Source organism: Mesorhizobium sp. M0292 (genome assembly GCF_040321695.1).
GTDB lineage: Bacteria > Pseudomonadota > Alphaproteobacteria > Rhizobiales > Rhizobiaceae > Mesorhizobium.
This window is the reverse complement of sequence record NZ_JAMYSB010000012.1, coordinates 1-55798: the sequence shown is the minus strand read 5'-3', so window position 1 is coordinate 55798 and position 55798 is coordinate 1. Positions and strand designations below refer to the sequence as shown.

The following is a 55798-nucleotide window of genomic DNA, read 5'->3' as shown; positions in this document are numbered from 1 at the left end:
GACGACGCGCGAGGTGCTCGAACTGCTGCGCGGCTTGAAAGGTCTCAACATTGTCGGCGGCGATGTCGTCGAGGTGGCGCCGCAATATGACGCGACCACCAACACCGCCCATGTCGGCGCCCAGGTCCTGTTCGAGATCCTGAGCCTGATGGTGTTCAGCCCGGCGATCACCGGCAAGGGGGCCTGACGGATTTCACATGCAAAGGCGGCCGCCGCGCTGGAGCCGGCGGCCGTTTCCAAAACAAACAAGCTTCCAGAAGGGGAATACCAATGACAATCCATATGAAATCAACCATCGCCGCTGCGCTGATGCTCGCCGGCCTCGGGTTCGCCTCCCAGGCCAATGCCGACGCCGTCGACGACATCACCAAGGCCGGCGCCATCAATGTCGGCATCTTCTCCGACTTTCCGCCCTTCTCCTCGGCCAGCGCCGATATGAGCATCAAGGGTTACGACGTCGACGTCGCGCAGGCGATCGCCGATTCACTTAAGGTGAAGCTCAATCTGGTCAGCGTCACCGGCCAGAACCGCATCCCGTATCTCACCGACAAGCGCGTCGATATCCTGATGAGCGTCGGCTATTCCAAGGAGCGCGAGGAGGTCATCGATTTCGCCGCCGCCTACGCGCCCTATTACATCGCCGTCATCGGTCCGGCAGCGCTTTCGATCAAAGGCAAGGAAGATCTCGCCGACAAGTCGATCGCCGTCAATCGCGGCACGCTGGAGGATACGTCGCTGACCGAAGCGGCGCCGGCATCGGCCGACATCAAGCGCTTCGACAACTACAATTCCGTCATCCAGGCCTTCATCTCGGGCCAGACCCAGCTGATGGTGGTCGGCAATGATGTCGGCGCCCAGGTGCTGGCCAAGCAGGACGCGCTGAAGCCGGAGCAGAAGTTCCAGCTTCTGACCTCGCCTTCGCATATCGGCCTCAACAAGAAAGAGGACCGGCTGAAGACGGCGGTCAATGATGCGGTTGCCAAGATGCTGGCCGACGGCAAGCTCGATGAGAGCTCGAAGGCCTGGCTGAAGACGCCGCTCAATCCCGACAACCTCAAGGATTGAGTTCTCGTGGCCTTTGCCTGGCTCCCAGGCGCTGTGGGCGACATCGCGCGCGGCGCGGCCACGACGATCCTGTTGATCGTCGTGACCACGCTCGTGGGCACGCTGCTCAGCATCCTGGGCGCTGCCGGCCGGCGCAACGGCCCGGTATTCGTGAAGCGCGCCATCGCGGTCTATGTCGAGGTGATGCGCAACACGCCGTTCCTGGTGCAGCTGTTCTTCATCTTCTTCGGCCTGCCCAGCCTCGGCATAAGGCTCGATCCGATCCTGGCCGCCATGCTGGCAATGACGCTCAACATGGCAGCCTACACGATTGAAATCGTCGGCGCCGGCCTCGATGCCGTGCCCGGCGGACAGACGGAAGCCGCCTTGGCACTCGGGCTTCGGCCACGCCAGGTGTTTGTCAAGATCGTGCTGCCGCAGGCGCTCAAGGTGATCTACCCGGCGCTGACCAGCCAGATCGTCATCATGATGCTGGAATCGGCCGTGGTGTCGCAGATCGCCGTGCGTGAGCTGACCTATGAGGCCGACATGCTGCAAGCCCGCACCTTCCGCTCCTTCGAAACCTATTTCGTCGTGACCTTGGTCTACCTCGTCCTGTCCATGGCCTTGCGCCGGCTGCTGGTCACAGGCGGGCGCCGCGTATTGGGGGCAGGTGTCACATGATCGAATTCACCTTCTGGGACATCGTTCGCAATCTGCTGCTCGCCGCCCGCTGGACGGTGCTGTTGTCGCTGGCGGCCTTTGTCGGCGGGGCGGTGGTAGGGCTGATCGTGCTGTTCTTCCGCATCGCCGAAAATAAATGGAGCCGGCGCATCGCTTCCGGCTACATCGCCCTGTTCCAGGGAACGCCGCTGTTGATGCAGCTGTTCCTGATGTTCTTCGGCCTGCCGATGCTCGGCCTGCGCATCGAGCCATGGACGGCAGCGGTGCTCGGCCTGACCTTCTTCGCCAGCGCCTATCTGGCCGAGATCTGGCGCAGCGGCGTCGATGCGCTGCCGCGCGGGCAGTGGGACGCCGGCGCCAGCCTTGGGCTGCACCGTCTGCAGGAGCTCAGGCTGATCATCCTGCCGCAGGCGTTCTCGATCACAAGGGCGCCGATCGTCGGCTTCCTGGTGCAGTTGATCAAATCGACGGCGCTGACCTCGATCATCGGCTTCGAGGAGCTGGTCAGAACCTCCAACGCCATCAACAACGCCACCTTCGAACCGTTCAAGGTCTACGGGCTGGTGGCGCTGATCTTCTTCGTCATGTGCTTTCCACTGACGCAATACGCCCGTACGCTCGAACAACGAGCGGCGGCCCACTGACGCCAGGCGGCGACAGTGCGTGAAGGGAACCTGCCGGAATAGAACGGCATCAACTGAGGAGAAACCAGATGAACAGACTGATCGGAAAATCCCTGACACGGCGCGGCGTGCTTGGTGCGGGCCTCGCTACAGCCGGCGTGCTCGCCATGCCGTCGATCCTGCGCGCGCAGGACAAGTCGCTGAAGGTCGGCGTCTACGGCGGCTATTTCAAGAAATCCTTTGACGAGCACGTCTTCCCAGATTTCACCAAGGCCACCGGCATTGCAGTGGAATCGGTCGCCGAGCCGACCGGCGAAGCCTGGCTGGTGCAGCTCGAACAGGCGTCCAAGGCAGGCCAGGCGCCGGCCGACCTTTCGATGATGTCGCAGACCTCGACGCTGAAGGGCCAGTCGACCGAATTATGGACGCCGCTCGATACGTCGAAGTTCAAGCACTACAACGACCTCTTGCCGCGCTTCGTCAACAAATATCCGGATGGCCGGGTCGCCGGCATCGGCGCCGTCGCCTGGTGGATCACGCTGGTCTCCAACACCGATGTCTACAAGGATGCGCCGACCTCATGGGAGACGCTGTGGGACAAGGCCAATGAGGACAAGCTTGGCCTTCTGGCACTTGCCTCGAACTCGTTCCTGCTCGAAGTGACAGCCAAGACCTTCATGGGCGGCACCAATGCGCTCGACACCGAGGACGGACTGAACAAGGCGTTCGAAAAGCTCGCCGAGCTCAAGCCGAATGTCCGGCTGTGGTATCGCGACGAGGCGCAGTTCGAGCAGGCGCTGAAGTCGGGCGAGATCCCGATGGGCCAGTATTATCACGACGTCACCGGCCTCGCGGTCGCCGACGGCTTCCATGTCCGCTCGACCTTCCCGAAGGAAGGCGGCATCCAGGATTCCGGCAATTGGGTGCTGTCGCGCGCCTCGACCAAGGTCGACGAGGCGCATGCCTTCATCGACTATATGAGCCAGCCGTCGATGCAGGGCCTGATGTCGCGCAAGGTCGGAACCACGCCGACGCTGAAGAAAGAGGTGCTCGACCTCAAGCCGGAAGAGTTCGCAGCCGTGTCGTCGGATATCGATCCGATCATCCCGCGCTACGACCTCTATACGTCGAAGGCCGACTGGATCAACCAGAAGTGGACCGAGCTGATCGTCGGCTGAGCCGTTCGATCCGTCTGAACCACAGCGGCCGCCGGCATAGTCCGGCGGCCCCTTAGCAAACCCTCCAAGGGATGAGCATGTCCGGACTAGACATCAACGCCGTCACCAAAAAATTCGGCAACTTCGCCGCCGTCGACAATGTCCAGCTCAACGTGCCGCATGGCACGTTCGTGTGTCTGCTCGGCCCGTCGGGCTGCGGCAAGACCACGCTGCTGCGCATGATTGCCGGACTGGAGGAGCCGACCAGCGGCGCCATCGTGCTCGACGGCGAGGACATCACGCCTTTGCCGACGCACAAGCGCAATCTCGGCATGGTGTTCCAGTCGCTGGCGCTGTTTCCGCATCTCTCCGTCGGCGACAACATTGCCTATGCGCTGCGGATTCGCGGCGCCTCCAAGCAAGAGCAGAAGAAGCGCGTCGACGAGTTGCTGGGCCTGATCCATCTGACCGGCTTTGCCGACCGTCCGGTGGCCAAACTGTCGGGCGGCCAGCGCCAGCGCGTGGCGATCGCCCGGGCACTGGCGCTGTCACCAAAGCTGTTCCTGCTCGACGAACCGCTGTCGGCGCTCGACGCCAAATTGCGCGAGGCCATGCAGGTGGAACTGCGCCAGTTGCAGCAGCGGTTGGGCATCACCACCATCGTCGTCACCCACGACCAGCGCGAAGCCATGACCATGGCCGACCTGGTCGTCGTCATGGGCCACGGCAGAATCCTGCAGGCGGCGCCGCCGATCGAGATCTACCGCAAGCCGGCCGACGCCTTCGTCGCCGACTTCATCGGCATCACCAATCTGCTGCCGGCCGAGATCGACAGCACCGGGCGTACCACCATTCTGGGCACAGCCATTCCAGGTCTTGCCATGCCGGCGGGTCAGACCAAAGCGTCTGTTTCGGTCCGCCCGGAGGACGTGCATCTCGGCAGCCCCGGCGGCTCGGCCATTACCGGCGAGGTGAGTTTCGTGCGCGATCTCGGCGGCACCATCGAGACCTTCGTCGACGTCGGCGGCACCAGCATCATTGCGGTGACGACGCCGCGCGAGCGGCATGACGTGCCGGTCGGCGCCAAGGTCGGCGTCACACTGCCGCCGGCAAGCTGCGTGGTGCTCGGCGCATGAGACGCGAAGCCCCGAAGTCTGTAGCCGACTACATGCCGCTGTTCTTTCCGGCGCTGATGCTGATCGTCTTCTTCGTCGTGCCGTTCTCGACGATGATCGCGGTGAGCTTCTTCAAGCGCAACCCGTCCGGTTTTTACACGCCGGACTTCGTGTTCGACAATTACGCCCGCTTCCTGTCGGTGTTCTTCGGCGGCGTGCTCGGCTTTTCGCTGATGCTGGCGGTGCTAGTCGCCGTCTGCTGCGTGGCCATCGCCTTTCCCTTCACCTACCTTTTGACCCGCCGGCCGCGCCGCGTGCAGACGCTGTGGCTGGTCGGCCTCCTGTCGGTGCTGTCGCTGTCGGAGGTCATCATCGGCTTTGCCTGGTCGACGCTGTTTTCGCGCACCGCCGGCATCACCAATCTGTTCGTGGCGATCGGGCTGATGGACAAGCCGGTGGCGCTGCTGCCCACCTTTGGCGCGGTGCTGACCGGCATGGTCTACCAGGCGCTGCCCTATACGATCCTGGTGCTGTACCCCGCCCTCGTGCGCCTCGACCCGACATTGCTCGAGGCAGCGCGCACGCTCGGCGCCTCGCCGATCCGCGCCTTCTTCAACGTCGTCGCGCCGGCATTGCGCAACACCATTGTGGCGACGCTGATCATGGTCTTCGTGTTCGCCCTCGGCTCCTACCTGCTGCCGCAGATTCTGGGACGGCCGCAGCACTGGACGCTGTCGGTGCTGATCACCGACCAGGCGATCTACCAGTCCAACATGCCGTTCGCAGCCGCAATGGCGGTGTTCCTGGTGCTGATCTCGCTGGCGCTGGTCGGATTGACACTGCTCGTCGGACGAAGGGAGAACGCCTTATGACCGCGACCTTGCTGCGCCGTGTCTATTTCACCATCGTCGCGCTGTTCCTGGCGGCGCCGCTGATCGTCGTCGCCGGCGTGTCGGTGAATTCGCGGCAGGAGCTCTCCTTCCCGCCGGTCGGTTTCTCGCTCGCCTGGTACGCCCAGATCTTCACCGATCCGGAATGGCGGCTAGCGCTGATCCATTCGGTGACGCTGGCCGTCTGCTCGGCGGCCATTGCCGTGGCGGTCGCGCTGCCGCTGGCTTGGTTCCTGTGGCGGCGCATCGCGCCATGGGCGAACATTTTTCAGGTGCTGGGCCTCGCGCCCTTCATCCTGCCGCCGGTCATCACCGCGCTCGGCTTCCTCTCCTTCTGGGCGACGGTCGGGCTGTTCGGCCAGTTCTTCACCGCCATAATCAGCCACGCCATCTTCTTCGTGACGCTGCCGCTGGTGACGCTGTCGCTCGGCTTTGCCTCGATCGACCGCTCGCTGGTCGAGGCCGCGGCGACCATGGGCGCCGACGACCGCACAGTGCTGAAAACCGTGGTGCTGCCGTTGATCCTGCCCTACCTCGTCTCGGGCTACGCCTTCGCCTTCGTCTTGTCGCTCAACGAATACATCGTCGCCTACATGACGATCGGCTTCACCACCGAGACGCTGCCCATCAAGATCTTCAACGCGCTGCGCTACGGCTACACACCGACCATGGCTTCGGTGTCGGTGTTCTTCGTCGCGGTGGCGGCACTGGTGTTCGGCTCGATCGCCAGGTTCGGCGATATACGCAGACTGCTCGGCGCGATGTCGTCGGACGGGAGCTGAGCGCATTCATTTGTAACAGCACCCCTCGATCGCGTCGCCTGTACGGGCCGTCCCGGCCCAGGCCTGCTTGATCTTCAGCGATATGGCTGGTGCGGCGAAGCCGGTGTGCACCAGCCATTTCGCAAGTCTAGCACATGGTGCGGCACCGCCGTCATGCTGCCCCTTTCCAACGCAGGAGGCGCATGGCATTGGCCGTCACCAGCACGGTCGCGCCGGTATCGGCCATGATCGCCGGCCACAGGCCGGTGATTCCCAAGACCGTGGTCACGAGGAAGACGGCCTTGAGGCCGAGGGCCATGGTTATGTTCTGTTTGATGTTGGCCATGGTCGCCTTCGACAGCGCAATCATCGCGGCAACGTCGCCGACACGGCCATGCAGCACCGCTGCATCAGCGGTTTCGAGAGCCACGTCAGTGCCGCCGCCCATCGCAATACCAACATCGGCGGCCGCAAGGGCTGGCGCGTCATTAATGCCATCGCCGACCTTGGCCACAATGAGGCCCTCTCCCTTCAGCTCTCCGACAATACGCTGCTTGTCTTCTGGCAGTAGCGCGGCGCGGACCTCGATGCCGAGTTGCTTGCCGATCGCGGCAGCTGTCCGCTTGTTGTCGCCCGTCAGCATGATGGTCTTAATGCCGGAATCCGTCAGCGCCTTGAGACCAGCGAAAGCGTCCGGGCGCGGTTCATCACGCATTGCAATGGCGCCCGCCACCTTGTTGTCGACGAGGACGACCGAAACGGTTTTGCCTTCGTCATTGAGCGCGGCGATTTGAGACTTTTGAACCTCAGTGAGCTTCGCCGTATCCTCGGCCGCCTGTGGCGATGCAAGGAAAACTTCGGTGCCTTCCACGTTCGCCTTGACCCCCTTGCCACCTAGAGCCTGCGCTTTGGACACGGCCGGAGCCTGAACCTTGTCTGCAGACGCCTTTGCGAGGATGGCGATGGCAAGCGGATGGCTTGAGCCGGTCTCCAAGGCGGCAGCAAGACGCAGCACTTCGGCCTCCGATTTTCCGAAAGAAACCACGTCGGTGACCTGGGGCTTGCCGAGCGTGAGCGTGCCGGTCTTGTCAAGCGCCACGGCGGTGACCTTGCCGAGAACCTCGAGGACCGCCCCGCCCTTCATCAGTAGGCCGCGCTTGGCGCCAGCCGAGAGCGACGCGGCGATTGCCGCCGGGACCGAGATGACCAGGGCACAGGGGCAGCCGATGAGCAACAGGGCGAGGCCTTTGTAGATCCATTCGTTCCAGTTGCCGCCGAAAACGAGAGGTGGAACCACGGCCACCATCGCGGCCACGCCGACCACAGCAGGCGTGTACCAGCGCGAGAAGCGGTCGACGAACCGCTCAGTTGGCGCCTTGCTCTCCTGGGCTTCCTCGACCAGCTTGACGACGCGCGCGATGGTGTTATCGGAGGCAACGGCGGTGACCTTGATGCGCAAAACAGCGTCGCCATTGATGGTGCCGGCGAAAACCTTGTCGCCGACGCATTTGCGCACCGGCACGCTCTCGCCTGACACCGGGGATTCGTCGATCGCGCTCTCACCCTCGGTGATCTCGCCATCGGCGGGAATCCGGTCACCCGGCCGCACCATGATCATGGCGCCTACTTCAAGGCTTTCGGCCGGCACCTCGCGCGTCTTGCCGCCCTTTTCAATGAAGGCCGTTTTCGGGACCAGCGTGGTCAGCGCTTGAATGCTCGAGCGCGCCTTTCCGGCGGCAACGCCCTCGAGAAGCTCACCGACAAGGAACAGGAAGACCACAGTGGCAGCTTCCTGGCCGGCGCCGATAATGACCGCACCGACGGCCGCTATGGTCATGAGCATTTCGATGGTGAAGGGAATGCCTGCGACGGCGGCCATGACGGCCCGTTTGGCGATAGGCACCAGGCCAACCAGCATGGCCGCGATAAAGACCCACACCCCGGACGCCGGCCACACATAGTGAATGGCAAACGCAAGGACCAGCGCGGCGCCGCTGGCGATCGTCAGGCGACCCTTGGGACTCTTCCACCACGGCCCCGAGGTTGGCGCGCGGTCGTGCCCGTGAAGGCCCTCTATTCCCTCCTCGCGGTCATCTTGACTTTCGCTGACCTGATCGTGGCTGGCGTGAGCATGGCCCGCATGGTAGTCGCCCGCATCGTCGTGGTCATTGTGATGGTGCTCTGCCCCGTCCAGCCCGACCTTTCCCTTTACCTTGAGTTCGGCAACCGTGTAGCCGAGGCCAGTCACCTTCTTTTCAAGTTCGGCGAGGTCACTCTCGGGCGTGTGCCTGACCGTCATGGTGCCGGCGGTGACGGACACGCTGACATCTTCGACGCCAGGGATGCGACGTACCGCCTTATCGATTTTGGTGGCGCAACCGGCACAATCCATGCCTTCGACGCGATAACGGGTTTGTGCTTGAAGCGCGGTCATAACATTCCTCTTGTATCGTTTGACTGCGACGCTACATCCTCTAGCGACTAGAGGAGCAAGCGAAATATGCTGAATGGAGTGACCATTGGCGAAGCCGCCCGCCAAAGCGGCGTGAAAGTACCGACCATTCGCTATTACGAGCAGATAGGGTTGCTTGCCGCGCCAGCGCGAAGTGACGGCAACCGCCGTCAATATGAAGGTGGCGACTTGCGCCGGTTAGCGTTTATTCGCCATTCCCGCGAACTGGGCTTCGATATCGAAGCGATCCGCACTCTACTTGATTTGCAGGATAACCCTTTACAGCCTTGTGCAACTGCTGACGCCATTGCCCAAGCACGGCTCGCCGACGTTGCGCAGCGTATCCGCAGCCTGAAAGCCTTGCAGGCCGAGCTCGAGCTGATGGTTGAAGGCTGCCGCCATGGTAGAGTCGGCGAATGCCGGGTGATCGAGGTTTTGGCCGACCATGATCAATGTCGACACGAGCACAAATGTTTGCGTATTTAAGTGCTCCATGTGGCCACCTTGGTCTCCATTTCCAACAATGGGAAGACCTCGATTGCGACTGACGCAATTTCAGGAGTTCCGCCGTTGAAGTACTCTGCCAGGGGCGTTTTCGCATGGTCCGCTATTTAACCTGCGCGTCGCAAGCCGACCGGCAGCTTTCGGCCCAAAGCGATACCAGACATCTGCTCTGCAGTGACTGCTTCGGGCAGTTGGCGGACCGCTTGGTTCGCCGTCAATGCCCAAAGACAAGCGGCGGTGCTATGCGGTCGCGCCGCAGCCAGCGCGCGAGGAGCAGCACCGCCACCACGGCCAGACCTGACGCCAGGCCGATCCAGATGCCGACGCCGTGCAGGCCGAAATGGAAGGCGAGCAGCACGCCGAGCGGCAGGCCGATGCCCCAATAGCCGATGGCGGCATAGATCATCGGCACCTTGGTGTCGTGCAGGCCGCGCAGCATGCCGGCGGCAACGGCCTGCGCGCCGTCGAAGATCTGGAACAGCGCCGCAAAGGCAAGGAACGACACGGCCAGCGCGATCACCCTGGCATTGGCCGGATCGGTCATGTCGATGAAGGCGCTGATCAACAGATGCGGCCACAGCACCATCACCAGCGCCATCAGCGCCATGGACGAGACGCCGATGACGAAGGCGGTCCAGCCGGCGCGCGAAACGCCTGCCGGATTGCCTGCGCCATGGGCCAGCCCGACGCGCACGGTGACGGCCTGGTTGAGGCCGAGCGGCACCATGAAGGAGATCGAGGCGATCTGGATTGCGATGGCGTGCGCGGCCAGCGAGTCCGCATCGATCAGGCCCATCAGCAGGGCTGCCGCGTTGAAGATCGTCACCTCGAAGGCGAGGATGCCGGCGATCGGCATGCCGAGCCGCAGCAGACCCTTGAAACGCGGCCAGTCGGAGCGCCAAAAGCGGCCGAACAGGCGGTAGCGGCGGAACTTCTTCTCCAGCATCACCACGGCTGCCAGGCCGCAGAACATCAGCGTGCTCGACAGCGTGGTCGCCAGCCCCGAACCGGCAATGCCCATCGAGGTGACGCCGAGATTGCCGAACATGAACACCCAGTTGAAGAAGGCGTTGCAGGCGACGGCGACGAAGACGATGATCAGCGCCCAGCCCGGCCGCTCCAGCGCCGAGATGAAGGAACGCAGCACGATATAGCCGTAGAAAGGCAGCACCGCCCATTCCAACCAGCGCAGATAGATGCCGGCCTGATGCGCCAATGCCGGCTCTTGGCCCATGGCAAGCAGAATGGCCTCGCCATGCCACAACACGACCCAGATCGGGATCGAGATCAGGATCGCCAGCCACAGGCCTTGGCGCACGGTGCGGCGCAAATCGCGCACCGAATAGCGCCGGCGGCCAAGCTCGGTGGCGATCATCGGCGAGGTCGCCAGCATCAGGCCGAGGCCGAAGATCAGCGGCATGAAATAGAGGTTGGCGCCGAGCGCGCCGCTGGCCAGCGTATCGGCGCCCAGACGACCCATCATCATGACGTCTGTGGCGGTCATCGCGGTCTGGCCGAGATTGGTGAGCACCATCGGCCAGGCCAGCGCCAGCGTCGCCCTGATTTCCTGACGCCAAAGATTTTCCGGCGCACGAGCGCCGGCTTCGATCGCAGACATTGTCCTGCTCTTTCCGGTTGCGGCGCGTCGGCAACGAGGCCGGAAGCCGCACTTCCAAACGGCAAAACCTTCGGTTTCGCGGCGTTTGCGTCGTTCTATTGGACGAAATGCGACATGAAGGCAAGGGACGACGGGCAGCCGGCGATTGAGCCAGAGGCGGGAACCATTCCTACCGACCGCCCTTGGATCAACCGATGCTTTCGCCGCCGTCGATCACCAGCGCCTGGCCGGTCATGAAGGATGAGCGGTCGGAGACGAGGAACAGGATCGCTTCGGCGATCTCTTCGGCGCTCGCCCAGCGCCCCATCGGGATCTTGGTGCGGACATAGGTCTCGATCGCCTCGCGTCCGCCCATCTGGGCGATGAACGGCTCGTTGAAAGGCGTGTCGACCCAGCCCGGGCAGAGCGCGTTGACGCGCACATTGTGGCGGGCATAGTCGAGCGACATCTGTCTGGTCATCGCCACCACGGCATGTTTGGACGTGGCATAGGCGATCATCTCGCGGTCGTAGAAGACGCCCGAATTCGAAGCCGTGTTGAGGATGACGCCGCCGCCTTGCGCGACCATCGCCGGCATGACCAGCCGCGCGGCCAGAAACTGCGCCCGTACATTGATGCGCCATGACGCATCCATACCATCGACCTCGACCTCGGTCAGCGTGCCGCCGACCTGGATGCCGGCGTGATTGTGCAGAATGTCGATGCGGCCATACTTGCCGAGCGTGCCGGTGATGAGCTGCCCGACCGCGGCGTCGTCAGAGACGTCGGTGACAACGGCCTCGGCCTGCCCGCCCACTGCCCGGATGTCCGCCGCTGTCGTCTCGCCGCTGGTCTTATCCCGGTCGGCGATGACCACCACAGCGCCTTCCCTGGCCATGATCATGGCGCCGGCGCGGCCGATGCCGGAACCGGCGCCCGTCACCACGGCGATGCGGTCTCTAAGGATCATGAATTTGTCTTTCAGCTGGATGGCTTGTTCAGTTTGACGGCTGGCGCTGGCGCAGCTGCCATTGGGCAAGCACCACCAGAAGAACCGAGGCGACGAGCACGATGGTGGCGATGGCGTTGATTTCCGGCGTCACGCCGCGCCGGATCGAGGCGAAGACATAGATCGGCAGCGTCGTCTGCGCGCCGGCGACGAAGAAGGCGACGATGAAATCGTCGAAGGAGAAGGTGAAGGCGAGCAGGAAGCCGGCGATCACCGCCGGCATGATCTGCGGCAGCACGATCGAGCGAAACGTCGTCAGCGGCGTGGCGTAGAGATCGCTCGAGGCCTCGACCAGGTTGCGGTCGAGGCTGGCGAGACGCGTGCCGACGATTATCGTCACCAACGCCATCGAAAACAGGCCGTGGGCGGCGATGATCGATCCATAGCCGAGCGACAGGCGCGGCGGCTGGTCGTTTGGCCAGATCGAGGCGAGGAACGGGTTGAGCACGCCAAACAGCTGGACCAGCGCGACAAGCGTCGAGATGCCGATGACGACGCCGGGAACGACGATCGCGGCACCCATCAGCGCGTCGAAGACGGCGCGGGTTCTGAGCCCGACCCGCGCCAGGCCGAGTGCCGCCGCCGTGCCGCACACCGCCGCCAGAAGGGCGCTGGTGGTGGCGATGAACAGGCTGTTCTTCAACGCCTCGACCAGGAACGGGTTCGACAGCGCCGTGCCGTACCACTGCACCGAAAAGCCGGTGAACTCGCTGGCATGGCGGCCGGCGTTGAAGGAAAACAGCACGACCAACGCGATCGGCAGATAGAGGAAGGCGAAGACGGCTGCGACGAAGGCGCGCATCAGATCAGATCCACCCTGCGGGCGCCCGACACCCGTGTCGAAATGCGGTTTGCCGCGATCAGCACCACCACCGAAACTGCCACCAGAGTGATGGCGATGGCCGATCCGAACGGCCAGTTGCGCGACTGCAGGAACAGGTCGACCAGCGCGTTGCCGATGAAGAACACCTTGCCGCCGCCAAGCAGCGTCGGGATGAGGTATTCGCCAAGCAGCAGGATCATGACCAGTGAGAAGCCGGTCATCACGCCCGGCAGCGACAGCTTCAGCGTCACCCCCAGAAAGGTTGAGAGCGGGGTCGCGCCGAGATCGGCGGAGGCTTCCAGCAGCCTTCGGTCGAGCCGCTCGAGACTGACATAGATCGGCAGGATCATGAGGGGCAAATAGCCATAGACGATACCGAGCAGCACGGCGCCCGGCGTGTTGATCAACCTGACATCCTCGATGCCGACAAAGGCCAGCAGTGCGGGAATGCCGCGTCCGCCCAGAATGTACATCCAGGCATAGGTGCGCATCAAAAGGCTGGTCCAAAAGGGAATGACGACGAGCGCAAGCAGGATCAGTCGCCAGCGTTGCGGCGCCTTCAGGGCGAGATAGTAGGCAACCGGGTAGGCGACGAGCAGGCAGGCAAGCGCGCCCACCGGCGCCAGCATCATCGTGTTCCAGAAGGCGGTCGCCCTTGCCGGGAGATTGGCGTATTGCGCCAGCGTGAAGGCGGCCTGATAGCCGCCCTCCGGCGCCCGCTCGCCGACGCTGAACACGGCAATGGCGATGAACGGCAACACCAAAAACACCACCAGCCACGCTGTAGCCGGAGCGAGCAGCAGCGCTGTCAGGATGTTATACCGAAATCTGTTGCCGTGCATGGAAACCGCCCCGATGCCGGCGGACATAGGCCCGCCGGTTTTCCGTTTGCGTCAGGCCAGCCTCAAGCCGACTTGAAGCGCGCCATCAGTTCGGCGCGGCCGGGGTCGGTCAGCGTCGCCGCCGCACCAAACTCCAGCGGTGTCAACAGGTCGGCCGCCGGGTAAAGGATCGGATTGTCGAGCACTTCCTTGGGCAGCAGCTTGTTGACGCGTGCGTCGGTCGAGGGCGCGCCGTTGGCGAGATGCTCCTTCACCGCGACGTCGGGGGTCATCAGATAATTGAGCAAGGCATAGCCGGCCGGCTTGTTCGGCGCGTCCTTCGGGATGGCGTAGAAATCGGTCCAGATCTCGCCGCCCTCCTTGCCCAAGACATAGGCGATCTCTGGAATATCGCGATGCAGCTGTGCGCCGTCATTCGTCCAGCACATGGTCATCCAGGCGTCGCCCGCCCGCATGCCCGGCTGGTAGTCCGAAGAGACCGCGAACAGATGCGGCTTGACCTTGAGCAGCAGTTCCTCGGCCTTGGCAAGTTCGTCCTGCTTCAGCGAGTTGAAGGAATAGCCATAATATTTCAGCGCGTTGCCGATGGTGGTCAGCTGATAGTCGTGCACCATGGTGCGGCCATCGCCCTCGGCCATGGCGACGTCCCAGAACTCCTTCCAGCTGGTCATCGGTTTCGTCAGCTTCTTGGTGTTGACCGCAAAACCGGTCGTGCCCCAGTTCTTCGGCACCGCGTAGGTCGTGCCGTCGATCGTGCCTTCCGAGGTGAAGCGCGGGTCCTCCTGGGAGCCGTCGAAATTCGGCAGCTTGGCCATATCGAGCGGATCGATGATGCCGAGCTTCTTGTAGGTCGAGATCGTGTAGTTGGTCGGCACGAACAGGCTCCAGCCGGAAGCGCCGGCCTGCAGCTTGGCCAGCATCTCCTCATTGGAGCCGAACACGTTGACCTCGACGGCGACGCCGGTGTCCTTCTTGAAATTCTCGAAGGTCTGCGGGTCGTGATAGTTCGGCCAGGTGGCGATCGACATGCGGTCGCCGAGGTCCTCGGCGGCTAAGGCCGGCGTCGGCATGATGCCGATCTCGCGCGCCATCACCGCGGTTGCGATGCCCAGGCCGGTGAGGCCGAGGAAATCGCGGCGGCCGATCGAGCCGCGCTTCAGGCGCATCAGCTGGTCGACGAAGTTCTCAGGGCTAATCGGCAGTCCGTCACGATATGATTTCGACATTTTTTGCTACCCTCTGGTTGGTCCCGTTGTTCTTGGTCTCCGGAAACGCCAGCGGCGTCCCTGAGGCAAAGCCGATGGCGACGGGTTCACCCGGCTTGAAGAGGTTGCCATGGCCGATCACATGGTCGGCCTTGGCCAGCAGCGTTCCGATGCCCTGCACCTCGATGGCGTATTCCGCCGTCGAGCCCAAGAAGATCCGGTTGCGTACGATGCCCTTGAAAGGGCTGCCTTTGGTGGCGCCGAGGCTTAGCGATTCAGGACGCAGGCTAACAGAAACGGTCTCGCCCTGCTGCAAGGCGGTTCGTTTGCGCGCGGCAATGACGGTTCCGTCCGCCAGCGCCACATTGACAAGATCGCCTGTATGCCCGGCAACCTTGCCGCTCAACAGATTGGTCTTGCCGACGAAGTCGGCGACGAACAGGTCGGCCGGCTCGTCATAGATCTCGCTTGGTTGCCCGAGCTGTACGATGCGGCCGCCATTCATGACGCAGACGAAGTCGCTCATCGACAGCGCCTCCTCCTGGTCGTGGGTGACCAGCACGAAGGTGATGCCGATCTCGCGCTGCAGGTTCTGCAACTCGATCTGCATGTCGGTGCGCAGTTTCTTGTCGAGGGCCGCCAGCGGCTCGTCGAGCAACAGCACGGCCGGCTTGTTGACCAGTGCGCGCGCCAGCGCGACGCGCTGCTGCTGGCCGCCGGAAAGTTCGTGGATCTTGCGGCGGCCATAGCCGGCGAGCCGCACCATTTCGAGCGCCTCGCCGGCGCGCCGGCCGATTTCCTGCGACGACAGGCGCGGCCGTGCCTGGCGCAGCCCGTAGGACACATTGGCTTCGACATCGAGATGCGGAAACAGCGCGTATTGCTGGAACACCATGTTGACCGGCCGACGATAGGGCGGCGTTCCGGCCATGTCCCGGCCACGGATGAACACCTGGCCTTCGCTCGGCTGCTCGAAGCCGCCGATCATGCGCAGGCATGTGGTCTTGCCGCAGCCGGACGGTCCGAGAAGGGCGACAAAGGCGGAGGGCGGCACAGCGAGATCGATGCCGCTGACGGCGGTCACAGCGCCATAGCGCTTGGTGACGCCGCGAAACTCGATGTCGGGCACTGCGGTCAAAGTGCTGGCTCCAGCAACAGGGCTATTCCAGGACGCTACCAGAGCCAATGGCGTCTAGTATATACCTCGCTGGTGGTATATCTGATCTATTTTCTCGTTTAAGGGGGTATAGATTGAGTGCGTCCCGCAGCGACGAATACAGCCGGCTCGCAGCCCTTGTCGCGGCGACACGGGAGACGAGCGGCGACCTGTTCGGCAAGGCAATGGTCGGCTGGTTGAGCCAGCATGTCGGCTTCGACCACTGCGTGATCTTCGGTTACCGCGGCGCCTCGCGACCGCCGCTGCTGTTCGAAACCTTCTCGCCGGCCGAGAGCCATGTCTTCGTCACGCTCTATCAGGAAGGACCTTATCTTCTCGACCCATTTCATCACGCGGCGGTGGAGCGCAAGGAGGGGTTCTGGCGCATGCGCGAACTGGCGCCCGACCGCTTCTATGCCAGCGAGTATTTTCGCACCTACTATAGCCAGACAAGGCTGGCCGAGGAGGTCGGCTTCTTCGTGCCGCTGCCCGGCAAGGATGCCCTGGTGCTGTCGCTGATGCGATTGCACGCCTCGGGTCCCTTCGGCACCGCCGATGCCAGGCTGCTGCGCGACATGGCGCCGGCGGTCATCAACTTCGCCCGGTTGCGCTGGCCCGCACTTTCGGCCGAGGAGCAGGACGAAGCGGAGCAGGGCGAGACGATCGCCGCCGTCAACGAGTTCGACCGCGCCCACATTTGGGAAAGCCTGTCGCTGACCCCGCGCGAAAAGCATGTCGTCGATCTGGTGCTGCAGGGGCATTCCACCGAGTCGATCGCAAGAGCCATGCGCATCGTGCCGGGAACGGTGAAGGTCCATCGCCGCAACATCCATCGCAAACTCGGCATCAAATCCCAGGCCGGGCTGTTCGCCCGCTTCATCGAGATCATCGAGAGCCGGCGTTGAACTCGCTGAGGCAGACATCGTTCACTTGCCGGCGACAGACTGCTACGGATTACCCGAAACCGGTCCGCTTCCTCATTCGCCCCGGAGAACAGACGATGGCATTCAGGCGCAGAAAGAACACGGCCGCGATCCCGCGCACGGTGCCCGCTTTCGAGCACATCGTCACCGAGGCGAGCGACAGTTTCCTGTGGCGGCTCGACGACTATCCCTGGGAGCGCAATGTCTGGAATTTTCATCCGGAATACGAGATCCATCTCCTGAGGAAGTCTTCCGGGGTCGCGCTGGTCGGCGATCACATCGGCGAATTCGGGCCGGGCTACCTGAGCATCGTCGGCGGCGGGCTGCCGCATGACTGGGTGACATCGGTGCAACCCGGCGAGCTGATCGAAGGACGCGACATCGTGCTGCAATTCGATCCGCAGCGGCTGCGCGGCTCGGCGGGACTGCTGCCTGAGCTGCGCGAACTAGAACCGTTCCTGGAGCGATCGCTGCGCGGCATCGTCTTCCATGGCCGCGCCGCGCTCGACGGCGCTGCGCTGATGGAACGGATGGGCACCGTGCACGGGCTCGCCCGGTTTTGCCTCTTCCTCGAACTGGTCGATCTGCTGGCCAGGACAGACGAATACGAGCTTTTGTCCTCGCCGGATTTCTCACCCGCGCTCGACGCAACCTCGCTGGACATCATCCAGCGCACGCTGACCTATCTCTTCCAGCACTTCGCCGAGGACCTGAAGCTGCCGGAGGCGGCGGAGCTGGCGGGGATGAGCGAAAGCACGTTTTCGCGCTTCTTCCAGAAAAACACCGGCAACAGTTTCAGCGACCACATCGCCAAGCTCCGGCTCTGGCAAGCCTGCAAGCTGCTGGCGGACACCGATATTCCGATCACCGACATCTGCTTCCAGGTCGGCTACATGAACATCTCCAACTTCAACCGCGCCTTCCTGCGCAAGCACCGGATGACGCCGTCATCCTACCGCAAGCTGTCGAAGCAGCGGATGACGATGCGCGCCTGAAAACCGGCCTTCCTCACTCCATCGGTACTCATGCGACAGAGGCCGTGCAGGCGGGCCTGATTTTGCAGCGCACAATGCATAAAAGTACAGGTCTGCTGCAACGGGGCTTCTAGCGCGGCCTTTAGCAACTCCTCATTTTGGCGATGGGTGGCTTGTCGCTCGGGCGATGGCGAGGATCGCGCAACCGAAGACTTCCGCTTCCTGCGACTGTTCCTGGAGGAGTAAATCAATGAAACCAATTCGGCTCGCTGCGAACATAAGCGCAGCTTTCATGCTTACCACGACCCTCTCGACCATGGCGCTGGCGGCGCCGGTCTGCTCGGCGCCGGTCAAGGTGCTGGCGCAACCGCGTGACGGGCTGACGCTGCTGGAAGCGTCCAAGGACGAGTTCCAGAAACTGGCCGGCGCCAGCTTCCAGATCGACTATCTCAACGAGAACGACCGCCGGGCAAAGTCGCGCGCCGATGCGTCCACGGTCGGCAACTACAACGTCTACTATGTCGACGAAGCCAATGTCGCGCTGTTCGCCTCGTCGAAATGGATCGTGCCGCTCACCGACTATTACCCGGCTGACTACGACTACGCCGATTTCGACCCGGGCCGGCAGAAGGTCGCCACCTATGACGGCAAGGTGTGGTTCGCGCCGCTGACCGGCGGCGGCGACCTGATGGTCTACCGCAAGGACATTCTGGAAGCCGCCGGCATCCAGCCGCCGAAGACGCTGGACGAGTTGATCGCCGACGTGCCGAAGCTGACCGATCCCGACAAGGGCATGTACGGCATCGCGCTGCGCGGCGCGCGTGGCTCGGGCGCCAATGTCTGGCGCTGGATGCCGTTCTTCAAGGCCTATGGCGGAAAATGGTTCGACGGTGACAAGCCGGCTTTCAACTCCGAGGCCGCGGTCAAAGCGACCGAGACCTATCTTAAACTGTTCAAGGATTCAGCGCCCGGCACGCAGACCGGCAGCTGGGATGAATCGACCGGCGCCTTCCTGTCGGGCCAGGTTGCCATCTTGGTCGAATCGACGCCGCTGTCGGGCATGGCGGTCGACCCGAAGACCTCGCAAGTGGTCGGCAAGATCGGCTTCCTGCCGCCGCCCTCGCCACTGACCGGCGGCGGCTACGGCCACGGCCTCGCCATCGCCGCCAAGGCCAATGCCGATGACGCCGCGAAGCAATGCGCCGGCCTGTTCATCGCCTGGGCGACGTCGAAGGAGAACGAGAAGCGCCGGCTCGACGCGCACCAGTTCGGCGAGCTCAACCGCACCAGCGTGCTGTCCAGCAAGGAGTTCGCCGACATCTATGGCGCCGATCTCGGCCAGGCGCTTGCCGATACCGGCAAGGCGACGGCGGTGAACTTCTGGCAGGATCCGCGCTGGCCGGATCTCGGCGACCGCTGGGGCATCATCCTGGAAGAGCTGGTCACCGGCACGCGCACCGACGTCAAGGGCGGCCTCGACGAACTCGAGGCCTACGCCAACGAGCTGGTGAAGAAGAAGTAATCCTCCCGCCCGCGGCGCGCGGTCCACGGCATTCGACCGGATGCCGGGACCTGTGCGCCGCGGGTCTCTCCAAAAGGCACAGCCCGAGGATAGGCCATGCGCCGACGCTCTTCCCTGCCCGTGACGTTTCTGGTTCCGACGCTCGCCATTCTTCTGGTGCTGTCGATGGTGCCGACGCTCTACGCCGTCGTCATTGCGCTGCAGAACCGCGAGCTGAGCTCGTCGGACTATTCCTGGGTCTGGCTGTCGAACTTCATCGACCTGTTCGCCGACCGGCGTTTCCTCAACGCGGTCTGGGTTTCGGTGAAGTGGGAAATCGTCACCGTGGTGGCGACGATGATGGTGGCGATCGGGCTCGGCGTGCTGATGTTCGAAGTAGCGTCGCCGCGGCTGCGCAACATCTACTGCCTGCTGTTCATCATCCCGGTGCTGTTGCCGCGTGTCTCGGCGGCCTTCGTGTGGAAGTTTGCCTATCATCCGCTCTACGGCATCGCCACCTATCCCTACAGGCTGATCACCGGCGGGCTGATCTTCGACCCGCTGTCGAAGCCGTCGACGGCCCTGTTTGCCGTCGCCTCGGTCGATGTCTGGCAGTGGGGACTGTTCTTCGCGGTCATCGTGCTGAAGCTTCTGGAGACCTTGCCGCCGCAGCCGATCGAAGCGGCGCGGCTCGACCACGCCAAACGCTGGCAGATCCATGCCTATGTGACCTTGCCTATGCTGAAGGCGCCGCTGATCAGCCTGATGTTCGTCAAGATGATCGAATCGCTGCGCTCCTTCGACCTGATTTATGTGATGACGCGCGGCGGGCCGGGCGTGGCGACCGAGACACTCGACATGTACGCCTTCTCGCAAGGCTTCATCGAGTCCGGCAAGGTGTCCTATGCCTCGGCCATGGCGGTGCTGATGATGATCGCGACCGTCATCACCTTCACCATGCTGTGGAAGCGGGTGCAGGCACGAAGTCGAATCGCATGAGACCGTATCGCATGAGACCGGGCCGCCTCATCGGCAAGATCATCCTGGCCCTCGCCGGCTTCATGGCGGTGTTTCCGCTCGCCTGGACGGCGCTCAATTCGCTGAAGAACAATGTCGACATCATCACCCGCGTGCCGCGCCTGGTATTTACGCCGACCTTCGAAAATATCAGCTACATCATCGGCCGCGACAGCGTCATGACCGGTCTCTATAACTCGGTCATTTCCTGCGGCGTCGCCGTGCTGATCGGCGTCATGCTCGGCCTTCCGGCAGCCTATGCGGTGGCGCGCTATCCCAACCGCTTCGCTGGGGACATCCAGTTCTTCGTGTTGTCGCTGCGCTTCCTGCCACCGGTGGCAGTCGCCATTCCGCTGATGGTGATCTGGCTGCAGATCGGGCTCTACGACACCTTGCCGGCGCTGATCGTCACCTATTCGCTGCTCACCATCTCGGTGATCATGTGGCTCGCCATTCCCGCCTTCCAGGCCGTGCCGAAGGAAATCGAGGAAGCCGCTTTCCTCGACGGCTACGGCGCTTACTCGGTGTTCTGGCGCATTGCGCTGCCGGTAGCGGCGCGCTCGCTGATCGGCGCCGTCGCCTTCAGCTTCGTGCTGGTGTGGAACGAATTCCTGATCGCGCTGATGCTGTCCAGTTCCAACGCCAAGACATTGCCGATCGTCGCTTCCGAACTTTCACAGCAAGGCATGAACGTGCCGTGGGGAATCCTCAACGCCTCGGTCGTGCTGTTGTCGCTACCGCCGCTGCTGTTCCTCGGCGTGCTCAGCGGCTTCCTGAATTCCGTTTTCCGGCAAAAAAAGAATTGATGCGAGGACTTACCGATGCGGGCACTGGTGCTTGAGAAAAAAGGCGAACTGTCGTTGCGCGAGATCGCGCTGCCGCTCGGCGTCGGACCGGGCGATGTCAAGATAGCCATCCACACGGTCGGCGTCTGCGGCAGCGACGTGCACTATTACACACATGGCGCGATCGGCAGCTATGTCGTGCGGGCGCCGATGGTGCTCGGCCACGAAGCCGCCGGAACCGTTGTCGAGGTGGGCGCCAATGTCGAGACGTTGAGGGTCGGCGACCGCGTCTGCATGGAGCCGGGCGTGCCGAACCTGTCGTCGCGCGCGACGAGGCTCGGCATCTATAATGTCGATCCCGATGTCAGCTTCTGGGCGACACCGCCGGTGCATGGCGTGCTGGCGCCCTATGCGGTGCACCCGGCCGCCTTCACCTACAGACTGCCGGACAATGTTACCTTCGCCGAAGGCGCGATGGTCGAACCCTTTGCTATCGGCATGCAGGCGGCGAGCCGCGCCCGCATCGTGCCTGGCGACGTCGCCGTCGTCGTCGGCTGCGGCCCGATCGGCATCATGATCGCGCTGGCGGCGCTGGCCGGCGGCTGCTCGAAGGTGCTGATCTCCGATTTTTCCGCACCCAAGCTCGAGATTGCCGCGCAATATCCCGGCATCGTGCCGGTCAATATAGGTGAGCAATCGCTGGTCGACGCAGTCTCCGCCGCGACCGACAATTGGGGCGCGGATATCGTGTTCGAGGCGAGCGGCAGCCCGAAGGCATTCGCCGACCTGTTCGATGTCGTGCGGCCGGGCGGCGCGGTGGTGCTGGTCGGACTGCCGGTCGAACCGGTCAGCCTCAACGTTCCGGCGGCGATCTCCAAGGAAGTGCGCATCGAGACGGTGTTCCGTTACGCCAACATCTTCGACCGCGCGCTGCAGCTGATCGCCTCGGGGAAGGTCGACCTCAAGCCGCTGATCACCGGCACTTATGATTTCTCGGACAGCATCAAGGCCTTCGAGCGGGCGGCGCAAGGCAAGCCGCAAGACGTCAAGCTGCAAATCCTTCTTACCGGCGAGAAGGGCTGACCATGTCCGCGATCGTTTGCTCCCATGTCGACAAGGCTTACGGCGCCACTACCGTCATCCGAGACCTCAATCTCTCGATCGAGGAGCACGAATTCGTCGTATTCCTCGGCCCGTCCGGCTGCGGCAAGTCGACCTTGCTCAGGATGCTGGCCGGACTGGAGGATATCAGCGGCGGGGAAGTGTCGATCGGCGGCAAAGTGGTCAACGATCTCGAGCCCGGCGAGCGCGGCATTGCCATGGTTTTCCAGAACTATGCGCTCTACCCGCATATGACGATCTTCGACAATATCGCCTTTGGGCTCAAGCGACAGAAAGTGCCCCCGGCCGAGATCCGGAAGCGGGTCGAGGCGGTGGCAACGACGCTCGGCCTCGAACCTTACCTCGCCCGCAAGCCGACCGAACTTTCCGGCGGCCAGCAGCAGCGCGTGGCGATTGCGCGCGCCATGATCAAGACGCCGAAAGTGTTCCTGTTCGACGAGCCGCTGTCGAATCTCGACGCCAAACTTCGCAACCATATGCGGGTCGAAATCGCCCGCCTGCACCAGTCGCTGAAGACCACTACCGTCTATGTCACCCACGACCAGCTCGAAGCGATGACGCTGGCCGACCGGATAGTGCTGCTCAGGGATGGCGTCATCGAACAGATCGGCTCGCCGGCCGAGATCTATCGCCAGCCGGGCAATCTGTTCGTCGCCGGCTTCATCGGTACGCCGAACATGAATTTCATCGACGTGGCCGTCGGGCGGAAGGACGAACGCTGGACGCTGACAGGCGGCGGCTCGACCTTCTTCATAGAAGGCCTGGGCTTCGATCTGCGCGGCGTCCATCGCGCCGTGCTTGGAATCCGACCGCCGGACCTGAAGACCGCCGGTGCTCAGAGCATCAATCTTCTGCAAGGCACCGCCGACCTCATCGAGTTCCACGGCAATGACGCGCTGGTGACGTTCGCCTGCGGCGGCAAGGAGGTCGGCGCGTTGGTATCGGCCCGCGAATGCCCGGCGTTGCGCGCGCCTGTGCGCTACACATTCGAGGAGGAGAGCGTGCATCTGTTCGACGCGGCGACCGGCGCATCCTTGCGGCGGCGGGAGGAGGCCTAGATTTGGTACGCAATTCCGGACGGAAAACCGTTTCACGCTTTTCCTGGAATTGCTCTAGTTGATGGCGTCGAGCGCCTGCCGCTGGCGGTGCATTTCGAGGAAGATCCTGTAGTCGCGGTCGAAGCGGCCTGACGCGGTCGGGTTCGAGGTGCGCGCCCTGCCGCCTTGCTGCATGGCGACGCAGGCGGCATTCAGGTCCGGGAACAGGCCAGCGGCAGTGGCGGCGACCATGCCGGTGCCGAGCAGAACGGCTTCGTCGGCCAGCGGCTCGATCACCGCGCAGCCGGTGGCGTCGGCATAGAGCTCCATCAGCAACGGGTTCTTGGTGTGGCCGCCGGTGACATGCAGCGTGTCTATGAGATAGCCGTTCTCGTTCAGCGCCTCCAGCACATGGCGCACGCCGAGCGCGATGCCGACGGCGGTGCGCCAATACAGCTTGCACAGACTGTCGAAGGAGGAATCCAGCGTCAGCCCGCTGACCACACCGACCGCATGCGGATCGGCAAGCGGCGAGCGGTTGCCATGGAAATCCGGCAGCACATGCAGCCTTGCCGCCAGCTTGTCACCTTCGGTGCTGCGCAGTTCGGCGACGCGCCTGGCGATTTTTGCATGCATGGCCGCGTCCGGCTCGCCGCCGGCGCCGTGCCAGCGGATGATATGGTCGAGCAGCGCACCGGTCGCCGACTGGCCGCCTTCCGACAGCCAGAGTTTTGGCAGTGCGGCGCCATAGTATGGACCCCAGACGCCGGCGAAAGGCTGCGGGTCGGGCGACATCGCCATGACGCAGGACGAGGTGCCGGCGATCAATGCCAGATGGCGGCCGATATTCTGCTCGTCGCCAGCAAAGCCGCCGAGCACGCCAAGCGCGCCGGCATAGGCATCGATGACGCCGGCGCCGACCCGACAGTTTTCGCTCAAGCCCAACTCCGCCGCCGCTTCAGGGGTGAGCGTGCCGATGTCTGCGCCGACAGCACTTGCCTTCTCCGGCAGGCTGCCGTGTTCGAACAGATCGCCAAGCCCGACCCTGTCGAAGAAGTCACGGCGCCAGCCGGTTTCCTCATGCGCCAGATAGGTCCATTTGGCGGTCAGCGTGCATTGCGAGCGCGCCAGCGACCCGGTCGCCTTCCAGGTCAGGAAATCGGTGAGGTCGAATAGGTAGCCGGCTTCATGCCAAGTCCCCGGCAGATTGCGCTTCAGCCACATCAGCTTCGGCGTCGCCATTTCCGGCGACATGACGCCACCGATATAGTCGAGTACGGCGTGGCCGCTATCGGTGCATTCATCTGCCTCGGCGATGGCGCGATGGTCGAGCCAGACGATGGTGTCCCAGCGCCGTTCGCCCGTCACCGAGACGCTGAGCTGGCCGGCATTCCTGTCCAGCACCACCAGCGAGCAGGTGGCGTCGAACGACATGCCGACAATATCGTCGGCTGACACACCGGCCTTTTCGCGCGCGGCACGCACCGCGATGCACACAGCCGACCAGATATCCTGCGAATTGTGCTCGGCGTGATCGGCCTGCGGCTGGTTCATGACGATCGGATGCTCGGCGCGGCCGAGCAAGGTGCCTGACGTGTCGAGAATGCCCGCGCGGGCGCTCCCGGTGCCGACATCGACCGCGCAAACGAAGCTTTTCGTCAAGATGCTTTTACTCTCGCTCCCTAGAGCCGGATGATTTCAGGTCTGTTCGACCTGAAATCTGAATCCGTCTCTAAATCAAAGAAGTAGAGCATGATGTCGTCCGAAAACCGCTTCACACTTTTCGGCATCATGCTCTAGCCTGCAATCAGATCGGGCAATTGCAGCATGTCCGCGAATATAAAGTCCGGTTCACTCGACGCAAGCCGCGCTTTCAAGGCCGGGTTGCCGGCGTGCGAACCGCCGGTGAAAGCAAAGACGCGCATACCGGCCGCACGCGCCGCCGCGATGCCGGCAGGGCTGTCCTCGATTACGATGCAATTACCGGGATGCGCGCGCATAGCAGCGGCGGCATGGAGAAAAAGATCCGGCGCCGGCTTGCCGCGCGCGACCATGGCAGCGCTGAACAGATGGGGCTCGAGCAGGCCGAGCAGGCCGGTAACGTCGAGCGCATAGCGAATGCGGTCGAGCGTGCCGGAGGAAGCGACGCAGCAGGGCACGCCCAGCCTCGGCAGGATGTCGCTGATGCCGGGAATCGGCTTCAGCTCCTCGCGGAATTTGCGCATCAGCTCGACGCGCATATCGGTCAGGTGCACGTCGGTGATGTCGATGGTGAAATCGCGAAGAAGTATCTCGCGCACGCTCTTCATGCTCTTGCCGAGGAAATGCTCGTAGGCCGCATCCTCGCTGACCGAGCCCCCGGCGGCAGAGATCATGCCGAGCAGAGCCGAAACCGACAGCGCCTCGCTGTCGACCAGCACGCCGTCACAGTCGAAGATGACCAGTTCGGGCGTCATTGCGGCTGGCGTCAGAGCTTGCCGGAGATGTAGCGCGTCAGCGTCGCGCGCGTGCCATTCGCCCACAAGACGTTGAGCGCATGGGCAAAGGCCTCGGCGAACGCCGCCGAGCGGCCGACATCGCCATAGATGTCCTCCATCGCAAGCCAGGCGCCGGGCGCATCCTTCGCCGCCTTGGCGGTTGCCTGCAGCCGGTCCCAGCTGGGATCGTTGGCTTCGATGTCGGCGCCGCTGTCGGTGGTGCCGAAGCAATAGCGGCACCACAGCGCCGATTCCAGCGCGAGACCCGCAACGCTCTTCCCGGCTTTCAGCCGGTCGGCGATGGTCGGGATGATGAATTTCGGCTGCCGGTTGGAACCGTCGAGGCAAAGCCGGCGGATGGTGTCGCCGATCTTCGGGTTGGAAAAGCGGTGCTCGATGAGCTGGTAATAATCCTCCAGCACGGTGTCCGGCACCGGCGGCACGGTCGGGATGATCTCGTCATGCTCGAGCTTGGCGAGGAAGCCGCGCACCAGCGGCTCCTGCATCGCCTCATGGACGAAATGGATGTCCATCAACCCTGCGGGATAAGCGATCGTGGCATGACCGCCATTGAGGATGCGGATCTTCATCAGCTCATAGGGCGCGACATCCCTCACGAATTGCACACCGACCTTTTCCAGCGGCGGGCGGCCGTCGGTGAAACGGTCTTCCAGCACCCATTGCTTGAACGGCTCGCAGAACACCGGCCAGTTGTCCTCGAGGCCGAACTCGGTGGCGAGAATGCCGCGCTCGCGGTCGGAGGTGGCGGGGGTGATGCGGTCGACCATGCCGTTGGGAAAGGCGACATTGTCGCTGACCCAGTTTGCCAGATCCTCGTCGATCAGCCGGGCGAGGCCGATGACGCCATCCGAGGTGACATGGCCATTGTGAGGGATGTTGTCGCAGGACATGACGGTGAACGGCACGATGCCGTCGGCCCGGCGGCGCATCAGCCCGGCCAGGATGAGGCCGAACACCGTCTTCGGCGTCGTACCTGCCTGCGCGTCGGCAACGATATCAGGATGGGTCGGGTTGAACTTTCCCGAGGCCGGATCGATGAAATACCCGCCTTCGGTGATGGTCAGCGAGACGATCTTGATCGCCGGATCGGCGAGCTGGTCGATGATCGCATCCGCATCGCCGGGCGTCAGGAAATCGATCATGACGCCGGTGACGCGGGCGCTCATATGGTCGGAATCCTGCTCGACCACGGTGGTCAGCCAGTCCTGCTCCTGCAGCTTGGAACGACCGATTTTTTCGCCCTCGAAGACCCCGGCGCCGACCAGCGCCCAGTCATGGCCGATGCCTGCATTGAAGAGATCGTCGAGGTAGACCGCCTGATGCGACCGATGGAAATTGCCGACGCCGAAATGGACGATACCGGGTTTGAGCCTGGAGCGATCATATCTGGGACCGGCGACCTTGGCGGGGAGTTCCGAGAGGATCGAGGAGGAGAGTTTCACGGTCATTTTTCTACCCTTTTGGCCGGGCTGCGGCCTTCGTGATCCCGGCCCATCAACTCATCCATTGGCCGCCATCGACATTGTAGGTCTGGGCGACGATGTATTCGGCGTCGTCGCTGGCCAGGAAGACCGCCATGCCGGTCAGGTCCTCCGGCTTGCCCATGCGGCCATAGGGCACGCCCTCGCCGACCAGCCGCTTCTTCTCGCCCTTCGGCCGGTTCTCATATTTGGCAAACAGCGCATCGACCTCATCCCACATATCGCTGTCGACGACGCCGGGCGCGATGCCATTGACGTTGATGCGGTGCTTGATCAGGTCGAGCCCGGCGGACTGGGTCAGCGAAATCACCGCGGCCTTGGTGGCGCAATAGACGGCGACCAGCGGCTCGCCGCGCCGTCCTGCCTGGCTGGCGATGTTGATGATCTTGCCGCCCTTGCCCCTTGCGATCATCGAACGCGCCGCTGCCTGCAGCATGAACAAAGTGCCGGCGACGTTGACGGAGAACAATTTGTCATAGCTCGCTTCGGTGATCTCGACGATCGGCGCCAGGTCGAACAAGGCAGCATTGTTGATCAGTATGTCGAGGCCGCCGGTCTTTGTTTCGACCGCCTTGACCGACGCCTGGATCGAAGCAAGGTCGCTGACGTCGAGCCTGACCGGATAGGCGTTGGCGCCAATCTCGGCGGCCGTGTTTTCGGCAGCCGCCAGATTGATGTCGGCAATGGCCACCGTGGCACCCTCGCGCGTATAGGCTTCGGCAAAAGCCCTGCCGATGCCGCGCGCGGATCCGGTGATCAGCGCCGATTTGCCTTTCAGTCTCACTGCGTCAGCGCCTTTCCGTCGGGGCCGAAGCGATGCATGCGGACCTTGTCCGGCGTCAAATAGATGGTGTCGCCGTGGCGTACGGCCAGTTCGCCATCGGCGCGTACCGTCAGCGGACCGACGCCGTCGGCCTGGACATGCAGGAAGGTGTCGGAGCCCAGATGCTCGGCGACGCCGACAAGGGCTTTCCAGTCACCCGCGGTGGTCGATATCCCCATATGCTCAGGACGAATGCCGATGGTCTTGGCGTTGTATTTGGCCGCCGGCGCACCTTCGATCAGGTTCATTTTCGGCGAACCGATGAAGCCCGCCACGAACAGGTTCTTCGGCGACTTGTAGAGTTCCATCGGCGAGCCGACCTGTTCGATGTTGCCGGCGTTGAGCACGACGATTTTGTCGGCCATGGTCATGGCTTCGATCTGGTCGTGGGTGACGTAGACCATCGTCGTCTTGAGCTGATGGTGCAGCTCGCTGATTTCGAGCCGCATGGTGCCGCGCAGTGCGGCATCGAGGTTGGACAGCGGCTCGTCGAATAGGAATGCCGAGGGCTGGCGCACGATGGCGCGGCCGATGGCGACGCGTTGCCGCTGGCCGCCGGAGAGCTGGCCGGGCCGGCGTTCGAGATAGTTGGTGAGGTTGAGGACCCGGGCTGCGTCCTTCACCTTCTTGTCGATCGTCGCCACATCCTCGCCCGCCATCTTCAGCGGGAAGCCGATGTTCTTGGCCACCGTCATATGCGGATAGAGCGCATAAGACTGGAATACCATGGCCAGCTTGCGCTTGGCCGGCGCCTCGCCGGTGACGTCACGGTCATCGATGTTGATGGTGCCCCCGCTGGTGTCCTCGAGCCCGGCGATGAGGCGCAGCAACGTGGACTTGCCGCAACCCGACGGCCCGACGAAGACAACGAACTCGCCATTCTCGATGACCAGGTCGAGGCCTGGAATGATGACCGTCGATCCGAAATGCTTGGAGACGTTCTTGAGCGTGATGTTTCCCATGGTTTCCTCCCCGAGGGGTTATTTGGCCGGATTGCTTCAGGCAACGTCCGTTATTTTACCGCGCCGAATGTCAGGCCGCGCACCAGCTGCTTCTGGCTGAACCAGCCCATGATCAGGATGGGGGCGATGGCCAGCGTCGAGGCCGCCGAAAGCTTGGCCCAGAACAGGCCTTGCGGGCTTGAGAACGAACTGATGAAGGCCGTCAGCGGCGCCGCCTCGGTGGTGGTCAGGCGGATGGTCCAGAACGCTTCGTTCCACGCCAGGATGATGTTGAGCAGCATGGTCGATGCGATGCCCGGCACGGCCATGGGGGTCAGCACATAGACGATCTCGCCCCACAGGGTGGCGCCGTCCATGCGTGCCGCCTCCAGGATTTCGCCGGGGATTTCGCGGAAGTAGGTGTAGAGCATCCAGATCACGATCGGCAGGTTGATCAGCATCAGCATGATCATCAGGCCGATGCGGCTGTCGAGGAGTCCGGCATCGCGGAAGATGAGGTAGATCGGGAACAGCACGGCAACCGCCGGCATCATCTTGGTCGAGAGCATCCACATCAGGATGTCCTTGGTCCACTTGCCCGGCGAGAAGGCCATCGACCAGGCGGCCGGAACCGCGACGATCAGGGCCAGGATGGTCGAGCCGACCGAGAGCAGCACCGAGTTGAAGAAGAACTTGAAGTAGCCGCTCTGCGCCTGGACCTCGGTATAGCTCTCGAACGTCCCCGACGGGATCAGCGCGAAGCCCTGGATGGCCTCCTGCTCCGACTTGAACGAGGTGATGATCGTGTAGAGGATCGGGAAGAAGATCAGCAGCGCGACGATCCAGGCGGCGCCTGTCGCAATGACCTTGTGTTGGGTGGTGACTGCACGTGCCATCGTATCCTCCCTTACTTGTCCAGGTTCTTGCCCACCGCGCGCATGGCGAAGTAGGCGACGATGTTGGCGAGAATGACGGCGATGACACCGCCGGCCGATGCCTGGCCGATTTTGAACTCCAGCAATGCCTTCTGGTAGACGAGGAAGGGCAGGTTGGTGGAGGCATAGCCGGGTCCGCCATTGGTGGTGACCAGGATCTCGGCATAGACCGACAGCAGGAAGATGGTCTGGATCAGGATGACGACGGTGATGGCGCGCGACATGTGCGGCAGCGTCAGATAGATGAAGCGGCTGACGAAGCCGGCGCCGTCCATCTCGGCGGCTTCCTTCTGCTCGCCGTCGAGCGACTGCAATGCGGTCAGCAGGATCAGCGTGGCGAAGGGAAGCCATTGCCAGGCGACGATGATGATGATGGCCAGCATCGGATGCTGCCCGAACCAGTCGATCGGTTGAGCCCCGAAGAAGCGCGCAATGTCGGCAAAGACGCCGTATTGCGGGTGCATGATCATGTTCTTCCAGACAAGTGCAGCCACCGGCGGCATGACGAAGAACGGAGAGATGACGAGGATGCGGACGATCCCCTGTCCCCACATCGGCTGATCGATCAACAGCGCCAGCATGATGCCTCCGATGACGGTGATCAGCAGCACGCTGCCCACCAGGACCAGCGTGTTGAGGATCGACTGCAGGAATGCCGGGTTGGAATAGAACAGCGAGTAATTCGAGAACCAGACAAACCCGTCGCGGATCGGATTGAGCGGATTGTACTGCTGGAAGGAGAACCAGATCGTGAGTGCCAGCGGCACGATCATCCAGACGAACAGCAGCACCACGGATGGCGCCAACATAAAGCGGGCAAGCGAACGGGTCTGCTGAGTAGCCATGACGGTCACCCTTCAAGGTCAGCCAAATTTTCAGGTGTGTGAAAGGGGCCGCCCGAACTGGGATTCGGGCGGCCGTTGCCGGCCAAGGAGGCGGCCGGCATTCGGCACCGGGAGGAGCCTTACTTGATATAACCGCCTTCGGTCATGGTCGCGGTGGCGGCGTCCTGCGCCTGCTTGAGCGCGTCGTCTACGCTGGTCTGGCCGGCGAGCGCCGCCGAGAACAGCTGGCCAACGGTTGTGCCGAGGCCCTGGAACTCAGGAATGGCGACGAACTGCACACCGACATAGGGCACCGGCTTGACGGTCGGATGCGTCGGGTCGGCGGCATTGATCGAGTCCAGCGTCATCTTGGCGAACGGAGCCGCCTTCTGATACTCGGCATTGGCGTAGAGCGAGGAGCGCGTGCCCGGAGGAACGTTGGCCCAGCCTTCCTTCGAAGCAACCAGTTCTGCGTAGTGCTTGCTGGTCGCCCAGGAGACGAACTTCTGTGCGGCGTCTCCCTTCTGCGTGCCGGCCGGGATGGCCAGCGACCAGGCCCACAGCCAGTTGCCGCGCTTGCCCAGACCATTGTCGGGGGCCAGTGCGTAGCCGACCTTGTCCGCGACGGTCGAGTTCTTCGGGTCGGAGACGAAGGAGGCGGCGACGGTGGCGTCGATCCACATGCCGCACTTGCCCTGCTGGAACAGCGCCAGGTTTTCGTTGAAGCCGTTGGACGAGGCGCCCTCGGGACCGTCGGCCTTCATCAGGTCGACATAGAACTGCAGCGTGTTCTTCCATTCCGGCTGGTCGAATTGCGGCTTCCAGTTCTCGTCGAACCAGCGGGCGCCGAAGGAGTTCGACATGGCGGTGAGGAAGGCCATGTTCTCGCCCCAGCCGGCCTTGCCGCGCAGGCAAACGCCGTTCACGCCATTGGCGCGGTCGGTCATCTTGTCGGCGGCCTGCTTGATGAAGTCCCAGGTCGGGGCGTCGGGCATCTTCAGCCCGGCCTTCTCGATCAAGTCCTTGCGGTACATGACGAAGGAGCTTTCGCCGTAGAAGGGCGCGGCATAGAGCTTGCCGTCGACCGACAGGCCGCCGGCGATGGCCGGGATGATGTCCTTGGCGTCATAGTCGTCGCCGAGCTTGTCGAGCGGCAACAGCCAGTTCTGCTTGGCCCAGATCGGAACCTCGTAGGTGCCGATGGTCATAACGTCATACTGGCCGCCCTTGGTGGCAATGTCGGTGGTGACGCGCTCGCGCAGCACGTTCTCTTCGAGCGTGATCCAGTTGAGCGTGACGTCGGGGTTAGCCTTGGTGAAGTCGTCGGTCAGCTTCTGCATGCGGACCATGTCGCCATTGTTGACGGTGGCGATGGTGATGGATTCGGCATGCGCGGCGAAAGCGAAGGCGCTGGCCGACAACAGGCCCAAAGTGAGCGTGCGCAGTTTCATCAAATTCCTCCCATGAACCAAGATGAGCATTTGCCTTGGTAATGGGCAATTACTCACTTGGCGTTAATTATGTCAAGCCGGATTCGATGCTGCAGCGCAGCACACGGGGCAGGTGCGCGACGTTGCGCGCGTAGAGGATATTGAATGGATTTGCGAAGCTGTTTGCACGGGGATGTGAGAGCGGGTTGATGCCGACCCATCGCAACCCAATCATGGCGCCAAGGGAGCGATAGGGCCCAGCCCGTCAGCCGTGGGACGGGTAGCTTCCGACGGAATATTCGAAAACCCTGCCGTCGCGTGTTTGCTTGGCTCTGGTCAGCACTTCCGTCACCTGGATCCAGCTGGGCTCGTCCTTGCGCAGCCTAACTTCCCGGCCGATTGCCTTCACGGCAGCTTGAAACGGCGTAAATGCTTCGATCACCTGCGTCGTGCGCACGGTGTTGTTTTCGATTTCTTCGACGCGATAGACTTTCATCAGCCGGCTGATCGACCCTGTTTCAATCTGCAGACGATTGATCCTGCTCAATTGGGTCGTCACAAGCACAAGCCTATGCCGGGCGAGTGATATCGACAGCGTTTTTGTCAAGCTTGGTTAACCGGGTGGCCCGATCGCAGCTGTTTGTCCGCGAAAGCGAGCATTCGTCGCGGATCCATGGCTCGCTTTGCATCTCGGAAATCAATCCGCGAATCGCTCGCCCTCAGGCGCAGGCGATCTCGGCCAGGATCCAGTCCCGGAAGGCTTTTATCTTCGGCACGTTGCGACGCGCCGTCGGGTAGACCAGCCAATAGGCGTGGCCGTCGTCGCCGACCAGGTCGAAGGGCTGGATCAGGCGGCCGGCGGCGAGCTCGGTCTTGAACAATGCGGTGGTCAGGATTGCCACACCATGGCCGGCGATGGCCGCGTTCGCCTCATAGGCCTGCGCGCCCATGCTGGTGCCGGTGCGCCTGGCAAGTTCGTCCGCCGGGACGCCGGCAAGGGCGAACCATTCCCGCCACCAGATGTCGCCGGGATCGAGAATGGGCAGCTTGAACAGGTCGGCGGGTTCGTGGACGCCACCTATGGTGGCAGCGAGTGCCGGGCTCAGCACCGGGGTGAAATCGGCCTTGAACAAAAGATGGGTCTCCACTCCAGGCCACTTGCCGCTGCCGGAGCGGATAGCGATGTCCATGTCCTCGCGGGCAAAATCGATCACCCTGTTCGAGGTATCGACGCGCACCGCCAGCGACGGATGCGCGACCTGGAAGGAGCCGAGGTGCTGCGCCAGCCAGTTCGAGGCAAAGGTCAGCAGCGTCGAGACGCACAGCACACCATCGGCGCCCCCACGCGCGGCGGAATAGGCGCTTGAGAGCAGGCTGAACGCCTCGCTGACGGCGGGCGCCAGGCGCTGGCCGGGTTCGGTCAGCACGATCTGGCGCGGCTGGCGCAGGAACAGCGGCGAACCGATGCGCTCTTCCAGAAGCTTGATCTGATAGCTGGCGGCGGCCTGCGTCATGCCGAGTTCCTGCGCGGCCTTGGTGAAGGAGAGATGCCGCGCGACGGCTTCGAACACCCTGATGGCCTGCAGCGGCGGCAACTGGGCGAGCTGTGGTGTCTTGAGATCGGGCATAAGCCCTCCTTATGGGTCGTGATCGACGTTTGATTGGCGGGAAGAGCCAATCAGGCCGATATCTGGTGTCAACGATCAATCAAGTTCAAGCATAGCGGAGGCTGAAGATCATGACCACGGTACAGCAAAAGCTCCATTCGACCCCGGCGCAGAGCTGGTTTTCCCTGCTGGTGCATGAATTTTCCCTGCTGGTACGCCGCCGCCGCAGCTATGTCGACGTCAGGGAATTGTCGCCGCATCTGCAGCGCGACATGGGTTTCCTCGATGGAAATGATGTTTGCGGACGGCACAAATAGCAGTGCCGATTTTATCACCAGATCAGGCACCGTCGAGCAGGGCGGCAGCGGTCCGCTCGTCGGTGATGAGGCCATTGACCAGCCGGCGGTTCACCGCGGCCAGGATGCCCGGCAATTTGCGCTCGCCCATGGCGAGCGCAATGACCAGCGACTTTTCGCGTGACGGCAAGGCTGCCGACGATACCCGGTCGTTGGTGATGCCCTCGATCATGCGGCCTTCCCGATCGAACACCCAGCCGACGATCTCGGCGACGCCGCCAGCCTTTTGCAACGCCTTCAACTCGCTTTCCGAGATAAAACCGTCCTCGTAGAGCGGCGCCTTCGGGCCGAGATCGCCGATGCCGACAAAGGTCACGTCGGCTTCCGCGGCCAGCGCCAGCGTCGGTTGGATCATCGGCTGGGCAAGCAGCATCTCGCGCTCTTCCGGCGACGAGGCGATGACCGGCAGCGGCATCGGGAACGAGCGCGCCTTGACCCGGTCGGCCATGGTGAAGATGACGTTGTAGAAGGCGGCCGAACCGTCGGGCGAGATGTTGCCGGTCAAGGACACAACCTTGTGCTGCGAGCATTCCATCGGCGGCAATTGCTCGATCGCCGCCTTCAGCGTGCGGCCGGTGCCGATGGCCAAGACGATGGGCGTCGGTGACCGCAGCCGCCGCTCGATCTCGGCCGCAGCCGCCTCGGCAATGCCGATCGTGGTCGAGGATGAGGTTGGATCGCTCGGCACCACTTCGACGAGGTCGAGCGCGAAGCGTGACTTCAGTCTAGCTGCGAGATCAAGGCAATTGGCGATCGGGTGATCGACGCGAACCTTGATCAGCCCCTCCGACACCGCCAGCGACACCAGCCGCTGCGCCGTCTGCCGGGAAATGCCGAGCGTGGCGGCGATCTGGTCCTGGGTGTTGCCGGCAACATAATAAAGCCAGCCGGCGCGCGCTGCCTCGTCCAGCCTGCTGCTGCCGCCATCTTGCCGCGAATTCAAAATGTGCCTCCAGCCCTGCCCCTTTGCGCGCCCTTGGGCGAAGCGTCATAGTCTTGCAGGGAATGTGTCGGCGCGCAATTGTTCAATCGGGAGGACAATTGCTTGCTGCTTCGATCCGGCCGCCGCGCGGCAACCAACCCAGCGAAAATCGCCAGCGGACGGGCTCGGCGGTTTATCTCCTGATACAAACGCTTTAAGGGGATCGGCAAAGGAGCCTCGCATGACGCCGAAAGCGGTTTTCTGGGATATGGACGGCACGCTGGTCGACAGCGAGCCGCTGCATGAGGCGGCCTTGGTGGCGGCGCTGCGCAGCGTCGGTATCACGCCGCCGGCCGACCTGCATGAGCGGGTGCTGGGCGTCGCCGCCGCACCGGTCTACGAGATGCTGCGCAGCGAGTTCGGCCTCGACCTGCCCTTCGACGACTGGATCGTGCGCAAATACGATCACTACATGCCGATGGCCGAGACGCTGAAGCCGCGCCCCGGCGCGATCGAAATGTTCAACGAATTGCGCGCGCTCGGCGTGCAGCAGGCGGTGGTGTCCAATTCCGACCGGGTGATCGTCGATGCAAATCTGAGCGCCGTCGGCCTGATCTATCCCGGCATGCGCACGATCAGCCGAAACGACGTGCGCGAAGGCAAGCCGCATCCCGAACCGTTCCTGCGCGCCGCGTGGCTGGCCGGCGTCGATCCTTCAGACGCGGTGGCCGTCGACGACAGCGTTACCGGCGCCACATCAGGCCTGGCCGCGGGGATGCGGACGATCTTCTGGCCGGAAGCGCCGATGGCAGGACCCAAGGGCGCTGTCGTGATCAACAGTGCGGAAGAGTTGCGGGCTCAGTTGGGACTCTGAGAAGACCCGCGAAGGCCTGCGCTGCCCCTCATCCCTCTGCCGGGACCTTCTCCCCGTGAACGGGGAGAAGGGTGAACTCATTCAGCTGCGGTAAACCGGCTCCTCCTCGTCGAGGATCGCCTTCAGCTCGGCAAGGTGACGCTCCGCCTGGCCGGGATAGTCGTCCATCTCGCTGGCGGCCTTTTCGGCAATGGCGTCGGAGAGCGTGCGCAGCGGCCGGCCGGTCCACAGCGCCTTGATGTAGGTCTCGGCGGCGCGCTCGAAATAGAACATGCGGTTGAAGGCGTCGGCGACGGTGTCACCGATGACCATGACACCGTGATTGCCCATCACCATCACCTTGACCTTCGGGTCGGTGAGCAGCTGCGAGCAGCGCTCGCCCTCTTCCTCGAAGGCCAGCCCGCCATAATGGACGTCGACGACGTGGCGGTTGAAGAACATGGCCGAGTTCTGGTCGATCGGCGGCAGGGTCGAGTCGGCCAGCGATGCAAGCACAGTGGCATGAATGGAATGCACATGCATGGCGCAGCGCGCATGCGGCACGTTGCGGTGAATGGCGCCGTGCAGACCCCAGGCGGTCGGGTCGGGCGCATTCGGGCCGGACAATGTCTCGGGATCGTTGGCGTCGATCAGCAAAAGGTCGCTCGCCTTGATGCGCGAGAAATGCACCTGGTTGGGGTTCATCAGGAATTTGCTGCCGTCCTCGTTGACCGACAGCGAGAAGTGGTTGGCCACCGCCTCATGCATGTTGAGCCGCGCCGTCCAGCGGAAGGCGGCGGCCAGATCGACGCGCTCCTCATAGTAGGGCAGGTTGGTCAGCGTTTCCTTTTGCAGGCGGGCGATGCTCATCCGAAAACCTCCGTTTTTAAGAGAATGCCGCGCTCGGCCGTGGCCAGCAACCGCAAACTGCTGGGTCAGGCTGTCTTCGCATTGTCCGTTGTCCCAAAACCGCTACGCACTTTTGGGCGACATGCATTACGCCGCCGAGCGGGCCGACTGCAGCCCGCCATGTTCGACGATGAAGTCAATGACTTCCTGCAGGCCCTTGCCGCGCGACAGGTCGGTGAAGCCGAACGGGCGCTTGCCGCGCATGCGGGCGGCATCGCTCTCCATGACATCGAGGTTGACGTTCACATAGGGCGCCAGATCGCTCTTGTTGATGACCAGGAAATCGGAACGGGTGATCGCCGGCCCGCCCTTCCTGGGGATTTCCTCGCCCTGGCAGACCGAGATGACATAGAGGGTCAGGTCGGCGAGGTCGGGTGAGAAGGTGGCGGCAAGATTGTCGCCGCCGGATTCGATGAAGACGATGTCGAGGTCGGGGAATTTCCTGTTCAGTCCGGCGATCGCCTGCAAATTGATCGAGGCGTCCTCACGGATGGCGGTGTGCGGGCAGCCGCCGGTCTCCACGCCGACGATGCGGTCCTCGGGCAGCGCCTGGAGGCGAGCCAGCATCATGGCGTCTTCCTTGGTGTAGATGTCGTTGGTGACGACGGCGATGGAGAAATCGTCGCGCAGCGCCTTGCAGAGCTTTTCGGTTAGCGTCGTCTTGCCGGAGCCGACGGGACCGCCGATGCCGATGCGCAGGGGACCGTTGGCCTGAGTCATAGCGAAAAATCCGTCATGCCGAAAAACTCCGTGATGGCGAGGATGGCGAAGCTGAGCCCGATCAACAGGCAGAGCGGCGAATAGAAGCTGACATCGAGCCGCGCAAAAGGCTGTTCCGGCGCCAGACGGCGCCACCACGGCGTGAAGCCGGCAATGCCGCGGCCGAGGAAGACCAGCCCTATGAGCAGCGCTGTGGCGGCAAGGCCTTCCCTTGGAAAGGGGGTGGCGAAGACCCCGGTCAGCGCCAGCGGCCACAGGGTTGCGAGGCACAGGCACGCGGCAACGGCGAAACAGGCAAAAGGCGTCGGCATCTCGTCGACGCCGCGAAAGCCGACGACGGCGTGGGCGCAGGAGACGCCGTCCCTGCCCGGCCAGATGCCGCCAAGGCCCCAATAGACATGCAGCGCGGTGATCAGCAGCAGGACGGCCGAGAGGGCGAAGGCCAGGACGATCATGAGCGGAACAGCCTGGAATACTGCGTCTCGTGCTTCATCGCCATGATGTCGGAGATGAAGGCGCAGCCGCCGAGATCGTCCAATGTCGAGCCGGCGGCGCGCGCGGCCGTCGACAGCGCCAACGGCTCGAAGCCGGCGAGCAAGGCCATAGCGTCCGTCTGGCCGACGATGCCGAGTCGGATCGCCGCCTGGACGAGGTTGGAGAAGAAGGCCTGCAGGAAGGCCGACATCGCGTCCTGAAGCGCGATGCCGTTGCCGCCGGCAACGGCGCCGACGGCGACACAGTAGGCGCATTCGGCCGGCAGGCGGCCCAACACCGGATTCGCCCAAGCCGCTGCCGCTTTCAGGAAGGCGGCGCCTTGCAGCATGGTTTCGGTGTGGCGCTCACGCGAGCCGGCCAGCGCTTCGGCGAGATCGGCAATTTCATGGAGGTCGCCTTCATGGAGGTCGCCGCCGTCGCGGGCGCGGCGCCAGGCTTCCGTGAAGAGCACGGCGTCGTTCCAGCCCGAGCCCATCTCGACCAGCGTCTCCAGCCAGAAGGCGAGGCTAGCGGTATCGGCAACCAGCCCGTCTTGCACGGCGCGTTCGAGACCATGGCTGTAGGCAAAGCCGCCGACGGGAAACGCCGGCGACAGCCACGCCATCAGCCGCAGCAGAGCGATGCCGGATGGCTGGTCAGTCATGGTCGTGATGATGCCCGTCATGGGGATGGCTGTGCAAATGCGACTCGGTGTGTGCGTGGGAACGTCCATCATGGGAATGCGCTTCGGCGTGCGCATGCGCATGGCCATGATCGTGACCATGCGCATCTTGGGCGGAATAGGCGCCGCGCACCGGCTTGAACGGTTCGGAGACTTCGCGCACCGTGGCGCCCAGCCCTTCTAGCATAGCCTTGATGACATGGTCGCGCAGGATCAGGATGCGGCCGGGCTCGATCGCTGCCGCCAGATGGCGGTTGCCGATATGCCAGGCGAGTTCGGTCAGATGCACGGCGTGGCGGGCACGGATGTCGTAGACCTCTTCGGGTGCCGCGGTGATCTCGACCTGGGCGCCATCCTCCAGCACCAGCCGGTCGCCATCGTTCAAGGTCACGGGCTCGGGCAGATCGACCAGCACCTTGCTGCCGTCGGCAAGCTCGATGGCGCGGCGGCGCAAATGACGCTCGTCATGGGGCAGGACGGCACGGCCGGATGGGGCCGTGGTTCCGGCAGTGCCGGCAGGCACCACCGAGACGGCGCGGGGGAACTTGGTGAAGTCGGTGTTCAGGTTGAGTTTCATCGCATGGCTCCACCGTTAGCTTGGGCTCTCGCACGGGCAGGCCGCGCCAGGACGCGGTCGAAATAGGCGTTGACGCGCTCGGATTCGATCGGAAATTTTCCGGCGCGGGCCCAGCCGCCCATGTCGCCCAACAGCACGTCGACGGCGGAAAACCGGTCGCCCAGCGCAAACTCCCGATCCCCCAGCCGGCCGTCGAGCGCCTTGGCCTCCGAGGCGAAATCGTAGGCGGCGGCGGGGCCGACATCGACCCGCACGTCCTTCGGCAACAGGAAGCGGTGGCGCAGCTTGTTCCACAGCGGCGCTTCGAATTCGCTCTGGGCAAAATGCATCCAGGAATCCATCTCGGCGCGTCCGGCCACACCTGGATTGGCGCCCATGCCTTTGTCGGCGTGCTTGTCGGCGAGATAGACGCAGATTGCCGCCGAATCGGTCACCGTCAGTTCGCCATCGATCAGGATCGGCACCTTGCCCGACGGGTTGAGCGCATAGGCTTCGGGCGAACGCAATTTGACCTCGACGAATTCATAGGGCTGCCCGAGTTCCTCGAGCATCCACAGAACGCGGCTGACGCGGGATCCACGCGATCCGATGGCCTTGTACATGGTTGAACCCTCTTTCCTGCGACCCTAAACCATAGCCACTGTTCAGACGATGGTGTCGAAGAGCCGCAGGATGAACGATATTTGGTAAATCAGCGTGCCCACGACGAAGGCGATGTGGAAACGGCGGTCCCGCACCAGTATGGCGGCAATGCACAACACCACGAAAACCGGCGTTCGGAACAGATATTCATTGCCGTAGCGGGCGAAATGCTCGGGACCTTTCAGCAGCGTGTCGACGACATCGAGCAGATAGGTCGTCGCCAGCAGGCCGAAGAACCAGCCGCGACGCGAATAGAAGAAATCCTCATAGCTGGTGTAGTCGAGCATCGAATCCGGAATCAGCAGCGCGCACAGCAGGAACAGCGTGATGGCGTAGAAGATCAGGAACAGGTACTTGCCGAAAGTCCAGACCTCTATGGTGTAGAGGCCGAACTCCCACCACCAGAAATGCACCAGCAGCAACAGCATGGAGGCGACCCAGCCGAGGTGCACTGGATAGAGCCTGTACTGGCCCGGATGCTGAACGATCCGCGCCACCCCCGACAGCAGGCGAGCGACGCCAAGTCCGATCACCATGCCCATGACGATGCGGATATGCGGGAAGATGTCGTGGACGGAGGCTATTTCGGTGGCCATGACCTGCTACGCGGTTTCTTTGAGCCGCATATTGCGGCGGGACCGACCGGGTCGCAACGGAATTTGCCGGGTCGATCAAATCGCCCCTCGCCTCAAAACAGGAAATACCGCTGCGCCATCGGCAGCACGCTTGCCGGCTCGCAGGTCAGTAGCTCGCCATCGGCGCGCACCTCGTAAGTCTCCGGGTCGACTTCGACATGCGGCGTAGCGTCGTTGAGCACCATCGAGTGCTTGCCGATGCCGCCACGGGTGTTTTCCACCGCCACGAACTGCTTGTCGACGCCGAGCCGGCCATGCAGGCCTGAGTCCAGAGCCGCCTTGGAAACGAACGTCACCGACGAGTTGGTCCTGGCCTTGCCATAGGCGCCGAACATCGGGCGGTAGTGCATCGGCTGCGGTGTCGGGATAGAGGCGTTTGGGTCGCCCATCGGGGCTGCGGCTATCATGCCGCCGATCAGCACCATGTCGGGCTTGACGCCGAAGAAGGCTGGGTTCCACAGCACCAGATCGGCGCGCTTGCCGACCGCGATCGAACCGATGTCCCTGGACAGGCCATGCGCGATGGCCGGGTTGATGGTGTATTTGGCGAGGTAGCGGCGGACGCGGAAATTGTCGTTGTTGCCGGTCTCCTGCGGCAATGACCCGCGCTGGCGCTTCATCTTGTCGGCGGTCTGCCAGGTGCGGATCGCCACCTCGCCGACACGGCCCATGGCCTGCGAGTCCGACGAGATGATCGAGAAGGCGCCGATATCGTGCAGAATGTCTTCCGCCGCGATGGTCTCCTTGCGGATACGGCTTTCGGCAAAGGCGATGTCTTCAGGGATCGACGGCGACAGATGGTGGCAGACCATCAGCATGTCGAGATGCTCGGCCAGCGTGTTGACGGTGTAGGGCCGGGTCGGGTTGGTCGAAGACGGAATGACGTTGGGCAGGCCGCAGACCTTGATGATATCGGGCGCATGGCCGCCGCCGGCGCCTTCGGTGTGGAAGGCGTGGATGGTGCGGCCCTTGATGGCGGCGACGGTGTTCTCCACAAAGCCGGATTCGTTCAGCGTGTCGGTGTGGATCATCACCTGCACGTCGTAATCGTCGGCAACCGACAGGCAGCAGTCGATGGCCGCCGGCGTCGTGCCCCAGTCCTCGTGCAGCTTCAGCGAGCAGGCCCCGCCCAGCACCATTTCCTCCAGCGCTGCCGGCAGCGAGGCGTTGCCCTTTCCGGACAGGCCGATGTTCATCGGGAAAGCGTCGAAGGACTGGATCATGCGCGCCATGTGCCAGGGTCCGGGCGTGCAGGTGGTGGCCAGCGTGCCATGCGCCGGGCCGGTGCCGCCGCCGAGCATGGTGGTGATGCCCGACATCAGCGCTTCGTCGATCTGCTGCGGGCAGATGAAGTGGATGTGCGCGTCGAAGCCGCCGGCGGTCAGGATCTTGCCCTCGCCGGCGATGATCTCGGTACCGGGGCCGATGATGATGGTGACACCGTCCTGCGTGTCGGGATTGCCGGCCTTGCCGATCGCCGCGATGCGGCCGTCCCTGAGACCTATATCGGCCTTGAAGATGCCGGCAGTGGCATCGACCACCAGCGCGTTGGTGATGACCGTGTCGACCGCGCCGCCGGCGCGCGACACCTGGCTCTGGCCCATGCCGTCGCGGATGACCTTGCCGCCGCCGAATTTCACCTCCTCGCCATAGACGGTGAGGTCCTTTTCGACCTCGATAAACAGCTCGGTGTCGGCCAGGCGCACTCTGTCGCCGACCGTCGGGCCATACATCTGCGCGTAGGCGGCGCGGGTAATTCTAGCCATCAGTCAATGCTCCCCAAACGCAGTCCGGCCGCAGCCCCACATCGTCGCCATCCAATGGTCATGCAATGACCCGCTCGGCGACACCTTCTGATCCCATTTGGCCGTTGAGGTGGCGGTGCCACCCCAAACCGCCCGTTTGCCAAACCCTTGGCCAAATCGATGAAAGGAAAATACATGCGCAAAATCATCGTTCTTGCAGCCGCAGCCACGCTGGCCTCCGCAACCGTAGCCGGCGCCCAGCAGCAGCCCACGCCGCAACCGAAGCCGGCGGCGCCCAGCGCTCAGCCGGCGGCGCCGGCGATCCAGAAGGTCAACATCGTCGATATCAGCGAATTGCCCAAAGCCACCCAGACGCAGGTCAATCAGGTGATCGCCCAGCGTGGCGATGCCGGGCTGCAGAAACTGCGCTCTTCGATCGACGCGACGCCGCAGATCAAGTCGGCGCTCGAAGCCAAGGGGCTCACCTCGGCACAGGTGGTCGCCGCCAGCATGACCACCGATGGCGCGCTGACCCTTGTCACCAAGAAGGCAAGCTGAAAGAAGCGCTTGGCGGGCCGGCCCCCGGCCCGCCAGCCCACAGGGAACCTTCGCCCGACAGGAGGCGTTTCGTCCCTTTGGCGCCGAACGGCGTTGCACAGAAAAGTCCACCAGGAGCGAGCAATGCCTGTCTTTGCCGACACCAGATGGCTCCAGAGCCTTGCTGCCTGCGCATTTCTCGCAGCTTTCGGCCCGCAACCCGCGCAAGGTCTTGAAAGCGCTGACGCCGTCAACCGGGCCGACACCGTCAACAGGATCGTCGGCTCCGATGTCCGGCAGGAGGAGGCGCGGACGGAACCACAGACCAACAAGATCATCACCGCGATCGAGCGGACGCGTGAGAACATCGGCGCCGTGCGCAAGACGTCCAAGCTCGATACAGTAGATATCGTCTTCCTCACGGACGCGGCACGCAGCGAAGGCGGCCCGCCGCCGGCCGTCGAGAGCAAGGTCGAACAGCATCAGGACGACATTGCAGAACTGCGCAAGGAGATCGACGCCAACGCCTTGCTGTTCAACGCCATCGATTCGCGGCGCGTGCTTACGGAAGACGTCCTTGCGGTGGAATTCGACGGCTCGGCAAGAATCGTCATCTACGCGGCGGCCAGGCCGTCGAACTGACCTCAGGGCGCCCGACCCCGTCGATCTCACAGCCTGCCCATGATCTTCTGCTGAAAACCGTAGACCTGGCGTTTTCCTCCGAACGGCACCAGCGTGACGTCCCGCTCTTGTCCCGGTTCGAAGCGCATCGCGGTGCCGGCGGCAATGTCCAGACGCATGCCGCGCGCTTTGTCGCGGTCGAATTTCAACCCCTCATTGGTCTCGAAGAAATGGTAGTGGCTGCCGACCTGGATCGGCCGGTCGCCGCTGTTGGCGACCTTCAGCGTCACCGTCGGCAGCCCCTTGTTGAGCTCGATGTCGCCGCTTGCGGTGATGATTTCGCCGGGAATCATCGTTAGCCTCACAAAACGCCGAAGACCAGGCCGCCGCCGACTGCAGCACAAGCGGCGCCAGCGGCGCGGGCAAGCCCGCGAAAGCGCATGCCGAGGCCAAGGCCGGCAGCGATGCCCATGGCATGGAGAAGTGCGGTGGCAACGGCAAAGCCGGCCATATAGTCAAGCCCACCTGCATTTTCCGGCACTTCGGTGCAGTGGGCATGGCCATGGAACAGCGCGAACAGGCCGATGATGGCGACTCCGGCCGAGACCGGCAGATCGACCGCCAACGCCACCAGCAAGCCAAGCGCGACGACCGAGGCAAGGATGCCCGGTTCGACGAAAGGCACCGGCACGTGGAGCATGCCGAACGCGCCGCCGACCAGCATGACGCCGACAAAGGCCAGCGGCCAGGCCCAGATCGCCTTGCCGCCCTTGAGCGCCGCCCACAGGCCGACGGCGACCATGACGGTCATATGGTCGAGGCCGGACAGCGGATGCGCGAAGCCCGCCGCGAAGGACGAGGTGGTGCCGATGCCGACATGGGCATAAGCGGGCATCGCCGCCGCCAGCAGCAGGATCGCTGCAAGCGTGGTGCGTTTGGTTGAAGCAGAGATCATCGGCCTTCCCTTCGAAGTCACGAAAACAATCACGCAGCCTTGCGCGGGCCGCAGCCCTCGGCCTTGAGCACGCGTTGGGTCGAGGCCGGATATTTCACCAGTTTCTCCACTGGGCGGATCGGGCGTGCGGAAAAATTGCCGCCGCAGTTCGGGCAGACGCCGCCCAGCACATGTTCAGCGCAGTCAGCGCAGAAGGTGCATTCAAAGGTGCAGATCAGCGCGTCCGCCGCTTCCGGCGGCAGGTCCTTGTCGCAGCATTCGCAATTCGGTCGCAGCTCCAGCATCGTTTTCTCCTCACCTGATCGGTTCGTGAACGGTCACCAGCTTGGTGCCGTCGGGAAAGGTCGCCTCGACCTGCACGTCGTGGATCATCTCGGCGATGCCTTCCATCACCTGCGCGCGGGTGATGACATGGGCGCCGGCCTCCATCAGTTCGGCGACCGGGCGGCCGTCGCGGGCGCCCTCGACGACGAAATCGGTGATCAGCGCGATCGCTTCGGGGTGATTGAGCTTGACGCCGCGTTCCAGCCGCTTGCGCGCCACGATCGCCGCCATGGCGATGAGCAGCTTGTCCTTTTCACGCGGCGTCAGGTTCATGCGCTTTCCTGGATTTGGCCTGGATTTGGCTCAGAGTGACCATAATTTGGGCAGACCCGCCCGCCCGTTGAGCAGTTCGACGAGCGGAACCAGCCGCTTGCGCAGCTGGTAGCCGTCCTCGGCAAACAGCCTCGCAAGAAGCTTGCCAGATTTTTTGACGCTCCAGGCGCTGGCATCGCCGTCGGCGCCGATGATGTCGCGGGCCGCATCGAGCAAGCCTTCGGCCTGCGGCGAAACCATCAGCAGCGTCGCAGCGGCAATGGCGCCGCCGGCGACCGCCGGGCGGCCAAGTGCCGCCGCGATAGCCGGCCCGATGCGGGAATCCTCGGCATGAACGAGCGCACCATCCTGGCGGACACGCCAACGGTCGTGGAAATGGCCGTGCGCGGCCTCTTCGCCCATGGCGAGGCGGCCGAATATGGTGGCTTCAAGCAGCAATGCCTCGGCGCCTGCGGCAAGCTCGACCTCGAGCGTGCGGGCAAAGGCCGAGCGGTCGAAGACGATGGTTTCCTGGGGCAGCCAGGCGATACGCCCGCCCGCGCCGACGCTGAGCTTCACCCGAACTTCGGCGCGGTCGCTAGCGGCACGATAGATCTTTTCGCAGGCCTGGGTGGTTATCGAGGCGGAGGCACCTGGCCCGACATCGATTTCCCAGCCGAGCCGATCGCCGCCGGTCAGACCGCCGGCGGTGTTGATGAGCACGGCTTCGAGCGGATCGGCCGCAACGGCCGGCATGCGGATTTTGGCCGAGCCGTCCTGATAGAGGCGCAAAAGCCGGGTGCGTCCATCCCTGACGCCGCACGCAAGCCGGGCCGCCCCGGCCGCGCGCTGGGCCGGAAGAGCTGAGATCAAGACATGCTGCAACGTATCCACGGCGCTAACGTTAAGCACTCCCGGCGCTTTGTCGATATGGTGCTTGTTGATATAGCTTGTTGCTTGACAGCGTTTCCGTTTCTATAGAGGGAGCCTCTTTGGAACGGTCATGCTGCGCCTGGCGGGTTTTTGAAGGCGACGGCGATTTCAGTCCAGGCAACAAGGGCGCCAACCAATCGGCACCGCGACGTTATAAAATTGGGGAAGGAATCGAATGGCTGACGAGCTGGCAACGGAAATCATCGCCAAGATCAGGGCACATGCGGAGCCCGGTGGCGAAGAGATCACCACCAATACGGAATTGACCGCGCTTGGCATCCATTCCCTGGAACTGACCGAGATCATCTTCGATCTCGAGGAGCAGTACGGCATCGAGATCGAGATGAACACGGTCGATGCCTGGAGCAATCTCAAGAATGTCGGCGATATGGTTGAGGCTGTTCGCGCGCTGATTGCGAAAAAAGCCTGAGCTGAATGCAAAAGCGCGTCGTCATTACCGGCATCGGCGGCATATGCGGGCTCGGCGCCAATGCGCCTGCAATCTGGAACGAAATGCGGGCCGGCCGATCGGCCATCGGTCAAATCAGCAATCCCGGTTTGCATGATTTGAAGGTCAAGGTCGGCTGCGAAATCAAGACGCTGCCCGACCATGGCATCAGCCACAAGCAGACCGTGTCGATGGACCGCTTCAGCCTTTTGGCGACGATTGCCGCGCGCGAAGCCATGCAGCATGCCGGCCTGACATCGAATGAAGCAACCACCTACCGGATGGGCGCGGTTGTCGGCGTCGGCGTCTGCGGCTGGGAGGCGATCGAGGAGAACTATCGCGCCATCCTGGTCGACGGCAAGAACCGGGCCGGCATCTTCACCGTGCCGAAAGTGATGCCGAGTGCGGCATCCGGCCATGTCAGCATGAATCTCGGCCTGCGCGGGCCGGTGTTCGGCGTCACTTCGGCCTGCTCCTCGTCCAATCACGCCTTTGCCTCGGCGGTCGACCAGATCCGGCTCGGCCGCGCCGATGTCATGGTCGCCGGCGGCACCGACGCGCCGCTGCTCTGGGGCATCCTGAAAGGCTGGGAAGCCCTGCGGGTGCTGGCGCCCGATACCTGCCGGCCGTTCTCAGCCGATCGCCAGGGCCTGTCGCTCGGCGAAGGTGCTGGAATGGCGGTGCTGGAAACGTATGAACACGCCATGGCGCGCGGCGCTACCATTCTGGCCGAATTTGCCGGAGCCGGCCTTTCCGCCGACGCTTCCGATATCGTCGCGCCGACTGTCGAGGGACCGACGGCGGCGATGCGCGCCTGCCTGGCGGACGCCGGGCTCAATCCCGAGGACGTCGACTATCTCAACGCCCACGGCACCGGCACCAAGGCCAACGACCAGATCGAGACGGCGGCAATCAAGCGCGTCTTCGGCGACCATGCCTATAAGCTGTCGGTGTCGTCGACCAAGTCGATGCATGCCCATTGCCTCGGCGCCTCGGGCGGCCTGGAAATGATCGCCTGCGTGATGGCGATCCGCGAAGGCATCGTGCCGCCGACGGCCAATTTCCGGCAGGCCGACCCCGACTGCGATCTCGACATCACGCCGAATGTGGCGCGCGAGCGCAAGGTGCGCGCGGCGATCAGCAACGGTTTTGCCTTTGGCGGCACCAATGCCGTGGTCGCGTTCAAGGCGGTCTGACGGCAAGCGACTGGCCCCTGAGCGACTGGGCCTGAATGACTGCGAAGACGGTGTCTGCACCGTCGACCGGTTGATCGGCAAAGACGCCGAGGATAATCCTTCGCAACACGCCAGACGGCGCGATACCGCGCCAAATTCCCGACCGGAGCTTTCGATGACCGACCTGTCCGCCTTTCCGATCACCAAGCGCTGGCCGGCCAGCCACCCCGACCGCCTGCAGCTCTATTCCGCGACGACGCCGAATGGCGTGAAAGTCTCGATCGCGCTGGAAGAACTCGGCCTGCCCTACGAGGCGCATCTGGTGGATATCGGCAAGGACCAGAGCTGGACGCAGGAATTCCTGTCGCTGAACCCGAACGGCAAGATACCCGCGATCATCGACCCCGACGGTCCGGGCGGCAAGCCGCTCGGCCTGTTCGAATCCGGCGCCATCCTGCTCTACCTCACCGACAAGACCGGCAAGCTGATCCCGGTCGATCCGGCGCGGCGCTACGAGACCATCCAATGGGTGTTCTTCCAGATGGCGGCGATCGGGCCGATTTTCGGACAGGTCGGGTTTTTCAACAAATTCGCCGGACGCGAGATCGCCGACAAGCGGCCGCTGGATCGCTACCGCAATGAATCGCGGCGGCTGATCGGGGTGCTGGAGACGCGGCTGAAGGGTCGAACCTGGATCATGGACGACGACTATACCATCGCCGACATTTCGATGCTGGGCTGGGTGCGTAATCTGATCGGCTTCTACGAGGCGCGAGAACTCGTCGGCTTCGACGACTTCCCCACCGTCGCGGCATGGCTGGAGCGCGGGCTGGCGCGGCCCGCGGTGCAGCGCGGCCTGACCATTCCCGCCAGGAATTGACCTCGGCCGGCCGAACCAACCAGGTCTATTTCGCCTTGGCCTTGCTTTTCGAGCCGCCCTTGCCGATGACGGACGCAGCGAGCGACGCGGCGCCCCTGGCTGTCGCCGCCACCGCACCAGCGGCGACATTGGCGGTCGCCTTGACCGTGCGCATGGCCCCGCCGGCCATCGAGCCGCGGCTTGCCGGCTTCTTGGGTTTGGCTGTTTTCGCCGCCACCTCCGCCGTCGCGACCGGTTCTACCTTCTTTGGCGCCGCTTTGCCGAAAGCCGGCTTTGCGTCCTTGGACCGCTCGGCGATCGCCGGGCCGGCGCCTGCCTTGGCCTGCGTGGCCTTTGCCTGCCTGGCTTTGGGTTGAGCGGTCTTGCTCTTGGCGGGTGTTTTTGCCTTGGTTGCCATCTGACGGTTCCCTCACGGCGGCACGATTGCCGATGAGAGATAACGACCTGAAAGTCTTAAGGTTCCCGTTCCGAAGTCCAGCGAACTATGCGGGATCGCCAACAACCAGGTCGGCGGACCTGCGACGGCCGAGCACGCGATCGATGTTGGGCATGTCGTTGGAAGCGATCCAGGCGCGGGCGTCTTCGTCGGAGCGGCCATGCTCGTGCCAGCGCACCAGAAGGCGGCGCTCGAGTTCGGCCCGCGGCACATCGACAAAGATGGTGAAGTCGAACAGCGGCGCCAGCCGCGACCACGGCTCCTCGTCGAGCAGGAGGTAATTGCCTTCGACCAGGATGAACTTGGTCTCGGCGGCAACGATGGAGGCGGCGGCGCGCGACAATTCCATGCTGCGGTCGAACACCGGAATGGCGATGTCTGGCTCGCCCGAACGGATGCGCTTCAACAGCGTCTCGAAGCCGGCGAAGTCGAAAGTCTCCGGCGCGCCCTTTCTTGACCGCAGGCCGCGCTGGTCGAGCACGATGTCATCATAGTGGAAGCCGTCCATCGGCACGACTTCAGCCGCGCCCTCCGGCAACAGATCATGCAGGCCGGCCGAGAGCGTCGACTTGCCGGCGCCGGGCGGGCCGGCAATGGCGACGATGAAGCGTTTCGCCTTGCCGGCGCGCTTGAAGATGGTGGCGGCGAGATGGGCGATTTCGGACATTGGGCGCTTCCAGCTATGCTTTGCATCTTGTCGGCAGTTTGAGGAAATTTCAAACCGCGATTTGGGCAATCTCACGACATCCGCCACGTCAGCGCTGCCCCTCGTCGCCCTGCCGGTGTCAAGCCGATAGATGGGTAACACTTCTCCTCCCAATGCGTCCGCCGCAGCGCCAAGCAGATTGGTTGGCGCGGCGATGCGGCGGACAAGCTCCATGTGCCGTGTGTCGAGGATGCCGGCAGGCAGGTGAGGGGCAGGGCCAGCGTTCGAAAATCAGCCGGGCTGGCCGATCCCCAGGAAATCGCTGTCGAACCTGACATCGCGGGTCGAACCATCGGCTCCGGTGAGACGCATGTGACCTGAGGCTGTCCCGATATCGCGCGGCGGCTCGCCGCTCGTGAGCGGCAGCGTGCCGATGACATGGCGGAAGGAGACTTCGCCGCCGAGGGTAAAAGCGGTCGCGACCCCTTCGCGCTTCAGCCAATTGTCGCCGATCGATGCGGCATGGCCGATGGCGGCGCGGCCGTCCTCGATGCCGAGCACGCCGCGATGGCGGCTGCTCCACGGCGCGTAGTCGCGGCCGCCATTGCTGAACCACAGCATGGTGACCGGCAGCTCCGCCGGGTTCTTCAGCACCAGCACCAGATCCTGTTCGGCCCGGCGCGCCAGCGCCGTCCAGCCCGGACCGCCATGATCGGCTTCGACCAGGGTGATGAAATCCTCGCGCTCATCCTCCATGCGGTAGTCGGTGAGATCGAGCGTGCCGCCGCCAGTGGCTGGAAAGCGCGTCAGATCGGTCGAGCGGGCGGGATAGGAAAGCTTGAAGCGACCGCGGGCCGGATCGGGCTCCAGCGGTGCGCCCAGTGTCCCGGCAAAGCGCTTCGGCGAAAAGGCCAGCCGGCCGCCATCGCGCATCGCCGCCATCGGATGGTGGGCGGCGGAGACAGCGCCGGAACCGCCGGAAAAGACATGCTCCTGATAGAGGAAGGGATGACTGTTGCGGAGCGTGAAGATCTTGTCGACCGTCGCGCCCATCACCGTGCGGCGCAACCGGAAGACGGCCCGCCAGCCGTCGGATGTCGCTTCGCTGGCCGTGACATCCCAGGCGCTGTTGGCCGGCCAGCCATGCAGCGGTGCGGCCTCGATGTCGCTGGCCGAAAACGGTGCGCAGAGGAAATCGCCCGACAGCCGCACCGTGCCTTGAGGCAGATCCGGCGGCAGCGTCTCGCCGGCATCGATCCAGGGCGCGCGGTGCAGCGGCTTCAGTTGGCGGCCATCGCTGTCGACCGTTATGTCGGCGATATGGCCGACAGTGAGATCGAGCGTGACCGAAATGCCCTTTGCCTTGATCGTGACCGTATCCATCCGCGCACCTGCTGATTCTGATGGCAGCGAACAAACCCGCTCCGCGAGGGATGCGCAAGCACAGCGACCGGCATTTTGCATCAGGGCGATTTTTACCCTCCCCCTTGTGGGGAGGGTCGGCGAGCGCTCGACGCGAAGCGGAGATCGTTCGACGGGGTGGGGGTAGCGCCCTACGAGGACCCCCCACCCCGATCCGCTACGCGGATCGACCCTCCCCACAAGGGGGAGGGTGGACGCCTACTGCCGTTTGTACTCCCGGACCGGCGACTTGGTGCCGTCGGTGTAGGTGACCTGCACCGCCATCGATGTCACGTTGTCGGCGACCTTGAAGTAAGGCTGGTAGTCATAAGGAATGGCGTAGGGGTCCTTCTTGTCGCAAGGCGGCAGCTTGATCTCCCTGTCGAGCGCCGTGCTGTTCAGGCTGTAGCGCACCTCCTTGATGCCGCAGCGGAACGACAGCATCTGGGAGAAATAGACCAGGCCGTGATTGCCGCTGGCGTCGAAGGCGATCCACGACGTCCAGAACTGGTCGAGGATCTGTTTGTTGCCCTGTTGCAGCGCCGCGTCCGGATCGAAACTTATGTCGAACGGCCCGGTCTCGCGGCCCCTGAGATCGAGATATTTGACCCCGATGGTGGTGGCCGTGGTGCTGTCGGGCAATTCGAAGCTCGGATTGGGCATCGGCTTGCCGGTGCGCTGGTCGTTCATCGCCATCAGCCCGGTGTCGGTGAACGGACCTGACACACCCATGCGCCAGGAAATGCCGGTCGCGGCCTCGGGCAGCGAGATGGAGATCGTCCAGCCGGCATTGGAGCGCATCGGCGTCAGCGTCGGGGCAAAGCGCGCTGGGTCGAGCACGTCGCCAAGCGCCGTCAGGCGGGTACGGCTGCGGTCGAGCCAGTCGGCGAGCTGCGTCTGGTCGACGAAATATTTGAGCAGCCCGCCTTCCTTTTCATAGGAGACGAACTTGGTCAGCGCCTCGGCCTCGCTGCGCTTGTCGGACAGCGACTGGACGCCGAGGCGATCCTCGGAAAACTCCTGCGCGAGCAGGTAATAGGCCGGTGCGAAATCCGGATTGGCGGCGATGAAGGCGTTGAGCTTGTCGAGACGCTGGGCATCGTCGAACTGCAGGATATGGACCAGCTTGATCGACAGCGCCTTGGCCTTGTCGGCCAGGGCGCCGAACACTTCGCGGGCGCCGGCCTTGCCGTCCTGCACGCGCAGCAGGGTGGCGAAGCGTGTGTAGGGATCGACGGCGTCGACGTCGAAACCGGCGAAAGCGAGATAGGAGCGCCGCGCATTCAGCATGTCGCCGGAAAGCTCGTAGACGCGGGCATTGTGATAGAATTCGTCCGGCCGCTTCGGCTCGGCGATCGTCCCGCCCTGCGCGGCCAATGCGGCAAAGCCCTTGGCGATGGTGTCGATCGAGGCGGCGATCTGCTCGGTGGTCGCCTGAAGCTTATCCGCCTGCTCGGCCTGTTTCTGCTGGCCGGCAGCGAGCGTTTCGGTCGTCTGCTTGACCGCCTCTACCGACTTTTGCGTCTGCGCGCCCTGCTCAGCCTGCTGCTGCTGGGTCGACGCAATTTCCTCGGTCTTCTTCGCCACCGCGTCGGTCGATTGCTTGACCTGGTCGACCGCCAGCTTCGTCTCGGTTACCGTTTGCTCGATCCTGGCCACCCTGGCCGAGACGATGCCCATCTGCTGCTGCAACTGGGCGATGGCCGGCACCAGGCCGGCGATCACACCGTTCTGCGAATTGGACTGCTGCTGCAGGCCATAGACGCCGCCGGCGACGGCGGCAGCGCTGGTGGCAAAGATCAGCGCCGGCAGCGCCTTGGCGGCCAGCACCAGCCGCAGAACGATGGCAATGGCGATGACGGCGGCGGCAACCGAAGCGACCAGCGCGATATAGGCGGCGAACGGCGCCAGCGGATTGAGGATGTCGGATGCGGCGCCGCCGATGAAAGCGACGCTGCCGGCCCATTTGCCGGTGCGGCTGAGCGAAGCCCTGATAAGAGATGGCGCAGCCGCGCCGATGTCACCGGTCATTGTCAAATCCCCCAAGCAATTGCCGCCTCTATAGCAGCACCGCGACCCCGCAGGCAAAACAGGACAGGAAGCAGGCGATTTCGGGAGGTTGCCGTTTCAGCGCCGATGGTTGGCGAAGCCGAAGCGACATCTGATCTCCCCCCTTGCGGGGGAGATTGGCAGCGTCATCGGCAGCTCCGCCGTTAACCAAATGGACGAACAAAATGGGTTAGGCTAGGTTCCGGCCCTCTCAGCAACGCCGGACTTGACTTGCCAAATTTCCATTTCCCCTCCCCCGCCCAGAAATTTCTCGCAGCCCTCCTGCTGCTTGTCTTCGTGGCCGGCTGCAGCACCACCGCACCGCCCGACAGCGTGCTGGCGGTGCCGGCGCCGCAGGAGAAATATGCGGCCATCGTGGTCGATGCCGGCAGTGGCAAGACGCTGTTCGAAGTCAGTTCGAGGGCGCAACGCTATCCGGCGTCGCTGACCAAGATGATGACGCTGTACCTGCTGTTCGAGGCGCTGGAGTCCGGCCGCGTCTCGAAGGAAACGCAGATTCCGGTCTCCGACAATGCCGCCCGGCAGCCGCCGACCAAATTGCGCTTCAAGCCCGGCGAGAGCATCGATGTCGATTCGGCGATCCGGGCGATCGTGGTCAAGTCGGCCAATGACGTGGCGGTGGCGGTGGGCGAATATCTCGGCGGCTCGGAGGACCAGTTCGCCGCCATGATGACGTCCAAGGCGCGCCAGATCGGCATGAGCAGCACCGTCTTCCGCAATGCCTCCGGCCTGCCCGACGATGGCCAGCACACATCGGCGCGCGACATGGCGACGCTGGGGATGGCGCTGCGCGCCCGCTTCCCGCAGCAGTTCCACTATTTCTCCGAAAGCGACTTCATGTTCCGCGGCCGGCTGGTGCGCGGCCACAACGACATGCTCGGCCGGGTGCGCGGCGTCGACGGCATCAAGACCGGCTATATCAGGGCATCCGGTTACAATATCGTCACGTCCTACAATGCCGACGGCCGGCATCTGATCGTGGTGGTGATGGGCGCCGACAGCGCTAGGCAGCGCAACGACCATGTCGAAGCGCTGATCCAGCGCAGTCTGTCGCCCGCCATGGCCGATACGAAGACGCGGCTGATGTTTGCGGGAGATCAGCCGGCCGCGTCGCCCGGCCTGCCGCCGCCTGGTTTGCCGGCGCAGGGGTCGCAGTTGCCTGGTTTACCGCCGCAATAGAACCCGTCGTTGGGTGGAGGAACTCTGAAACGTCGGCGGGACAGCACCCCCCTCTGGCCTGCCGGCCATCTCCCCCTCAAGTGGGGAGATTAGCAGCTTCGGCGTCTCGCCTCTTTTTCGTGTTTGGCGAAGCCATGGCGACATCTGATCTCCCCCCTTGAGGGGGAGATGTCCGGCAGGACAGAGGGGGGTCGTGAAGGATCGCTGCCTCATCTTAACTCTGCAGCAGGCGCGACCTCCGTCGGCAACAGCACTTCGGCGGTCTGGTTGCCGAGCAGCAGGCGAGCGAGGCCCCTGGGGGCTGCGCTGCCACAGGCAATTGCAGCAGGCATTCATCACAAGCATGCACAAGCCCCCAATCTTCACCGCCACAGTGGCTATGCCGCCTCGCCTTGGCGTATCGTGGGCGCGACAGCAGGAGCCGGCATCATGAGCCCAAAACCATCCGAACAGGCCGACAATGAAAACGACAGCGGCGGCGAGTATTTCGAGGCGCCGCCCGCCCACGACGCCGAACTGGTTGCCGACGAGGCGCTGGAAGCGCCCGATGTGCCGGACTCCGAACCCCATGGCCGCCTGAAGCCGAAGCGAAAACCGTCGGCGATATCAGGTAGAAAGTTTCGCAAGCGTGACCTGGTGCGCATCGACGACCTCAGGCCGAGCCTGGCCGACCGCATCCGCTCCGATCATCCCGACCTGCCGCGCGGCGCCCGCATCAGCCGGGAGGAGCTCGGCCGCTACCGCATGCGCTACATGGAGGAGCTGCTGCAGCAGGAGCATGGCGAATTCTCCGAGCTCGACCGCCAGGTGGTCGAATCGATCGCCAGGCAGGACACGATTTCGGAAAACTCGGAAGAGGAGTTCGAGGAGCACCGCTCGTTCGCCGACCGCGTCTCCGACAACATGGCGGCTTTCGGCGGCAGCTGGTGGTTCCTGATCTCGTTCGGCAGCGTGCTTGCGGTGTGGATCGGCGTCAATTTGATCGCGGGCGTGAGCAGCGCCTTCGACCCCTACCCCTTCATCCTGCTCAACCTGCTGCTCTCCTGTATCGCCGCCATCCAGGCGCCGATCATCATGATGAGCCAGAGACGGACGGAGGCCAAGGACCGCCTGCGCTCGTTCAACGACTACCGGGTGAACCTGAAAGCCGAGCTGGAAGTGCGCCATTTGCACGAAAAGCTCGACTATCTGATCTCGCGCCAATGGACGCGGCTGGCCGAAATGCAGCAGATGCAGCTGGATGCGATGCACGAACTGACCGGCGCGAAGAAGGCGAAGCGGGCGCCGCGCAGGGTGCGCAGGCGGGTGGCGAAGGTGGAGGTGGCGGGGTGAGTCCCGGGCTGAGGCTGCAAGGCGGACGCGAAGTTGCCGAGCCGCGCGACGTGGCTTCGAAAATATCGCCACGCCAATTGCCCGTTGAAGCCCGCGCCGGCTTCCGCTAAGAAGCCGTGGCTGGCCGGCCTATCGGCTGGTTCGTTTTCAGGTTCCCTGAAGGCACCCGTAGCTCAGCTGGATAGAGCGCTGCCCTCCGAAGGCAGAGGTCACAGGTTCGAATCCTGTCGGGTGCGCCAGCTTACCGAGGGTCCATTCCGGACACATAGGTTACGGTTTATATCGGAGACATGGGTAACACTTTTGGCCCGAAGGGGTTTTGGAGTGGTTCGAG

Annotated in this window: 60 protein-coding genes, 1 tRNA gene and 1 pseudogene (1 of these 62 cut by a window edge); 27 read left to right on the top strand and 35 right to left on the bottom strand. The window is 63.6% G+C overall.

The features are described from left to right. The 8 genes from speB to NKI96_RS19505 form a co-directional block, all read left to right on the top strand. Positions 1-187: the end of an agmatinase gene (speB, locus tag NKI96_RS19540; protein ID WP_023700439.1), read on the top strand. Its footprint begins 875 nt before the window's first position; only the last 187 of its 1062 coding nucleotides appear in the window; its start codon lies off the left edge, out of view; it ends in the stop codon at positions 185-187. 83 nt (positions 188-270) lie between these two features. Continuing rightward, positions 271-1065, top strand: coding sequence for a transporter substrate-binding domain-containing protein (locus tag NKI96_RS19535; RefSeq protein WP_023703697.1), 795 nt, complete (start codon positions 271-273; stop codon positions 1063-1065). A 6-nt stretch (positions 1066-1071) separates the two neighbouring features. Continuing rightward, positions 1072-1728: an amino acid ABC transporter permease gene (locus NKI96_RS19530; protein ID WP_023683571.1), complete on the top strand. Its 657-nt coding sequence runs from the start codon at positions 1072-1074 to the stop codon at positions 1726-1728. After that, positions 1725-2372, top strand: coding sequence for an amino acid ABC transporter permease (locus NKI96_RS19525; RefSeq protein ID WP_023671276.1), 648 nt, complete (start codon positions 1725-1727; stop codon positions 2370-2372). The genes NKI96_RS19530 and NKI96_RS19525 overlap by 4 nt, the downstream gene beginning before the upstream one ends. 68 nt (positions 2373-2440) lie before the next feature. Continuing rightward, positions 2441-3529: an ABC transporter substrate-binding protein gene (locus NKI96_RS19520; protein ID WP_023671275.1), complete on the top strand. Its 1089-nt coding sequence runs from the start codon at positions 2441-2443 to the stop codon at positions 3527-3529. Positions 3530-3606: 77 nt separating this feature from the next. Further along, positions 3607-4644, top strand: a complete 1038-nt coding sequence (locus tag NKI96_RS19515) for an ABC transporter ATP-binding protein (RefSeq protein ID WP_023822049.1) — start codon at positions 3607-3609, stop codon at positions 4642-4644. Next, on the top strand, positions 4641-5495 hold the full coding sequence (locus NKI96_RS19510; protein ID WP_352805672.1) for an ABC transporter permease: 855 nt from the start codon (positions 4641-4643) through the stop codon (positions 5493-5495). The genes NKI96_RS19515 and NKI96_RS19510 overlap by 4 nt, the downstream gene beginning before the upstream one ends. After that, positions 5492-6295 (top strand): ABC transporter permease, encoded by an 804-nt coding sequence (locus tag NKI96_RS19505; RefSeq protein WP_023671272.1) that lies wholly within the window; start codon positions 5492-5494, stop codon positions 6293-6295. Before NKI96_RS19510 ends, NKI96_RS19505 begins: the two co-directional genes overlap by 4 nt. A 151-nt stretch (positions 6296-6446) precedes the next feature. On the opposite strand, the gene NKI96_RS19500 is transcribed toward NKI96_RS19505, so the two are convergent. Beyond that, positions 6447-8708 carry a heavy metal translocating P-type ATPase gene (locus tag NKI96_RS19500; RefSeq protein WP_023671271.1) on the bottom strand — a complete coding sequence of 754 codons (2262 nt, stop codon included), beginning with the start codon at positions 8706-8708 and terminating at the stop codon, positions 6447-6449. A gap of 66 nt (positions 8709-8774) precedes the next feature. On the opposite strand from NKI96_RS19500, the pseudogene NKI96_RS32520 reads away from it, so the two are divergent. Together NKI96_RS32520 and NKI96_RS19495 are read left to right on the top strand one after the other, a co-directional pair. After that, positions 8775-8849 (top strand): annotated as a pseudogene (locus tag NKI96_RS32520) (MerR family DNA-binding transcriptional regulator); the annotation flags it as partial. Between the two features lie 66 nt (positions 8850-8915). Next, positions 8916-9212: a MerR family DNA-binding protein gene (locus NKI96_RS19495; RefSeq protein WP_502900282.1), complete on the top strand. Its 297-nt coding sequence runs from the start codon at positions 8916-8918 to the stop codon at positions 9210-9212. Between the two features lie 232 nt (positions 9213-9444). Here NKI96_RS19495 and NKI96_RS19490 read toward each other — a convergent pair whose 3' ends face one another. The 6 genes from NKI96_RS19490 to NKI96_RS19465 form a co-directional block, all read right to left on the bottom strand. Then, on the bottom strand, positions 9445-10848 hold the full coding sequence (locus NKI96_RS19490) for an MATE family efflux transporter (RefSeq protein ID WP_023693102.1): 1404 nt from the start codon (positions 10846-10848) through the stop codon (positions 9445-9447). Between the two features lie 187 nt (positions 10849-11035). After that, positions 11036-11797 (bottom strand): SDR family NAD(P)-dependent oxidoreductase, encoded by a 762-nt coding sequence (locus NKI96_RS19485; RefSeq protein WP_352671038.1) that lies wholly within the window; start codon positions 11795-11797, stop codon positions 11036-11038. A gap of 28 nt (positions 11798-11825) precedes the next feature. Then, positions 11826-12638 carry an ABC transporter permease gene (locus NKI96_RS19480; protein ID WP_352671041.1) on the bottom strand — a complete coding sequence of 271 codons (813 nt, stop codon included), beginning with the start codon at positions 12636-12638 and terminating at the stop codon, positions 11826-11828. Then, positions 12638-13501 carry an ABC transporter permease gene (locus NKI96_RS19475; RefSeq protein ID WP_023832549.1) on the bottom strand — a complete coding sequence of 288 codons (864 nt, stop codon included), beginning with the start codon at positions 13499-13501 and terminating at the stop codon, positions 12638-12640. The genes NKI96_RS19480 and NKI96_RS19475 overlap by 1 nt, the downstream gene beginning before the upstream one ends. Before the next feature lie 62 nt (positions 13502-13563). Continuing rightward, positions 13564-14727 carry an ABC transporter substrate-binding protein gene (locus tag NKI96_RS19470; RefSeq protein WP_352671044.1) on the bottom strand — a complete coding sequence of 388 codons (1164 nt, stop codon included), beginning with the start codon at positions 14725-14727 and terminating at the stop codon, positions 13564-13566. After that, the gene (locus NKI96_RS19465; protein WP_023700452.1) at positions 14708-15844 is read right to left on the bottom strand and encodes an ABC transporter ATP-binding protein; all 1137 of its coding nucleotides are present in this window, start codon (positions 15842-15844) and stop codon (positions 14708-14710) included. Before NKI96_RS19465 ends, NKI96_RS19470 begins: the two co-directional genes overlap by 20 nt. 113 nt (positions 15845-15957) lie before the next feature. Here NKI96_RS19465 and NKI96_RS19460 point away from each other — a divergent pair, with 113 nt between their 5' ends. From NKI96_RS19460 to NKI96_RS19430, 7 genes are all read left to right on the top strand, one after another. Next, on the top strand, positions 15958-16767 hold the full coding sequence (locus tag NKI96_RS19460; protein WP_023742274.1) for a helix-turn-helix transcriptional regulator: 810 nt from the start codon (positions 15958-15960) through the stop codon (positions 16765-16767). A 95-nt stretch (positions 16768-16862) separates the two neighbouring features. After that, positions 16863-17780: an AraC family transcriptional regulator gene (locus NKI96_RS19455; protein ID WP_023671262.1), complete on the top strand. Its 918-nt coding sequence runs from the start codon at positions 16863-16865 to the stop codon at positions 17778-17780. 229 nt (positions 17781-18009) lie between these two features. Next, positions 18010-19281, top strand: a complete 1272-nt coding sequence (locus tag NKI96_RS19450; RefSeq protein WP_502900277.1) for an ABC transporter substrate-binding protein — start codon at positions 18010-18012, stop codon at positions 19279-19281. 96 nt (positions 19282-19377) lie between these two features. Further along, entirely contained in the window at positions 19378-20259 is an 882-nt protein-coding gene (locus NKI96_RS19445) for a carbohydrate ABC transporter permease (RefSeq protein WP_352805666.1), read from the top strand. Positions 20260-20270: 11 nt separating this feature from the next. After that, the gene (locus tag NKI96_RS19440) at positions 20271-21083 is read left to right on the top strand and encodes a carbohydrate ABC transporter permease (RefSeq protein ID WP_352805663.1); all 813 of its coding nucleotides are present in this window, start codon (positions 20271-20273) and stop codon (positions 21081-21083) included. Between the two features lie 15 nt (positions 21084-21098). Next, positions 21099-22145 (top strand): NAD(P)-dependent alcohol dehydrogenase, encoded by a 1047-nt coding sequence (locus NKI96_RS19435; RefSeq protein ID WP_023822042.1) that lies wholly within the window; start codon positions 21099-21101, stop codon positions 22143-22145. A gap of 2 nt (positions 22146-22147) precedes the next feature. Then, positions 22148-23242 (top strand): ABC transporter ATP-binding protein, encoded by a 1095-nt coding sequence (locus tag NKI96_RS19430; RefSeq protein WP_023700457.1) that lies wholly within the window; start codon positions 22148-22150, stop codon positions 23240-23242. A 54-nt stretch (positions 23243-23296) separates the two neighbouring features. On the opposite strand, the gene NKI96_RS19425 is transcribed toward NKI96_RS19430, so the two are convergent. The 10 genes from NKI96_RS19425 to NKI96_RS19380 form a co-directional block, all read right to left on the bottom strand. Next, positions 23297-24883, bottom strand: coding sequence for an FGGY-family carbohydrate kinase (locus tag NKI96_RS19425; RefSeq protein WP_023700458.1), 1587 nt, complete (start codon positions 24881-24883; stop codon positions 23297-23299). A 134-nt stretch (positions 24884-25017) separates the two neighbouring features. Next, entirely contained in the window at positions 25018-25677 is a 660-nt protein-coding gene (locus tag NKI96_RS19420) for an HAD family hydrolase (protein ID WP_023683588.1), read from the bottom strand. Between the two features lie 11 nt (positions 25678-25688). Next, entirely contained in the window at positions 25689-27167 is a 1479-nt protein-coding gene (locus NKI96_RS19415) for a mannitol dehydrogenase family protein (RefSeq protein WP_023689169.1), read from the bottom strand. 46 nt (positions 27168-27213) lie between these two features. After that, positions 27214-27984, bottom strand: coding sequence for an L-iditol 2-dehydrogenase (locus NKI96_RS19410; RefSeq protein WP_023683590.1), 771 nt, complete (start codon positions 27982-27984; stop codon positions 27214-27216). Next, a complete protein-coding gene (locus NKI96_RS19405; protein WP_023683591.1) occupies positions 27981-28985 on the bottom strand; it encodes an ABC transporter ATP-binding protein in 1005 nt (334 codons plus the stop codon). The genes NKI96_RS19410 and NKI96_RS19405 overlap by 4 nt, the downstream gene beginning before the upstream one ends. A 50-nt stretch (positions 28986-29035) precedes the next feature. Then, complete coding sequence (locus tag NKI96_RS19400; protein WP_023671250.1) at positions 29036-29860, bottom strand: carbohydrate ABC transporter permease; 825 nt, start codon at positions 29858-29860, stop codon at positions 29036-29038. Positions 29861-29871: 11 nt separating this feature from the next. After that, positions 29872-30744 (bottom strand): carbohydrate ABC transporter permease, encoded by an 873-nt coding sequence (locus tag NKI96_RS19395; protein ID WP_352805658.1) that lies wholly within the window; start codon positions 30742-30744, stop codon positions 29872-29874. A 119-nt stretch (positions 30745-30863) separates the two neighbouring features. Continuing rightward, positions 30864-32174, bottom strand: coding sequence for an ABC transporter substrate-binding protein (locus NKI96_RS19390; protein WP_352805656.1), 1311 nt, complete (start codon positions 32172-32174; stop codon positions 30864-30866). A 244-nt stretch (positions 32175-32418) separates the two neighbouring features. Further along, the gene (locus NKI96_RS19385; RefSeq protein WP_155923262.1) at positions 32419-32760 is read right to left on the bottom strand and encodes a hypothetical protein; all 342 of its coding nucleotides are present in this window, start codon (positions 32758-32760) and stop codon (positions 32419-32421) included. A 112-nt stretch (positions 32761-32872) separates the two neighbouring features. Further along, positions 32873-33781 (bottom strand): LysR substrate-binding domain-containing protein, encoded by a 909-nt coding sequence (locus NKI96_RS19380; protein WP_352671056.1) that lies wholly within the window; start codon positions 33779-33781, stop codon positions 32873-32875. A gap of 110 nt (positions 33782-33891) precedes the next feature. On the opposite strand from NKI96_RS19380, the gene NKI96_RS19375 reads away from it, so the two are divergent. After that, positions 33892-34077 carry a hypothetical protein gene (locus NKI96_RS19375; RefSeq protein ID WP_023711369.1) on the top strand — a complete coding sequence of 62 codons (186 nt, stop codon included), beginning with the start codon at positions 33892-33894 and terminating at the stop codon, positions 34075-34077. A 22-nt stretch (positions 34078-34099) separates the two neighbouring features. Here NKI96_RS19375 and NKI96_RS19370 read toward each other — a convergent pair whose 3' ends face one another. Continuing rightward, positions 34100-35059 carry a sugar-binding transcriptional regulator gene (locus tag NKI96_RS19370; protein WP_023711370.1) on the bottom strand — a complete coding sequence of 320 codons (960 nt, stop codon included), beginning with the start codon at positions 35057-35059 and terminating at the stop codon, positions 34100-34102. A 220-nt stretch (positions 35060-35279) separates the two neighbouring features. Here NKI96_RS19370 and NKI96_RS19365 point away from each other — a divergent pair, with 220 nt between their 5' ends. Beyond that, positions 35280-35912 (top strand): HAD family hydrolase, encoded by a 633-nt coding sequence (locus NKI96_RS19365; protein ID WP_352805652.1) that lies wholly within the window; start codon positions 35280-35282, stop codon positions 35910-35912. Between the two features lie 81 nt (positions 35913-35993). Here NKI96_RS19365 and NKI96_RS19360 read toward each other — a convergent pair whose 3' ends face one another. From NKI96_RS19360 to ureC, 8 genes are all read right to left on the bottom strand, one after another. Then, on the bottom strand, positions 35994-36761 hold the full coding sequence (locus NKI96_RS19360; protein ID WP_352805650.1) for a class II aldolase and adducin N-terminal domain-containing protein: 768 nt from the start codon (positions 36759-36761) through the stop codon (positions 35994-35996). A gap of 126 nt (positions 36762-36887) precedes the next feature. Next, positions 36888-37520, bottom strand: a complete 633-nt coding sequence (gene ureG / locus NKI96_RS19355) for an urease accessory protein UreG (RefSeq protein ID WP_023671240.1) — start codon at positions 37518-37520, stop codon at positions 36888-36890. After that, complete coding sequence (locus NKI96_RS19350) at positions 37517-37975, bottom strand: DUF3995 domain-containing protein (protein WP_023745871.1); 459 nt, start codon at positions 37973-37975, stop codon at positions 37517-37519. The genes ureG and NKI96_RS19350 overlap by 4 nt, the downstream gene beginning before the upstream one ends. Beyond that, a complete protein-coding gene (locus NKI96_RS19345) occupies positions 37972-38658 on the bottom strand; it encodes an urease accessory protein UreF (protein WP_352805758.1) in 687 nt (228 codons plus the stop codon). The genes NKI96_RS19350 and NKI96_RS19345 overlap by 4 nt, the downstream gene beginning before the upstream one ends. Then, positions 38651-39253 (bottom strand): urease accessory protein UreE, encoded by a 603-nt coding sequence (gene ureE / locus NKI96_RS19340; RefSeq protein ID WP_352805647.1) that lies wholly within the window; start codon positions 39251-39253, stop codon positions 38651-38653. The genes NKI96_RS19345 and ureE overlap by 8 nt, the downstream gene beginning before the upstream one ends. Further along, positions 39250-39855 carry a glutathione S-transferase family protein gene (locus NKI96_RS19335; RefSeq protein ID WP_023683600.1) on the bottom strand — a complete coding sequence of 202 codons (606 nt, stop codon included), beginning with the start codon at positions 39853-39855 and terminating at the stop codon, positions 39250-39252. The genes ureE and NKI96_RS19335 overlap by 4 nt, the downstream gene beginning before the upstream one ends. A gap of 42 nt (positions 39856-39897) precedes the next feature. Further along, entirely contained in the window at positions 39898-40491 is a 594-nt protein-coding gene (locus NKI96_RS19330) for a hypothetical protein (protein WP_352805645.1), read from the bottom strand. A 92-nt stretch (positions 40492-40583) separates the two neighbouring features. Continuing rightward, positions 40584-42296 (bottom strand): urease subunit alpha, encoded by a 1713-nt coding sequence (gene ureC, locus NKI96_RS19325; RefSeq protein ID WP_031207718.1) that lies wholly within the window; start codon positions 42294-42296, stop codon positions 40584-40586. A gap of 174 nt (positions 42297-42470) precedes the next feature. Here ureC and NKI96_RS19320 point away from each other — a divergent pair, with 174 nt between their 5' ends. Further along, positions 42471-42833, top strand: a complete 363-nt coding sequence (locus NKI96_RS19320) for a hypothetical protein (protein WP_023671233.1) — start codon at positions 42471-42473, stop codon at positions 42831-42833. 123 nt (positions 42834-42956) lie between these two features. Next, positions 42957-43454 carry a hypothetical protein gene (locus NKI96_RS19315; protein ID WP_023693080.1) on the top strand — a complete coding sequence of 166 codons (498 nt, stop codon included), beginning with the start codon at positions 42957-42959 and terminating at the stop codon, positions 43452-43454. A gap of 26 nt (positions 43455-43480) precedes the next feature. Here NKI96_RS19315 and NKI96_RS19310 read toward each other — a convergent pair whose 3' ends face one another. The 5 genes from NKI96_RS19310 to NKI96_RS19290 are packed head-to-tail and all read right to left on the bottom strand — an operon-like array spanning position 43481 to position 45837. Further along, positions 43481-43786, bottom strand: a complete 306-nt coding sequence (locus NKI96_RS19310; RefSeq protein WP_023693079.1) for an urease subunit beta — start codon at positions 43784-43786, stop codon at positions 43481-43483. 8 nt (positions 43787-43794) lie between these two features. After that, positions 43795-44388, bottom strand: coding sequence for a HupE/UreJ family protein (locus tag NKI96_RS19305; protein WP_352805642.1), 594 nt, complete (start codon positions 44386-44388; stop codon positions 43795-43797). Positions 44389-44417: 29 nt separating this feature from the next. After that, entirely contained in the window at positions 44418-44672 is a 255-nt protein-coding gene (locus NKI96_RS19300) for a DUF1272 domain-containing protein (RefSeq protein WP_023671229.1), read from the bottom strand. 10 nt (positions 44673-44682) lie between these two features. Next, positions 44683-44985, bottom strand: a complete 303-nt coding sequence (locus NKI96_RS19295; RefSeq protein ID WP_023671228.1) for an urease subunit gamma — start codon at positions 44983-44985, stop codon at positions 44683-44685. 30 nt (positions 44986-45015) lie between these two features. After that, a complete protein-coding gene (locus NKI96_RS19290) occupies positions 45016-45837 on the bottom strand; it encodes an urease accessory protein UreD (protein WP_084568503.1) in 822 nt (273 codons plus the stop codon). 235 nt (positions 45838-46072) lie between these two features. On the opposite strand from NKI96_RS19290, the gene NKI96_RS19285 reads away from it, so the two are divergent. From NKI96_RS19285 to NKI96_RS19275, 3 genes are all read left to right on the top strand, one after another. After that, positions 46073-46327 carry an acyl carrier protein gene (locus tag NKI96_RS19285; RefSeq protein WP_023671226.1) on the top strand — a complete coding sequence of 85 codons (255 nt, stop codon included), beginning with the start codon at positions 46073-46075 and terminating at the stop codon, positions 46325-46327. 5 nt (positions 46328-46332) lie between these two features. Continuing rightward, positions 46333-47541 (top strand): beta-ketoacyl-[acyl-carrier-protein] synthase family protein, encoded by a 1209-nt coding sequence (locus NKI96_RS19280; RefSeq protein ID WP_023683604.1) that lies wholly within the window; start codon positions 46333-46335, stop codon positions 47539-47541. Between the two features lie 154 nt (positions 47542-47695). Continuing rightward, entirely contained in the window at positions 47696-48400 is a 705-nt protein-coding gene (locus NKI96_RS19275; protein ID WP_023711377.1) for a glutathione S-transferase family protein, read from the top strand. Between the two features lie 25 nt (positions 48401-48425). Here the strand turns inward: NKI96_RS19275 and NKI96_RS19270 are convergent, their stop codons facing one another. The 4 genes from NKI96_RS19270 to NKI96_RS19255 form a co-directional block, all read right to left on the bottom strand. Further along, positions 48426-48797 carry a hypothetical protein gene (locus NKI96_RS19270; RefSeq protein ID WP_352805640.1) on the bottom strand — a complete coding sequence of 124 codons (372 nt, stop codon included), beginning with the start codon at positions 48795-48797 and terminating at the stop codon, positions 48426-48428. An 85-nt stretch (positions 48798-48882) separates the two neighbouring features. Next, entirely contained in the window at positions 48883-49503 is a 621-nt protein-coding gene (locus NKI96_RS19265) for a nucleoside triphosphate hydrolase (RefSeq protein ID WP_023671222.1), read from the bottom strand. Between the two features lie 270 nt (positions 49504-49773). Then, positions 49774-50865, bottom strand: coding sequence for a hypothetical protein (locus tag NKI96_RS19260; protein WP_352805638.1), 1092 nt, complete (start codon positions 50863-50865; stop codon positions 49774-49776). 237 nt (positions 50866-51102) lie between these two features. Further along, a complete protein-coding gene (locus tag NKI96_RS19255) occupies positions 51103-52914 on the bottom strand; it encodes a methyl-accepting chemotaxis protein (RefSeq protein ID WP_352805636.1) in 1812 nt (603 codons plus the stop codon). A 249-nt stretch (positions 52915-53163) separates the two neighbouring features. Between NKI96_RS19255 and NKI96_RS19250 the strand changes: the two genes are divergently transcribed. The 3 genes from NKI96_RS19250 (at position 53164) to NKI96_RS19240 (ending at position 55703) form a co-directional block, all read left to right on the top strand. After that, positions 53164-54132 carry a D-alanyl-D-alanine carboxypeptidase family protein gene (locus NKI96_RS19250; protein WP_352805633.1) on the top strand — a complete coding sequence of 323 codons (969 nt, stop codon included), beginning with the start codon at positions 53164-53166 and terminating at the stop codon, positions 54130-54132. 429 nt (positions 54133-54561) lie between these two features. Then, positions 54562-55464 (top strand): DUF1003 domain-containing protein, encoded by a 903-nt coding sequence (locus NKI96_RS19245; protein ID WP_352759928.1) that lies wholly within the window; start codon positions 54562-54564, stop codon positions 55462-55464. Between the two features lie 162 nt (positions 55465-55626). Beyond that, a tRNA-Arg gene (locus NKI96_RS19240) sits at positions 55627-55703 on the top strand. The last annotated feature ends 95 nt before the right edge of the window (positions 55704-55798 follow it).

Bases quoted from the DNA above. Each gene is read 5' to 3' on its own strand.
- NKI96_RS19535 (WP_023703697.1), top strand. From the start codon at position 271: ATGACAATCCATATGAAATCAACCATCGCCGCTGCGCTGATGCTCGCC.
- NKI96_RS19525 (WP_023671276.1), top strand. From the start codon at position 1,725: ATGATCGAATTCACCTTCTGGGACATCGTTCGCAATCTGCTGCTCGCC.
- NKI96_RS19520 (WP_023671275.1), top strand. From the start codon at position 2,441: ATGAACAGACTGATCGGAAAATCCCTGACACGGCGCGGCGTGCTTGGT.
- NKI96_RS19515 (WP_023822049.1), top strand. From the start codon at position 3,607: ATGTCCGGACTAGACATCAACGCCGTCACCAAAAAATTCGGCAACTTC.
- NKI96_RS19510 (WP_352805672.1), top strand. From the start codon at position 4,641: ATGAGACGCGAAGCCCCGAAGTCTGTAGCCGACTACATGCCGCTGTTC.
- NKI96_RS19505 (WP_023671272.1), top strand. From the start codon at position 5,492: ATGACCGCGACCTTGCTGCGCCGTGTCTATTTCACCATCGTCGCGCTG.
- NKI96_RS19500 (WP_023671271.1), bottom strand. From the start codon at position 8,708: ATGACCGCGCTTCAAGCACAAACCCGTTATCGCGTCGAAGGCATGGAT.
- NKI96_RS19490 (WP_023693102.1), bottom strand. From the start codon at position 10,848: ATGTCTGCGATCGAAGCCGGCGCTCGTGCGCCGGAAAATCTTTGGCGT.
- NKI96_RS19485 (WP_352671038.1), bottom strand. From the start codon at position 11,797: ATGATCCTTAGAGACCGCATCGCCGTGGTGACGGGCGCCGGTTCCGGC.
- NKI96_RS19480 (WP_352671041.1), bottom strand. From the start codon at position 12,638: ATGCGCGCCTTCGTCGCAGCCGTCTTCGCCTTCCTCTATCTGCCGATC.
- NKI96_RS19475 (WP_023832549.1), bottom strand. From the start codon at position 13,501: ATGCACGGCAACAGATTTCGGTATAACATCCTGACAGCGCTGCTGCTC.
- NKI96_RS19470 (WP_352671044.1), bottom strand. From the start codon at position 14,727: ATGTCGAAATCATATCGTGACGGACTGCCGATTAGCCCTGAGAACTTC.
- NKI96_RS19455 (WP_023671262.1), top strand. From the start codon at position 16,863: ATGGCATTCAGGCGCAGAAAGAACACGGCCGCGATCCCGCGCACGGTG.
- NKI96_RS19450 (WP_502900277.1), top strand. From the start codon at position 18,010: ATGAAACCAATTCGGCTCGCTGCGAACATAAGCGCAGCTTTCATGCTT.
- NKI96_RS19445 (WP_352805666.1), top strand. From the start codon at position 19,378: ATGCGCCGACGCTCTTCCCTGCCCGTGACGTTTCTGGTTCCGACGCTC.
- NKI96_RS19440 (WP_352805663.1), top strand. From the start codon at position 20,271: ATGAGACCGGGCCGCCTCATCGGCAAGATCATCCTGGCCCTCGCCGGC.
- NKI96_RS19435 (WP_023822042.1), top strand. From the start codon at position 21,099: ATGCGGGCACTGGTGCTTGAGAAAAAAGGCGAACTGTCGTTGCGCGAG.
- NKI96_RS19430 (WP_023700457.1), top strand. From the start codon at position 22,148: ATGTCCGCGATCGTTTGCTCCCATGTCGACAAGGCTTACGGCGCCACT.
- NKI96_RS19420 (WP_023683588.1), bottom strand. From the start codon at position 25,677: ATGACGCCCGAACTGGTCATCTTCGACTGTGACGGCGTGCTGGTCGAC.
- NKI96_RS19415 (WP_023689169.1), bottom strand. From the start codon at position 27,167: ATGACCGTGAAACTCTCCTCCTCGATCCTCTCGGAACTCCCCGCCAAG.
- NKI96_RS19405 (WP_023683591.1), bottom strand. From the start codon at position 28,985: ATGGGAAACATCACGCTCAAGAACGTCTCCAAGCATTTCGGATCGACG.
- NKI96_RS19400 (WP_023671250.1), bottom strand. From the start codon at position 29,860: ATGGCACGTGCAGTCACCACCCAACACAAGGTCATTGCGACAGGCGCC.
- NKI96_RS19395 (WP_352805658.1), bottom strand. From the start codon at position 30,744: ATGGCTACTCAGCAGACCCGTTCGCTTGCCCGCTTTATGTTGGCGCCA.
- NKI96_RS19390 (WP_352805656.1), bottom strand. From the start codon at position 32,174: ATGAAACTGCGCACGCTCACTTTGGGCCTGTTGTCGGCCAGCGCCTTC.
- NKI96_RS19380 (WP_352671056.1), bottom strand. From the start codon at position 33,781: ATGCCCGATCTCAAGACACCACAGCTCGCCCAGTTGCCGCCGCTGCAG.
- NKI96_RS19375 (WP_023711369.1), top strand. From the start codon at position 33,892: ATGACCACGGTACAGCAAAAGCTCCATTCGACCCCGGCGCAGAGCTGG.
- NKI96_RS19365 (WP_352805652.1), top strand. From the start codon at position 35,280: ATGACGCCGAAAGCGGTTTTCTGGGATATGGACGGCACGCTGGTCGAC.
- NKI96_RS19360 (WP_352805650.1), bottom strand. From the start codon at position 36,761: ATGAGCATCGCCCGCCTGCAAAAGGAAACGCTGACCAACCTGCCCTAC.
- ureG (WP_023671240.1), bottom strand. From the start codon at position 37,520: ATGACTCAGGCCAACGGTCCCCTGCGCATCGGCATCGGCGGTCCCGTC.
- NKI96_RS19350 (WP_023745871.1), bottom strand. From the start codon at position 37,975: ATGATCGTCCTGGCCTTCGCCCTCTCGGCCGTCCTGCTGCTGATCACC.
- NKI96_RS19345 (WP_352805758.1), bottom strand. From the start codon at position 38,658: ATGACTGACCAGCCATCCGGCATCGCTCTGCTGCGGCTGATGGCGTGG.
- ureE (WP_352805647.1), bottom strand. From the start codon at position 39,253: ATGAAACTCAACCTGAACACCGACTTCACCAAGTTCCCCCGCGCCGTC.
- NKI96_RS19335 (WP_023683600.1), bottom strand. From the start codon at position 39,855: ATGTACAAGGCCATCGGATCGCGTGGATCCCGCGTCAGCCGCGTTCTG.
- NKI96_RS19330 (WP_352805645.1), bottom strand. From the start codon at position 40,491: ATGGCCACCGAAATAGCCTCCGTCCACGACATCTTCCCGCATATCCGC.
- ureC (WP_031207718.1), bottom strand. From the start codon at position 42,296: ATGGCTAGAATTACCCGCGCCGCCTACGCGCAGATGTATGGCCCGACG.
- NKI96_RS19320 (WP_023671233.1), top strand. From the start codon at position 42,471: ATGCGCAAAATCATCGTTCTTGCAGCCGCAGCCACGCTGGCCTCCGCA.
- NKI96_RS19315 (WP_023693080.1), top strand. From the start codon at position 42,957: ATGCCTGTCTTTGCCGACACCAGATGGCTCCAGAGCCTTGCTGCCTGC.
- NKI96_RS19310 (WP_023693079.1), bottom strand. From the start codon at position 43,786: ATGATTCCCGGCGAAATCATCACCGCAAGCGGCGACATCGAGCTCAAC.
- NKI96_RS19305 (WP_352805642.1), bottom strand. From the start codon at position 44,388: ATGATCTCTGCTTCAACCAAACGCACCACGCTTGCAGCGATCCTGCTG.
- NKI96_RS19300 (WP_023671229.1), bottom strand. From the start codon at position 44,672: ATGCTGGAGCTGCGACCGAATTGCGAATGCTGCGACAAGGACCTGCCG.
- NKI96_RS19295 (WP_023671228.1), bottom strand. From the start codon at position 44,985: ATGAACCTGACGCCGCGTGAAAAGGACAAGCTGCTCATCGCCATGGCG.
- NKI96_RS19285 (WP_023671226.1), top strand. From the start codon at position 46,073: ATGGCTGACGAGCTGGCAACGGAAATCATCGCCAAGATCAGGGCACAT.
- NKI96_RS19280 (WP_023683604.1), top strand. From the start codon at position 46,333: ATGCAAAAGCGCGTCGTCATTACCGGCATCGGCGGCATATGCGGGCTC.
- NKI96_RS19275 (WP_023711377.1), top strand. From the start codon at position 47,696: ATGACCGACCTGTCCGCCTTTCCGATCACCAAGCGCTGGCCGGCCAGC.
- NKI96_RS19270 (WP_352805640.1), bottom strand. From the start codon at position 48,797: ATGGCAACCAAGGCAAAAACACCCGCCAAGAGCAAGACCGCTCAACCC.
- NKI96_RS19265 (WP_023671222.1), bottom strand. From the start codon at position 49,503: ATGTCCGAAATCGCCCATCTCGCCGCCACCATCTTCAAGCGCGCCGGC.
- NKI96_RS19260 (WP_352805638.1), bottom strand. From the start codon at position 50,865: ATGGATACGGTCACGATCAAGGCAAAGGGCATTTCGGTCACGCTCGAT.
- NKI96_RS19255 (WP_352805636.1), bottom strand. From the start codon at position 52,914: ATGACCGGTGACATCGGCGCGGCTGCGCCATCTCTTATCAGGGCTTCG.
- NKI96_RS19245 (WP_352759928.1), top strand. From the start codon at position 54,562: ATGAGCCCAAAACCATCCGAACAGGCCGACAATGAAAACGACAGCGGC.